Origin of the sequence: Frankia sp. CcI156 (genome assembly GCF_001983015.1) — a bacterium.
In the GTDB taxonomy this organism is placed as follows: Bacteria; Actinomycetota; Actinomycetes; order Frankiales; family Frankiaceae; genus Frankia; species Frankia casuarinae.
Genome location: NZ_MOMD01000047.1, coordinates 1 through 57671, shown reverse-complemented (window position 1 = coordinate 57671; position 57671 = coordinate 1). Strand labels below are relative to the sequence as shown.

The following is a 57671-nucleotide window of genomic DNA, read 5'->3' as shown; positions in this document are numbered from 1 at the left end:
CATCGTGGTTCTCCCGCCCCCGGCCAGCGGGAGAACTCCCTGCCCGCGTTCCGTCGCGCTCTGGCCGGCGGGGCGAGTGGGCTGGAGTCGGACGTCTGGCTCGCCGCCGACGGCGTTCCGGTCCTGCATCATGACGGTGTGTTCGGCCCGCCCGGGCGGCGTCGGCGGATTCCCGACCTGACCGCCGACCGCCTGCCGGGGTGGCTGCCAACCCTCGCGGAGTTCTACGCGCAGCTGGGTACGTCCTTCGAGTTCAGTCTTGATCTGAAGGGCCCGCCGGGCAGCTGGGCGGACGCGGCGGCGGCCGTCGTCACCGTCGCCCGCGAGGCCGGTGGCGGCGAGGCCGCGAGGCGGCTGTGGCTGTGCGGCGGGCTCACGGACCTAGCGAAATACCGACCGCTGGATGACGACGTCCGGCTGGTGAACTCGACGTCGATCCGCGACATCGTCACCGGCGGCGGAATGACCGCGTACGGCGATGAACTCCGGRCCGTCGGAGTCACCGCCCTCAACCTGCGCGCGCGTGAATGGACCCCACCACGGGCCGGCATCGTCGGTGTTCTCCACGACCTGGGTATCGCCGTGTTCGGGTGGGATGCGCAACGAACAACCACACTGACCCGGCTAGCCGGCTACGGGCTCGATGCGGTCTACAGTGACCATCTACGCCGGCTGGTACGCGTGACGGKTGCCACCCGGGCATAGCCAGCAGAGGTGCCCRGTGACGCGACTGTCGTAGGTGCGCCAAGGTCAGACGAATTGGGTAGTCAACCAGGCGAAGTCGTTGATTCAGTTGTGCGCAGCGTGACGCGACTCCGGCACACCGTCATATCACTGCTGGTTAGGATAGCGCCGTGCAAGCTATAGCCGGCGTCGCCCTCGATCACCAGGGAAAGATCGGTTCCCCGAACCTGCGGATTGACCACGAAAGGGATAACACTCACTCCCGCGCCGGCAGCCGACGATGGCGCATCGTGGCACTTTCTTGACACCGGGATGGCGGGAGGCTGCACTCAGTCCTCCTCGGCGACTTTCAGCATCTGCTCCGGAAACCCGGTGCGTTCCGCCACATGCTCGACGGAGTATCCCTGTCGTAGCAGGTCACGAGCCTGTTCCAGGGTCCAGCCCCGACCGGGGTCGACCCGACGGACAACTACCTCACTCGCCTGGCGCCGTTCCTGGGGCCAGCTGAGTCGTGCACGGCGTGCCAAGGGTCGACCTCCGAGATTTGAGAGGACTTTGGTGTTACGCCACCAAGGATAGGCCATATTGACGTCGGCCTGCCCGTTGAACTCCACGATAGCGGGTGCCGACCAGTTAATGCAGACCCGCGCCGGAAGACAGCGCATCACGCGAAGACTCTGGCCCGAACAGGCGGCACGCCAAGAGGTACGAGAGTCCTTGATCCTCGGCTGGCCGGATCCATCGGTGACCGGGAAGACCTTCCGCGAGAGCGGTTCAGCCGAGAACGGCACCGACGCATCTCACCGGGTGACTTCCCGCAAGGCATGGCTATGGATGGCCAACCGGGTCGTGGATGCATAGCGGCTCCGCTCCGATGCGACGGGTCACCTCGGTGAACGTATAACGGCGGATCCCGGCCCCGCGGTGGCCGGCAGCCGTGCCCGTTTATCGGCTCCGGGTGAGGCCACGACCCRCGGCTTCCGCCGGGGCCGAACGCGCGCCCGACGGCTGGACGGCGGGCGCGGACACTTCCGTGGTCCTGGTCGAGCGGCCGTGCTCACGCAGCATCGTCCGCCACTGCTGCGGGGAGTGACTCGCCGGCCGGGTGGTCGCCAGAAAATCCTCGAGAACCGCCCGGAAGCGTTCGGGGTCAGTGTGATGGGGGAAATGCCCGGCACCGGAAAAGATCTCCAGGCGGCTCCCCGGCATCGCCTCGTGCGCCATCCACGCGTGCTCAACCGGGATGACGGCATCCCGGTCACCCCAGACGATCAGCGAGGGCATCCCGGCGGCGAGGTAGCACCGGTCCAGCATCGTGATGGACTGCCCACGCCCGTCCACCGCCGACCGTAGCGTGCGCAGGAACGCCGCCCGCGCGGTGGGTACGCCCAGCGAGTCGAAGACGTTCAGGAGATCGTCGGCGTCCCGCCCGAGATCGGTGTGCAGCAGGCGCAGCGCGTGCATTCCGGCCCAGCCGGCGACCCGCACCGGCGGCATGCCGATCAGGGAAAGCACCGCCCCGGCTCCGGGCACGGCCGCCGCCCGCAGCGCGGGATGCAGGTGCGGCCCGACCCCGCCGGTGGCGACCAGCACCAACCGCTCGCAGCGCTCCGGGAACTGGTAGGCGAACTGCATGGCCACCCCRCCGCCCAGCGAGTGTCCGACGACCGTGGCGCGCTCGACTCCGAGGATGGTGAGCAGGTCACGCATGCCGCACGCGTAGCCGGCCACCGAGTAGTCACCGCGCGGTTTGTCCGACTCGCCGTGTCCCAGCAGGTCGGGAGCGATGACGGTGTGCCGGCGGGCCAACTTCGGGATGATCGAGGCCCAGGTGCGCGCGTTGTCCCCGATGCCGTGGATGAGCAGTAGAACCGGCCCGCGCCCGGCCCGCAGATAGCACCGCCGGTACCCGTGGACCGTGACGAAGCGGGAGGTCAGCGGGCCCACCCGGGGCACGCCATGGGCACGGCCGCCCCCGGTGCTCGTCGTCCCGTCTGCCGATGCCACGACCGAGGCTGGATTCTTCCTCACTCGCCACCACCCACCCGCGACTCGCCGCCACCCACCTGCCCCCGCTCGAAGCACACCATCCTACTTCCACGGCCTACCCCGGGAGCCGGCCCGGGACTCGTACCCGCCTCCCCGCGCCCGACCGCTTCTGACCTGGTGGTCAGAACCTGATGGTCAGAATTCGATGTTGCTCATCACATGCTTGATCCTGGTGTAGTCCTCCAGGCCGTAGACCGACAGATCCTTGCCGTACCCGCTCTTCTTGAACCCACCGTGCGGCATCTCCGCCACGAGCCGGATGTGCGTGTTGATCCATACGCAGCCGAAGTCCAGCCGGCGGGCGACCCGCAGGGCCCGGCCGTGATCGCGGGTCCAGACGCTGGAGGCCAGGCCGTATTCGACCCCGTTGGCCCAGGCAACCGCGGTGTCCTCCGAGTCAAACCGCTGCACCGTGATGATCGGGCCGAACACCTCGGACTGGATGAGCTCGTCGTCCTGGCGCAGACCCGAGACGACCGTGGCCGGGTAGAAGTAGCCCGCCCGGTCCAGCGGAGCACCGCCGGCGAGCACCTCGGCATGTTCAGGTGCCCGCTCCACGAAACCGCTCACCCGGGCCAGTTGGCCCGCGTTGTTGAGGGGCCCGTAGTCGACGTCGGGCTCCTCCGGCGATCCAGTCGCGGTCTTCCCGGCCGCCTCGGCCAGGGCGGCTGCGAGCTCGTCGTGGACGCCCGGCGCGGCCAGCACCCTGGTCGCCGCCGTGCAGTCCTGGCCGGCGTTGAAGTACGCGGCCTCGGYGATCTGCCGCGCCACCACCGCCGGATCCACGTCGTCGAAGACGATGACCGGCGCCTTGCCCCCGAGTTCGAGGTGCACCCTCTTCAAGGAGTCCGCCGCGGCCCGGGCGATCTCCATCCCGGCCCGCACGCTGCCGGTCACCGAGACCATCGCCGGGCCCGGATGGGCCACCAGCGCGCGTCCGGTGTCACGATCACCACACACCACGTTGAGCACGCCGGGCGGGAGGAACTCCGCGGCGATCTCGGCAAGCAGCAGGCTGGACGCCGGGGTGGTGTCGGAGGGCTTGAGCACGACGGTGTTGCCCGCCGCGATCGCCGGCGCGACCTTCCAGACCGCCATCATCAGCGGGTAGTTCCAGGGCGTGACCTGGGCACAGACCCCGATGGGCTCGCGGCGGACATAACTGGTGTACCCCGCCAGGTACTCGCCGGCCGACCGGCCCTCGAGCAGCCGCGCGGCCCCGGCGAAGAACCGGATCTGGTCGGCGGACGGCCCGACCTCCTCGTCCACGGTGAGCCGCAGCGGTTTGCCGGTGTTCGCGCTCTCCACCGCCGCGACCTCGTCGGCCCGGTCCTCCAGCGCGTCGGCCACCCGCAGCAGTGCCCGGGACCGCTGCGCGGGCGTGGTGTCCCGCCAGCCCTCGAACGCCGCGCTCGCGGCCGCCACGGYCGCGTCGACGTCGGCCGGCCCCGACCGGGGTGCCTGCGCCAGCAGGTCCGCCGTCGACGGGTTCAGGATGGACATTGTCTCGCCATCGACGGCCGGGGTGGAGACGCCACCGATGAGATTGGCGAAGATCGCATCCATGTCTCTGTCCCTCCTGGGGGATCGGGCCGGCTCAGCCGACGAGGTCCCGGGCCATCTGGTCGAGGCTGTCGAGGTAGCGGTCGACATCGGCGTCGGTGTGCTGCACCGACAACGTCCACTCCTCCTCGCGCCCGGGCGCCATGAGGACGTTGCGGTTGGCGTTGTAGAGCCAGGCCAGTTCGGGCAACTCGGCGTTCTGGTGCGCCATGAACGAGGTGTAGTCACGGATCGGGGCGTCGGTGAAGTGCACGCATCCCTTCGAGCTGATGCCGACGGTGTAGCCGGGAATGCCGTGCCGGGTCAGGATCTCGTCGCAGCCGGCGGTCAACCGGCCACCCAGCCGATCGAGGTGGGTGTAGGCGTCGGGAGTGAGCACCTCGAACAGGCTCGCCCGGGCGGCGGCCATGGTCAGCGGGTTGCCGTTGTACGTGCCGACCTGTTTCACCCGGTCCGAGGCCACGGCCTCCATCAGTTCCGCCGTCGCGCCGATCGCCCCGGACGGCAGCCCGCCACCGAGCGCCTTGGCCAGGGTCACCAGGTCCGGGCGCACGCCGARCCTCTCGGTGGCCCCACCGGCCGCCACGCACAGCCCCGTCTTGACCTCGTCGAAGATCAGGATAACCCCGTACCGGGAGGTGATCTCCCGGACCGCCGCCAGGTAACCGGGCTCCGGCAGGACGACGCCGAGGTTCATCATCGCCGGCTCCATGATCACACAGGCGGGCAGGCGTCCCTCGGCGGCGAGCGCGGCGATCCGCCGCTCCATCGCCGGAGCGTCGTTGAAGGGGACCGGCACCGTGAGGTCGACGACCACCCGGGGGATCCCGGCACCGTAACCCAACGAGTTCATGTTCTYGGCCGGACCGATGTCGTCGTACGGGGTCCCGATCGACACCATCACGTAGTCGTGGTGCCCGTGGTACGAACCGAAGATCTTGACGATCGTGTCGCGGCCGGTGACGCCGCGGGCGATGCGGATCGCGTCCATCGTCGCCTCGGAGCCGGAGTTGACATAGCGCCACTGCGGCAGGCCGAAGCGGCGGGCCAACTCCTCGCTGACCACCACGCAGTCCTCGGTGGGCATCGCGAAGTGCGTACCGAGCGCCACCCGCTCGGTCACGGCCCGCACGATCGCCGGGTGGGCGTGCCCCTGCACCATCGAACCGAACCCGTTGTGGAAGTCGGAGTACTCGTTGCCGTCGACGTCCCAGACCTTCGACCCGAGACCGCGGGTGAGGTAGATCGGYCAGGKATCACGCAYCTGGTAGGACGACGRCACCCCGGAGGTCATCGACCGCACCGCCCGCGCATGCAGCGCCTCCGAGCCCCGGGTGCGGACGTCGAGGCGGGCGGACTCGCGCGCGGCCAGCTCCGCGACCCTGGCCCGCGCAACGACCCGGGTCACACCGCTCCCGGAGGCAGTCACATTCGACACTAGCCACGCATCCTTTCCACCGATCAGCCACTGAAAGCGTAGCCTGATCGGCAGCTTGACGATGGAATCCGTCGAAGATTGCGTGGATAAGGATCGCTTCCCAGTTCACTCATCGACGGCCATACGATGGCAGCAGGGGCAGGCCAGCGTGAACGGGCGTGGGGAACCGCCACGGAGGACCGAGGAGGACGCCGGGTGCAGTCGCGACGGTCGCCCGGCCAGCGACTTAGCTCCGATACCCTGCTGGACGATGTCAACAAGGCCATCATCGAGCAGCTGCAGCAGGACGGCCGGCGGTCCTACGCGGCCATGGCGGCGGCGGTCGGGCTCTCCGAGGCGGCCGTGCGCCAACGGGTGCAGCGTCTACTCGACGCCGGCATCATGCAGATCGTCGCCGTCACCGACCCGCTCCGGGTGGGCTTCCACCGGGAGGCGATGATCGGGGTGCGGGTCACCGGGGACACCCGCGTCGTCGCCGACACGATTGCCGCGCTGCCCGAGGTCGATTACGTCGTCCTGACGGCCGGATCCTTCGATCTCATCGTGGAGATCGTCGCCGAGAACGACGAGCACCTGCTCGAACTGATCAACGAGCAGATCCGCGCCCTGCCACAGGTCCTCGCCACCGAGACGTTCGTCTACCTGCGGCTGGTCAAGCAGACCTACACGTGGGGAGCACGCTGAAACGTCCGGACGCCGACAGCGCGGGCCGCCGGGCGCGGAGGGGAAGCCGGGCCGGGTCGAACATCGATAGGGCGCAGAACCTGCCGACGGGCCGACGGGCGCGGCGACGCGGGCGGGCATGCGGTTCGGGGGTGTCACCGTTTGTACCGCCGACGGGAACAACCAAGCGGCCACAACAAGAGTCCAACATATGCAACGAACGTCAAATATCTCGGCCCGGACACACGATGGGGTGAACATGGCGCTGGTCCACCATGACCCGCAGGACGGCATTATGGTTACCCGGATCGGGCAGGCGGAGATAACGGTACGTCCCGAGCCACCGGCGAGCGCCGGGAAGGCTCCGGTCATCCTGCTCCGGTTGGATGCGCCCATGCTCGACACCCTTGCCGCGGCCTACCTGGWTCCGGACGAGGCCCGCCGGCTGGCCCAAGCGCTGATGCGGGCGGCCGAGGCGGTGCGTCCGGCAAGCCCGTGGCGAACCCCGGGAACCACCCCCCGCTGATCCCGGAACGGGCCCCGCCGCGGGAGAACCCGCCGCCGACGGCCGCCATGCCGGGGCGGCTCCCGGGCCACCACTGTGCGTCCCGGGCTCGGACGACCGCCAATCCGGGCCCCGCGCCGCCGGGCGTCGGCGCGCATCCCGGCCGGGCGCCCGGGTCGCCAACCGGCGGAAGGAGCGGACGGATTCCGATGAAAACGGCCCGTGATACGGCCCGTGATAATGATGCATGCCTGCCTAAATGCGAAAGTACCCTCGGAAAAACTTTCCGAGGGTACTTTCGACTGGTAGCGGGGACAGGATTTGAACCTGTGACCTCTGGGTTATGAGCCCAGCGAGCTACCGAGCTGCTCCACCCCGCGTCGGTGTGTCTTCACTATACAGGGCCGCCATCGGCGGCTGTCAAATCGATGGCGGCCCCAATTTCGGAACTTTCGGGACTAGCCGGGCGCCGGGGCGGCCCGGGCCCCCGGTGGACCGGGAGTGTCGCCGCCGGCCACGGTCGCCGAAGGAGACGGAGCCGGTGGTTTGGCTGCCGGTGACGCGGGGACCGGTGACGCGGGCACCGACGCACCGGCCCGTGTCGCCGTGGCAGCGGGCGGTGTCGCCGCCGGACTCGACAGAGTACGCAGGCGACCCAGCGCATCAGCCAGCTCGCTCTGGGCCTTCCCGTAGGCGGTGAAGTCCGGCGGGCTCTTGCGCAGAGCGTCCTGCCCCGCCTGGTAGGCGCGGTCGGCGTCGCCCACGGCGTCCTGCAGCGCGGTCTGCCCCGGCGGCGGGACGCCGGCCCCGCCCTGCCCGGATCTGGGAGCCGGCGTGCCGTCCTGACCGGCGTCCGTGGTCGTGGCCCCGATGCCGGCCCCGGCCGCCGCGGCACCGGCACCGGCACCGAAGACCTTGTCCAGGGCCTCACCCAGCGAGGCACYGAAACCGATGCGGTCGCCGAAGGCCGTGGCGACCCCCTGCAGGGTCGGGTAGCCGGTGCTCCCTCTGGCCTGGACGTAGTAGGGCTCGACGTAGAGCAGGCCGCCGGCCAGGGGCAGGGTCAGCAGGTTGCCCTCGATCGTGGTCGCTCCCCCGCTGCGCCATAGCGACAGCTGTTTGGCCACGTCGCCGTTGCCCTCGATGGCGTTCTGCACCTGGACCGGACCGTTGATCGTGTTCCCCGCCGGCAGTTTGAGCAGGGTGAACMGGCCGTAGTTGGCGGGGTCACTGGACACCGCCATGTACGCCGCGAGCTTCGAGGACCGGGCGGAGATCAACGGTGAGGTGAGGTTGTAGGACGGGTCTTTGCGCCCGGGAAGCTGGCTGTAGACGTAGAACGGCGGCTGGGGTTGCCCGCTTCCATCCGGCGAGTCGGACACATCCCAGAAGTCCTCCTGGGAGTAGAAGTCYCGCGGGTTGGAGATGTGGTACTGCCCGATCAGATCGCGCTGGACCTTGAACAGGTCCTCCGGATAACGCAAGTGTGCTCGGAGGGACGGCGGGATGTCACTCTTCGGCTTCACCGTGTCCGGGAACGCCTTCATCCAGGTCCGTAGCACCGGGTCGGACTCGTCCCAGGCGTAGAGGGTGACGGTGYCGTTGTAGGCGTCCACCGTCGCCTTCACCGAGTTACGGATGTAGTTGACCTGGTTCGAGGCCTGCCGGGTGCGGTTGCCACTCTGGGTGGTCACCGAGTCGGCGGTCACGTCACCCAGGGTGCGCCGGGCGGAGTAAGGATAGCCGTCGGAGGTTGTGTAACCATCGAGAATCCAGGTCACCCGGCCATTGACGATCGCCGGGTACGGGTCTCCGTCGAGGGTGAGCCAGGGYGCTGCCTTGCTCACCCGGTCCCGCGGGTTTCGCTCGTCCAGGATCCGGGAGTTCTTCGTGATGTCACCGGAGAGCAGGATGTTCTTCTCCCCGAACCGCAGCGCGAACAGCGCCCGACGGAAGGTCGAGCCGATCGAGACCCCACCGTCGCCCTGGTAGGTCGTGGTGACCTGGGTTTCTCCCGGCCCCGGCCCATCGATCTCCATCTGCCTGGTGCCGACGATGGAATACGACGGCGACATCTCCCCGAAGTAGACCCGGTTCTCCTTGATACCGAAGGTACCGTCCTGCGGGAAACCGCTCACGCCGTGATCGAAGTCGGGGCGCCCCACGTCGACGGTGTTCGACGGCGCCGCGACAAATCCCTTGCCGTGGGTATAGGTCAGGTGCTCGTTGATCCAGTTGCGCTGCTGCGTTCCCAGCCCGGCCTGGTTCAGCTCCCGCACCGATACCACGTAGTCCTGGGTCGTCGACTTCTTGTCCGCCCCTGTGACGGTGTACCGGTCGACGTCGAGCGTCGGCGGGAAACCATAGTAGCCGCGGAACTGCTGGAGCTGCTGGAACGTCCGGGAGAGTTTGCTGGGGTCGAGTAGACGGATGTTGGGGACCGTGCCGGTGTCGGCGGCGACCTGCTGGGCGGTGACGTCGGTGCTGGCGGCATAGTCCTGCGGCTCGACGTCCTGGATGCCGTAGGCGGCCCGGGTCGCCGCGATGTTGCGCGCGATGTAGGGCTCCTCGCGGGTCGCCTCGTTCGGCCGGACCTGGAACTGCTGGACGATCGCCGGGTAGATCCCGCCGATCACCACCGAGGACAGGACAAGGATGCCCGCGCCGAGCAGCGGCAGCGTCCAGCCCCGCTGGAAGATGTTGTAGATGAACAGCACCGCGCAGGCCAGCGAGATGAACAGCAGGATCAGCTTCGCCGGCAGCACGGCGTGCACATCGGTGTAGGACGCACCGGTCCCCACCCCGCGCGAGGAGAACACCGAGCCGAACCGGTCGAGGTAGTACGCCCACGCCTTAAGCAGGGCGAGCAGCCCGAGTAGCACCGAGATGTGCGCCTTCGCCGCCGGGGTCACCCGTTCCCCCGTGGTCTGCATCCGGATTCCGCCGAACAGGTAGTGGGTCAGCAGGGTGACGAGCAACGACAGCAGCACCGCGGTCAGCAGGAAGCCGAGCAGGAACCGCTGGAAGGGATAGCTGAACGCGTAATAGCTGATATCCCGGTGAAACTGCAGATCAGGGGTCCCGAAAGACTCGCCGTTCACCCACAGCAGCCACGTCCGCCACTGGCCGGCGGCGGACAGGYCCGCGGCCAGGCCGAACAGCGTCGTGACCGCGAGCAGGATCAGCAGCATATACGGCTCGATCACCGACMGGTAGCGTTCCAGGTTCTGYTGCTCGGTCGACAACGGCCGAAGCGGCGGCCGTAGCCGGTACGCAAGTACGATGTTGGTCCCGACGATGATCGCCATTACCACGCCGAAGAGGACGAACAGCAAAATCCGGGTGTAGAGGACAGTGGTGAACACCCTGCTGAAGTCGATCGAGCGGTAGAACAGCAGGTCAGTGTATAGCCGGGTGAAGATGGCGATGATCGTAATCGCGAGGACGATGACAAGCAGCACCGGCACGAGCACCTTGGTGCGGGTCAGCACCGGGCGGCGACTGGTGGTTGCCACAGGTTCCTCCGTGCGTCGGTGATTCGGTGATTCGGGGCGCGTACCGCCCTAGTACGGCAACCTACGCCAGGGGCTCTGGGGGAGATCGGAGAGGATGGGTCGGTGAACAGCCCGAACATCACGGAGTTGACCTCCGTCGTACTCGAGGTCGAGCGGCACGTCGCCGATTCCGGGTGGGATCAGCCCAGCCAGGTCTACGCGCTGGCCGACACCGCCGACCTGCTGGCGCGAGAACCCGCGCTGGCCCCCCACATCGGAGACTCCCCGCCTGGGTCGCTGACCCCGGTCGAGCAGGAACCGCTGCCGGTGGGGCGGCTCGACGAGGTGCTGGCGGGGATMGGATGGCCGCCGGAGGTGCTCGGATGCGTGCTGGTMACCGAGCTTGTCGTCCTGCCGCCCAGCGCGGAGGAGGAGGCTCCGTACTCCGATCACGAGATCGAGTACTGGGCGGCGAACCATCCCGAACGCCAGGACGTCCGCCTCGCCGTCGGGGTCACCCGCAGCGGGCTGCACGCGTCCTGCCTGCGAGTCCGCGGGGACGACGAACTCGTCATCGATCCGGATCTGGCCGACAACCTCGTCGACGGACTGCTCGCGACCTTCCAGTGAGTCGACCCGGCGGGCGGCGGCGCACGGCAGCCGCCCGCCCTCTTCCGGCGCCACCGGGCACAACGGCGCCACCGGGCACGCGGATGGCGCATGGCACGCGGATGGGGCGCGCTCAGCAGGAGGGCACCGCCGCGGCCGGATTCGTCCGGAGGGCGTCGACGGCCTTCAGCGCGCCCGCCAGCGATTCCACCTTCACCAGGCGCGGACCGCCGKAGTCGATCGCGCGGGCGTCACCGCAGTTCCCCGCGGGGACCAGGAAGATCGATGCCCCGGACGCCCTGGCCCCGAGGATCTTCTGCTGGATACCGCCGATCGGTCCCACCTCACCGGCGGAGGTGATCGTCCCGGTGCCAGCAATGATCTTTCCTCCGGTCAACGCGCCGGGGGTGAGAAGGTCCACGATGCCCATCGCGAACATCAGCCCGGCACTCGGCCCGCCGACATCGGAGATGYGGATACGAACCGTGAACGGGTAGGTCCGCTTCTCCGTCGTGGTGACACCGATCATGGCACGAGCGGGGTCGTYGGTGGCGGCCCGGGTCGTGACGGTGGCCGTGGCCGTCTTTCCGTCGCGCCGATAGGTGACCGTCACAGGATGGCCCGGAGCCACCTTCCCGATCTGCCGGCGCAGCTCCTCCTGGTTGGCCACGGCCATCCCACCGACCTGCACGATCACATCGCCCGGCATCAGCTTGCCGGTGGCCGGGGAGCCCGTGGGGACCCCGGCGACCGCGACCGAACGGCCGGTGGGCGCGATACCGAGCTGCGCGAGCGCTGCCGCGGTCGCCTGGTCCTGTGAGTCGAGCATCGCCTGCGCGTTCTCCTGCTGGATCTGCTCCTGGCTCGAACCGGGCGGCCTGATCAGCTCGCTGGGGACCACCGCCCGGTCGGAGTCGGACCAGTCCCGCAGCGCGGTGACGAGGTTGAGCCGGGGCGTCTCCTCGACCGTGGTCAGTTCGAGCTTGCCGGCGGTCGGATAGGTCCGCCGGCCGTCCACGGTGATCAAGGACGTCCCGTCAACGCTGCCGAGGGTGTCGGTGACCGGCCCGGGGGCCAAGGTGACGAACGGTACCGGCATCCACAGCCMCGCGACCACGAGAACCAAGGCCAGTACCGACGCGACCACGAGGGTCTGGGTGCGCCGGACCATGCTCGCAGTCTATGTATCAGGGCTCACGACCCTCGTCCCGGCGTCCGGGAACCGAGGTTCGCCACGACGGTCCGGGGTTGCGATGATCGACACCGAAAGGCATTCGGTGGCCCGAAAGGCGCGGCGGAAGGCCGTGGCAGAGTCCGGAAGGCCGCGCGGCGGGCCGGGAGGTGGGGAGTAAAGAACGAGATCGAAAGCACGGCCGAGGGACTCGAAGGACCACTCGGTCCTGAACCGCCGTCCGGCGGCCGGTGAGACGCCCCGGCCGCCGGACGGAAACGGTCAGATGGACTCGGGCGGCGGCGCCGTGTGTCTCGCGGACAACGGCGCCCCGGCCGAGGCGGACCGCCCGGGATGACCGGGATGACCGGGTTCGTCAAGGGCGGTAACGGTACGAACCTCGTGCTGGGCGGGGATCGGTCGGGCCAGCGCGGCCATACTGCGCCGATAGCCCTCAATCGTGATCATGGCTTCGGAGGTGCGGTCGGGACGGCTGCGTAGGGTGACCCACGCAAGAGTTATGAGCACGGCGACGGGGGGGATCAACAGGAACCACATGGGAGCCTCGACGTCGAGACGGGCAAGAAGATGACTTATTTCTATCGTAGGGTGCCCCGATCAGCAGGCGCCTACCCATTCCGCCGCGCCATCCGCAAAAATCTGGTGTTTCCAAATGGGAACCTGCTCCTTGATGTCATCGATCAGACGACGACAGGCGGCAAAAGCCTCCGCCCGGTGGGCCGCGCCGACCGCCACGATCACGGCGGTGTCCCCGACGGCGAGGTGACCGGTACGGTGGACCACCGCGACGGCCAGCACCGGTGCGGTCGCGGCGACGTCGCCGGCGACCCGGGCGATCTCCGTGCCKGCCCGGGGATGCGCCTGATACGTCAGGTCGGTCACCCCGCGGCCCTGGTCATGGCCCCGGACAGTGCCCACAAACAGGGCAATCCCCCCCACGCCAGGGGACCGCACAGCGGCCATGCACTCGTCCACCGACAGGACGCCGTCCCGGATCTCCGCGAGCGTCACCCGCGCGACCGGGTCCGGGTCCGGCACGGACGGCACGGACGGCACGGACGGCACGGACGGCACGGACGGCACGGACGGCACGGACGGCACGGACGACGGAGGTGGCGCGGGCGGGGCGGGCGCGATCGGCGGGGCCCCCGCCGGAGAACACGTCGGTTCCACAGCTACGACCGTAACGGTCGGGGCCAGCGCCGTTTCGCCCGTCGGGCAGAAAACGCATTACCGTGGGTTCATGTGCCAACCGTGCGTGCGACTGCCCGCCTCCCGAGGAGGCTACGGCCGATGAGTGGCAACTTCCCGTTCGGCTTCACGCCCGCTGGCGGCGGCGACGAGCCCCGGCCCCCCTTCGGTGGCGGCGCCCCGTTCTTTGCCGAGCTCGAACGGCTGCTGTCCTGGCATGGCGGTCCGGTCAACTGGGAGCTGGCCCGCCAGGTGGCCGTCAGGTCCCTCGGCGACACCGACTCCGCGGTGTCCACGGCCCAGCGGGAGCCGGTGAGCGAGGCGATACGGATCGCCGACGTCTGGCTCGACGCGGTGACCTCGCTGCCGGCCGGAGCCACGGCGGCGCAGGCCTGGTCGCGGCAGGAGTGGATCGAGAAGACCCTGCCGGTCTGGCAGACCCTCTGCGACCCGATCGCCACGAAGGTCGCCGAGGCGATGCGCACTGGGATCTCCAGCGGGCTGAACCACCTCGGTGGTGGCGGGATCGAGCTGCCGAGTGAGCTGCGCGGCGCGCTGCCCCCGGGACTCGACCTCAGCGGGCTGATGGCCACCGGCGGCCCGATCATGCAGATGATGGACCGGGTCGGCGGGATGCTGTTCGGCGCCCAGGTGGGGCAGGCGATCGGCACCCTGGCCGCCGAGGTCGTCTCCTCCACTGAGGTCGGGCTGCCACTCGGACCGGTCGGGACCGCCGCCCTGATCCCGGCGGGTGTCGTCGCCTTCGGTCAGGGCCTGGAGATCCCCGAGGACGAGGTCCGCATCTACCTGGCGCTGCGGGAGGCCGCGTCCAGCCGGCTGTTCGCGCACGTCCCCTGGCTACGCGCCCACGTCCTGGGCGCGGTGGAGGAGTACGCCCGCGGCATCGCGGTGGATACCGAGGCCGTCGGACGGGTGATGCGGATGGTCGACCCGACGGCGTTGATGAACCCTGAACGGCTGTCGGAGGCGCTCGGCGAGGACGTGTTCAGCGACGCCACCACCCCCGAGCAGAAGGCCGCGCTCGCCCGTCTCGAACTGATCCTCGCGCTGATCGAGGGCTGGGTCGATCATGTGACGGACGCCGCGRCCACCGGTCATCTGCCGGCCGCGGGCAAACTGCGCGAGATGGTGCGGCGCCGTCGCGCCGAAGGCGGTCCGGGCGAGCAGACCTTCGCCACGCTGGTCGGTCTCTCCCTGCGGCCACGCAAGCTGCGGGAGGCCGCCGCCCTGTGGGAGGCGGTACGGGACGCCCGGGGTCACGAGGGTCGCGACGCGCTGTGGGCGCATCCCGATCTGCTGCCCACCGCGGCAGATCTCGCCGCCCCGGAGGCGTTCGTGTCCGGCGCGTCGTCGAGCGCGCTCGACGACCCGATCGGTGAAATCGAGAAACTCCGCGGCGCCCCACCCGCCGATGGCGGATCCGACGGGCCGGACAACCCGGACAGGTAACCCGGACGGACCAGTGATGATCCACAGTTTCGTCCACAGCACGTCCACAGCGATCCACGGGTGTTCATCCTTCGCCGGTCGGACGTGCCACGCTGAGGATCCGCCGGTCGCCGTGACCGGCCCGTCCTGGTCCGATTCCCCGGCCTCAACCGGCCGGCGGGAACACCCGGAGGATCCATGCGCCCGATCCTCAAGCCGGGCCTGCGCCGGCTCTGGCACAACAGCTCCACCCTGCAGCTCGGTATCGACACCGCACGCGCCGTCATCCTCGCCGACCTGGCCCCGTCGGACGCCGCCCTGCTCGACGCCCTCGACGGCAGCCGCACGCTGGAGCAGCTGCGTCTCGATGGCACTCCCGCCGGCCGGGTCCTGCTCGACCTGCTCGCCRAGGCCGGTCTGCTGGACGACGCCACGGCGCCTCCCGGTGCGGCACCGCTGCCCGCGGTCGAGCATGACCGTCTGTCGCCCGACCTGGCGGCGCTGTCCCTGGTGTCGGAGGATCCGGCCGGTGCCCGCCGGGTCCTCGCCACCCGCCGGGCGATGCGGGTCCTCGTGCGCGGCGCCGGTCGCGTCGGTGCTCAGGTCGCGGCCCTGCTCGCCGCGGCCGGGATCGGTCGGGTCGTCATCGACGATCCCGAGGTGACGACCGCCGCCGACGTCTCCCCGGGCGGCCTGCGCCTCGACGACGTGGGGCGTCCCCGGTCCCTGGCCACCGGCGCGGCGGTGACCCGGGCCAGCCGGCAGGGCGCCGGGCACCGTCGGCCCGACGAGGACCGGTTCGCCGCGGATCTGATCGTGCTGGCTCCGGTCGGTCTGCCGATGATCCACCCTGGGGAGTGCCTCGATCTGGAAGGCCGAGGCACCGCCCATCTCGTGGCCGGAGTGCGGGAGACCACGGGGATCGTCGGTCCGCTCGTCGTGCCGACCGTGACCGYGTGCCTGCACTGCCAGCACCTCCACCGGTACTCCCGGAACCCGGTCTGGCCGGTGCTCGCCATGCAGATGGTCCACCGCCCGGCCACCGGGCCGGACGCCTGCGAGATCACCCTGGCKGGTCTTGTCGCCGCGCTCACCGCCATGCAGGCCCTGGCCTTTCTGGACCTCGCCGCCYCGCCTCCACCCGACCTATCCGCCCTATCTGCCCTATCTGCCCTATCTGCCCCACCCGACCTGTCCGGCGTCACGGGACCCGCCCCGGGCCAACATCCCGACAACTCGGACCATCTGCCACCGACAGCAAACAGCCATAATGAGACCTTCATTACATTGACTTCCCCGCGCACGGTCCTACCGGTGACCGCGGTCCTACCGGTGACCGCCGACGGCACGCTGGAGTTCACCGTTCCCGGCTGGCGGATTCGCCGACGCACCTGGCCGGTCCACCCCAACTGTCCCTGCCGCACCGCCCGATCGGCGGCCGCGTCGGCGGAGGCCTCTGCGCCGGTGGCACCCGCGTGACCGTTCCACCCCGCSGGCGGTCGCCGCGCCGGCGTCCTGGAGTCATTTGGCGTCCTGGAGTCATTACGCCTGGCYGGCACCCGTGACGACGCGGAACAGGGCACGATGGAGCAGTGTCCGAGATCCCACGGCGGGCCGTCGTCCGCACCGCCAAGCTGGCCACGCTTCCCATCGGAATAGCCGGCCGAGCCACCCTCGGCGTCGGCAAACGCATCGGTGGTCGCCCCGCCGAGGCCGTCGCCTCCGAGCTCCAGCAGCGCACCGCCGCGCAGATCTTCCGGGTGCTCGGGGAGCTCAAGGGTGGCGCCATGAAACTGGGCCAGGCGCTGTCCGTCTTCGAGGCGGTGCTTCCCGACGACGTCGCCGGGCCATACCGGGCGGCGCTGACCAGGCTGCAGGAGGCGGCGCCCCCGCTGCCGGCGGCAGTGGTGCACCGCGTGCTCGCCGAGGAGCTCGGAGCGGACTGGCGCTCGCTGTTCACGAGCTTCGACGACGTTCCGGCGGCGGCGGCCAGCATCGGCCAGGTGCATCGGGCGGTCTGGGCTGACGGCCGAGCCGTCGCGGTGAAGGTGCAGTATCCGGGAGCGGGTCCCGCTCTGCTCGCCGATCTCACCCAGCTCGGCCGGGCCGCTCGGCTGTTCGGCGCGGTCACTCCCGGATTGGACATCAAGCCGCTGGTCGAGGAGCTCAAGGCCCGAATCGCCGAGGAGCTCGACTATCGGTTGGAGGCCGCCTGGCAGGGGGCCTTCGCCGAGGCGTACGCGGACGACCCGGACGTCGTCATCCCCCGGCCGCTGGCCGGTTCTGGCCGGGTGCTCGTGAGCGAGTGGATCGAGGGAATACCCCTGTCCGTCATCATCGCGGACGGTACCCCGCAGCAGCGCGACACCGCCGGCCTGCTGCTCGTGCGGTTTCTCTATTCCTGCCCGGGTCGCGCCGGTCTGCTGCACGCTGATCCGCATCCCGGCAACTTCCGCCTGCTGTCCGACGGGCGGCTCGGCGTCCTGGACTTCGGCGCCGTGAACCGCCTGCCGGACGGCCTGCCGGCGCCGATCGGCCGGCTGGCTCGACAGACCCTGGCCGGGGACGCCGACGCCGTCGAGCAGGGACTGCGCCGCGAGGGCTTCATCCCGCCGTCGGCCGAAATCCGAGCCGAGGACCTGCTGGATTATCTGGCCCCGATGCTGGAGCCGATCGCGGTGGAGGAGTTCACCTTCTCCCGAGGCTGGCTGCGCAAGGAGGCCGCCAGGCTCGGAGACTGGCGGTCGGCGGCGGCACAGCTCGGTCGCCAGCTCAATCTGCCGCCGTCGTACCTGCTCATCCACCGGGTGACACTCGGCGCGATCGGCATCCTGTGCCAGCTGGGCAGCACCGGCCGCTTCCGGGACGAGATGGAGCGCTGGCAACCCGGGTTCGCCGAACCGGGGACGGCGACCGCCCGCGCGGCCGAGGACGCCAACCGGCCCGGTCGTCCCCTGCCCGCTCTCCCCGTCCAGGACGAGGCCGGAATCGTCCGGCCGCTGGACGGCCCGGTCGTTCTGGCCGGCGGGTTGCCCGGCCCGCGCAAACCCCGCAGACCAGGACGGACCGGCAGGACGACCAAGGCCCGCAAGGCCGGGAGGTCGGCGGCCGACACCGCTCCGGCGACTGCCGACGACCTGGCCACCGCCCCCGCGGCGCTGCCCCTACAGGCCGAGCCGGCCGAACCGAGCCGGCCCTCTACCCCGGCGAACCGCTCCGCCGCGGCTCGACCCGGGTCGGGCCGCAAGGCCGCCCCGCGCCGGGCACCGGACGAGGAGTCGTTCTCCGACCCCGCAACCGTGACCGACGCTTATTGACGGGCTGGCCCGGCGGGTCAACCCCCCGGCTGCTCGACGATGTCAACGATGTCGACGCCGAGGTACAGGAAGCCGTATCCCTCGTCCCGGAAACGCACCCCGGCGGCGCGCAGCGCAGCCCCCCAGTCGCCCTGGCAGGTGGGATCCGCCGCCTCCGAGCCGTGGTCGGCGGTCAGCAGGATCGCGGTCTCGGCCAGCAGATCCCGCTCGGCGAGCAGGTCGAGGAAGGCGCACAACCGGGCGTCCGCGTCCCGCAGCGCGGCGCGGGCCTGCTCGGAGTACGGGCCGCCCCCGTGATGCCCGGTGTCGGTGATGGTGGTGTTCCACCACATCAGGTCCGGGGGCACCGCGTCCGCCGCCCAGAGCTGCTGGACCTGCGCGAGGCCGAGCGCGTCCACCCGGGTGGACCAGGCATAGTCGGCGTTCTCCCCTACCCAGCGGGCGGTGGCGTGCGGGTCGCCGTCGGCCGCAGGCAGGTAGTCCCCCATATCGCCGGCCCCGCCRTGGTTACCGGCGGCCCGCACGAGCCCGAAGGTCGAGTAGTCCRCACCCCGGTCGACCGGTTCGTTCACGCAGGCGCYGGTCGCCCCGGGTCGGTCGCGCGCGAGGGCCTCGAACAGCGTCTCCACCCCGTCCCGAAGCTGATCGCACGCGGAATGCCAGGTCCGCACGTCGTTGACGATGACCTGCTCGCCGGTCGCCCGGTCGAAGTACACGTTGTGCAGGATGCCGTGCCGGCCCGGCCCGACTCCGGTGAGCGCGGAGGTGTGGTTGGTCAACGTGACGCTGGGGAACTCGGCGATCGCGCCGCCGGTCAGGGCCGTCCCGGTGGCAAGCAGACGCGCGACCCCCGGCAGCTCGCCGGCGTGCGCGAGGTGCAGGACGTCGTTGCTGTTGGCCCCGTCCCAGAGCAGGCCGACGACGTGCCGGGCCCCTGGCCCCACCAGATCGGTGAGCGGCGTCCCCTCCACATCCGCCATGGTCACGCCGGCGAGGGCCGCGAGGGTGGGTCCGATGTCGATGACCCGCGCCGGACAGGATCAGCGGAGCCCGGGACTGGCCGGCATCCAACGATCCGTGCTCACCCAGGTGGCCGCCGCGGTCGGGCCAGTAGTGCCGGGGGGTGTGTACGACGATCAGATCGGGTGAACGGCTGGGATCGGCGAAGGCGGACAGCAGTCGCCGTCCGGCGAACGGGTAGGAGTTGCGCTCGTTCGGTGGTGACGGGTCGGCGAGCGCCGCCGCGAGCGGCACGCCGTGCATCGGATCCTCCGACCCGAGCGGATCACGCCCGAAGCGAAGTTCCCGGGGACCGTCCGGATCGGCCACCGGCAACCGCGACGAACCGATCGCGTTCGCCACGTAGAGCCAGCCGGAATCGACCCAGGCCACGAGATCCACGATCGCGGCCAGCTCGGGACCGGTGAGGATGGCAACGGCCAGAGAAAGATCGTCGGATGCGGCCAGTCCCGGCGCTCCGGCCGGACCCGCACCTGTGGACACCGGGTAGACACGCTCGCTGCTGGGCACGCCGGAACAGTACCGGGGCCGCAGGCACCAGCGGAAGAAAAGCGCGGCAACACCGGTGGGCGGAACACCGACGATCCGGTGTCCCGCCCGTGCTGGTGCGGCGATSCCACCGCCGCCCCCGTGTGATCAACGGGTGGCACGGGGGCTCAGGCGGCGACCTCTTCTTCCTTGCGCTCCTTGCGCGGACGGCCGCGGGGCCGCTTACGCGGGACGACGCTGCCGGTCACCAGCAGTTCGCCGCCCCACACTCCCCAGGGCTCGGCACGGTCCAGCGCGGCGGACAGGCACGCCGCCCGGATGGGACAGGTCCGGCAGACGGCCTTGGCGGTCTCCACGTCCGCCGGGGACTCAGCGAAGAACATGTCAGGATCTACGTCCCAGCAGGGCAGGACGAGACGATCCCGCTCGATCCGGGAAACGACCGAGGGGTCGAACACCGATGTCACCTCCGAGACAGGTTGGTCTTCGGGTGGGATGAAGGAAGCGAAACGACAAAGGCCGCAGTCCCCATCGGGATCCGCGGCCTCGGATTCGGCTCCAGTCGGCGCTAGTCCAGGAGCGGATCGTGGGCGGATCCCCGGAAGGTGAAGTGACGGTGTGCATAGCCGGACGCCAGCGCCACGCCCCCCGCCGGGTTCGGGAACGCGGACTCCTGGGCCGACAGATCATCGGCTTGGACCGTGGGGACGGCGGCGGACGTGCCACGGCCTGCGGACGCACCGACGACGGCACCGATGGCGRCACTCATCAATGCCGCGCCGTGCCGGTTCTCCCACGGACGGGTGATCTCGGCGACAGCTCTGTCCATCACGATGCTGAACACGACGAAATCACCTCCTTCTCTGTGGGCTCGGGAGTCCGTGGGCTCGGGAGTCCGTGGGACCCGGAGTCCGTGGGACCCGGAGTCCGTGGGACCCGGACGGGTGTCACTCCACATGCCCGCTTCAGGCGTCCTCGGTAACGGTAGAAGCTCGCCGCGCGAACCACAACATATTTTCTGTGTTGCGCCGCGAACACTTCCAGTTACGAAGCGTCGGGCGGCGTGTCGGACCCCAGTGACTCCACCACCAGCGGCGACCCGACCGGCGGCGTGCGCCCCGCGACGAGGGCGAGTACCTCCTCCCCGTAACGGTCGAGTTTGGCCTGTCCGATGCCGGGCAGCCGCACGAGCTCGGCCACCGTGCCCGGCCGGCTCTCGGCGATCGCCTGCAGCGTGGCGTCGGTGAAGACGACGAAGGCCGGTGCCCCCTGTTCCTTCGCCCGCGCCGAACGCCACACCCGCAGGCGCTCGAACAGCGCGGCGTCGACGTCGCCGGGGCAGCCCTCGCAGCGCCCGACCCGCGCGTGCACACCCGTCAACGACCGGCCGCACGTCCGGCACCGCACCGCCGACCTGCTCCGGGACCGACCCGGGCCGGTCTCCTCCGCCCCGGCCACGGGCCTCGTGCCCTCGCCTCGCCCCCCGTGGCGGACGCCGGCCGCGGACTCCCGGCGCATCGGACGCAGATCGTCGAGGAAGCGAGACGGCCGCCTCGACCGCCGGCCGCCCTCCGCCCGGGACAGCGCCCAGGACAGGACGAGGTGCCTACGGGCCCTGGTCACCCCGACGTAGAGCAGGCGACGTTCCTCGGCGATCTGCTCGGCGGTCCTGGCATGGACGAGGGGAAGCGTGCCCTCGGTCAGCCCGACGAGGAACACCGCATCCCATTCCAGGCCCTTGGCGGTGTGCAGGGTCGACAGGGTCACCCCCTGCACCGTCGGCTGATGCTCGTGGGTCGCGCGGTCGCCGAGCTCGGCGACGAAGGCCTCGAGGTCGGCCTCGGGCGAACGGGCGGCGAGATCGCCGGCCAGCCGGTGCAGCGCGGCGAGGTTCTCCCACTGTTCCCGCTCGGCGCCCGRGCCCACCGTCGGCTGGTCCGCCCGCCAGCCGAGCGCCGCGAGGATGTCGGCGACAGCGGCCGTGAGTCCCTCCGGGCGGTCGGTGTCGGCGGAGCGCACCGCGGCCCGCAGCAACCTCATGGCCGCGACGACCTCGGTCCGCTCGAAGAACTTCTCCCCGCCCCGGAGCAGGTAGGCGATACCGGCCCCGCCGATCGCCGCCTCATACGCCTCGGACTGGGCATTCGTGCGGTACAGCACGGCGATCTCACTCGCCGGCACGCCCTGGTCGAGCAGCCGGCGGATCCGGGACGCCACCGCGGCGGCTTCCGCCGGCTCGCTGTCGCACTCCAGCCACACCGGGGCGGGACCGTCCGGGCGAGCGGCGACGAGGCGGGCCGCCGGGGCCGCCCGCATCAGGGTGTTCGCGAGTCCGACCACCTGGGGGGTGGACCGGTAGTCTCGGATCAGACGCACCACGGCCGCGTCCGGGAACCGGCGCGGGAATCCGAGCAGGTGCTCGGGCGACGCCCCGGTGAACGAATAGATCGTCTGATGGGGGTCCCCGACGACACAGAGGCTGTCGCGCTCCCCCAGCCAGGCGTCGAGGACACGCTGTTGCAGGTCGTTGACATCCTGATACTCGTCAACGACGAAATGGCGGTATCTGGCCCTCACCTCGGCCGCGACCCAGCTGTGCTCCTCGATCATCGCCGCGGTCAGCAGCAGCAGATCCTCCATGTCGATCACACCGGCGTCGCGCTTGACCTCCTCGTACGCGGCGTAGAGCCGGGCGACCGTCTCGGGGGGAGCGGCGGTCTCCCGCCCGCTCGCCGCCGCCATCCGGGCGTAGTCCGCCGGGGTCACAAGCGTCGTCTTCGCCCACTCGACCTCCGAGGTGAGGTCGCGCAGCTCGGCCCGGTCCGGCCGCAGGTGCAGGCGGGCGGCCGCCCGCACCACGTACGGGATCTTGCTCTTCTCCACCTTGGGCAGCGCGACCCCGGCGACCGACGGCCAGAAGTACAACAGTTGCTTGAGAGCCGCGGAATGGAACGTCCTGGCCTGCACTCCATCGACACCCATGGCCCGCAACCGGCCGCGCAGCTCTCCCGCAGCCCTGGCCGTGAAGGTCACCGCCAGGATCTGGCCCGGCCCGACCCCCCCCTGCGCGACCATGTGCGCGACTCGATGGGTGATGGTGCGTGTCTTACCTGTACCGGCGCCGGCGAGGATGCAGACCGGTCCGAGCGGGGCTCCGGCCGCGGCCCGCTGTTCGGGATCGAGCGCGGCGAGCAGATCGTTGCCCGATCGCACACGGGCGGCCTGGGCGGCGAGGGCAGGCGGTCCGGACATCATCCGATACGGTAGTCCCCGCCGCGCGGCGGGAACCGACGGCGCCGCGGTGGGGTTACATGAACCGTTGTGTCACCAGCGGCTTGGAGGCCCTTTCGTGCTCACGATCTACACGACTTCCTGGTGTGGCTACTGTGTTCGGCTGAAGCGCCAACTCGACCATGCCGGCATCGAGTACACGACCGTTGATATCGAGCAGGACCCGACAGCAGAGCAACGTGTCCGCGATGCGAACAACGGGAACGCGACCGTGCCGACCGTGCTCTTTCCCGATGGCACTGTGATGACGAACCCGAGCCTTCGCCAAGTCACAGAGAAGGCCACTTCTGCCGCATAACGGATACGTAGAGCAACGACATCTCSGGAGTTCTTACCTTCCCACTGCACACGCGGCCGGCTCGTGGGACGGTGTCCGTTACTGCCCGTGAAGTTTGTGGGAGAGTTCGGCCTGTGTCGTCAGCACCTTCAGAACAGGCGTGGAGCACCGTCGATGCCGCGCTGCGGGCCKCCAGTGCCCTTCACCGGATGGAGACGGCCTGTTTCGTCGTGGTATCGACGACGACCGCGAGCTATCTCCGGGTAACAGGTCCCTCCCCTGGTCTCGACGAGGGAACGCACTATCCCCGGGGGGACAGCCTGGTCGCCCGCGTGCTCGACGGCACGCCCGCCACGGCGTCCGGTCTTGACCCGACGCACGCCGGATCCGACACGGCCGAATACCGCCAGCTCGGGATACGCAGCCATGTCACGATGCCGGTGGTCCGCACGGACGGTCGGCTGGTGGGCCTCCTCGTCGGCCTGGACCGTAGCAAGGTGATCGTATCGGCCGACATCCTGGCCCTGCTGCGCGGGGTAGCCGATGCACTCGCGGTCACCGGGGACGTTCCCGCGCCGAGCCCGCCGACGGTCTCCGCGAACGGTCCCCGCCCGCCCGGCGGCCCGCCCCCGCCGGGCCCACCGGCGACCCCGCGCCCACCGGGGCGGATACCCACCCCGCAGACCATCGCGCGGGCGGCCCGGCCCGGACCGCCGGGCCGGGCCGGGCCGGACCGGCCCGGACCGCCGTCCGCGGCGGGCGGAACCGGGGCGGGAACCGGCCCCCGCCGGACCCCCTCGGACATGCGCCTTCGACGTACTCCCGCCGGGTGGGTCGTGGAGGGCCCCGGAGCCGAGATCCGGCCGGTCGGCGACCTCCTCTCGGCAATGGTGCTCGCCGATCTGCTGGCCGAGGATCTCGCCCCGCCCGGCCGACCCCGCCGCCCCGATCGTGACCTGAGCGAGGTCGAGCAGCTCCGGCTGTCCGTCGTCCAGCTGGAACACGCGCTGGCCTCCCGCGTAATCGTGGAACAGGCCATCGGGGTCCTCGCCGAACGTAACCACATCCGCCCGCGGGAGGCCTTCGAGCGGCTGCGGCGCACCGCTCGCGGAATGGGAYGCAGGGTGCACGATCTGGCTCGGCAGGTGGTCGATTCGGTTGGCGACCCACGCGCCGTGCTACCGGGCGAGCTCGGTGGGCGGGGCGGCAATCCACCGGGCGGTGGACCACCGGCACCGGGCCCCGGCGGCGGCGCGCCCCGCCCCGCGCCCCCGCGTCCCACCTCCACCAGGCGCTGAGCACGCCCCGCCGGGAGCGGGACCCCCGGGAGCGGGACCSCCGGGAGCGGGACCCCCGGGAGCGGGACGGGCCCGGTGCTCAGGTCGCGACGATGCCCAGTGCCCCCACGGTCGCGGAAATCCTGGCCGCGTCCCCGACGAGCACCGTGATCAGCTTTGCCGGGGCAAGCAGGTCCGCGGACACCGCCTGGATGTCGCCCACGCCGACCTCGGCGAGGGCGCGCGGGTGATCACGCAGGTACTCGACCCCGATCCCGGCCCCGGCCAGCGCCGACAGCGTCGARGCGAGACCGGCGGCGGTCGCGCTGCCCAGTGCCAACGTGCCAACGGCGTATTGGYGGGCGGCGTCGAGCTCCTCCTCGCTGGGCGGTAGAACCGCCATCCGCCCGAGCTCGTAGAAGATCTCCAGCAACGCGGGCCCGGTCACCTCGGTGGCGACGTCCGCTGCGACGGTGAACCGTGACCCTGCCTGGTAGTGATCGATCGAGCTGCGCGGGGAGTAGGTGTAGCCCTTGTCCTCGCGGATGTTGTTGACCAGCCGGGAACTGAAGTAACCACCGAAGATGGTGCTCGCCAGCCGCTGCGCCGGGTATCCGGCCGCGGAACGGCCCAGGGCCGGTCCGCCCAGCCTGATGTTGGTCTGCACGGCACCCGGACGGTCGACGATGACGATCGGGCCGGTGGTGAGGGCTGGGACCGGCGGGACGGTCCGCGCGGGCCCGCCCGTCCAACCGCCGAGCGCGGCGGAGACCGCCGCGAGAGCACGCGGCGCCGGCACGTCCCCGACCAGGGTGAGGATCGCGCCGGCCGGGGAGATCAGTTCGGCGTGCAGGGCCCGTACGTCCTCGGGGCCGACCTGTCCGACGGTCTCCGGCTCGGCGATGCCGGTGGCGTAGGGGTGGTCACCGAAGAGCCGGCCGAGCAGCGCCTCCCGGGCGATGACCGCGGGCTGGCTACAGGCGATCGCCGTGTCCTCGACGATCCGGTCGCGTTCGCCGGTGACCTCGTCGTCCGGGTAGGTGGCGCTGAGGAGCACCTCGGCCATGATTCCCAACAAGGGTTCGAGGTTCACCGCAAGGGCGGAACCGACGATGGCCAGCCGGTCGGCGTCAACCCCCGTCGACAACGATCCGCCCAGGCGCTGGACCTCGGTGGCCAGGCCCACCCGGTCGAAGCGGTGTGATCCGGTGAACAGCGTCTCCGCGAGCACCTCGGCCCGGGCCTGGTGCACGGCGCCGACGCCGGCGAAGGGGATCCGCAGCCGCACCTCGACCAGGGGCACACTGGCCCGCTCCACCACCAGCACCCGCAGACCGTTGTCGAGAGTGTGGTCGGTGACGGCCGGCAACTCCGCCGGGACGGTCGGGCGCACGGCCGGGATGACCGCCGCCCGGGTGGTCGTCGAGCTCAGCGCGCTGCCGCTCATGAGGCGGCGCCGGCACGCAGCTCCAGGACCGAGCGGCCCTGGTCGAGAAGCGTCCGGGCGGCCGCGGCGACGGCCTGCCCGGTCACCGCGGACAGTTCCGCGGGCAGTTCGTTCACCAACTCGGGACGTCCCCGTTGCAGCTCATGCACGGCCATGGCRAGTGCCCGTCCCAGCGCGTCGTCGGACTCACGCAGCAGCGAGGACGCCACCCGCGCCTGCACCCGCTCCAGCTCGCCGTCCGCCAGGCCCTCGCCCGCCAGCCGCGCCAGTTCCTCGTCGACGGCGGCGAGGACGGCGTCCGCGCTCGCGTCCTCGGACTGGCGGGCCTCCAGGGTCAGCAGCAGCGGGTCACGCTGCTCGAACGGATCCCCGAAGGTGCCAAGGTAGGTGCTCACACCGATGACCGAGCGATCCTTCTGCACCAGGCGGCGTTCGAGCCGGCTGGCGTCGCCGTCGCTGAGGATCTCGGTGAGCAGGTAGTAGGACAGGTAGGTGGACAGGTCTCCGATCGGGTCGGGCACCCGGTAGCCGACCGCCAGGGCGGCGCGCGGCGCGAGCGGGTCGGTCAGCACCGCCCGGCGCTCGGTACTCGGCACCGGCTCGGCGAAACTCACCCGCGTCGGCACCGAGCGGGCGGGGATGTCACCGAAGTACCGGTGGACGAAGGTGAGCGTCTCCTCCGGGTCGATGTCGCCGACGATGGTCAGCACGGCGTTGCCCGGTGCGTAGTACTTGTCGAAGAAGTCCTCGGCGTCGTCCAAGCTCGCGGCCTCGAGCTCGGAGAAATCCCCGTAGCCGTTGTGGGCGTTCGGAAAGGTGTCGAACGCGACCGGCGGCAGCTTGATCCAGGGAAATCCCCCGTAGGGGCGGTTCAGGACGTTGACCCGGATCTCCTCCTGCACCACGGCGATCTGGTTGTCCAGGTTCTGGCGGGTGATCTTCGGCGCCCGCATCCGGTCCGCCTCCAGGAACAGGGCCAGTTCGAGCGCCCCGGCCGGGAGCAGCTCGAAATAGTCCGTGTAGTCCGGGTGCGTCGATCCGTTGAAGATTCCGCCGGCGGCCTGGACGTGCTTCGGATGCTCGGCCTTACCGACGTTCTCGCTGCCCTGGAACATCAGGTGCTCGAACAGGTGAGCGAATCCGGTACGGCCCTCGGGCTCGGATCGAAACCCGACGTCGTAGTGCACCGAGACGGCCACCACCGGCGCGGTGTGGTCGGGGGCGAGCAGCACGCGCAGGCCGTTACCGAGCCGGGTCCGCTCGATCGGATAGGAGGATGCCGGCAGGGCCGACTTCACCGCGGTGGACGCGGCCGGGCCGGGTTCTCTAGGCGGGGACACAGTTGCCAACGCTACTGCCCGGCGGGCCGCGCCGGTGGCGAAGAGGACGCCCATCCCAAGTCATGGCCACGGGAGGCCGTGCCCCGACCCGCCCGGGACCGATTCCGCCGGCCGTCGGCGACGACCACGGGCGGCCCCGCCCAGACKACGAGGTGCGGGAGATTGCGACGGTCGGGCGGCAAACTGTCCTCATGGGACAGTTTCCAGCCGGGCTGAGCGAGATCCTCGCTGCCGAGTTCGACGCTCTGGGTGAAGAGATTATCGCCGCGATCGCCCGGGAGGTTCCCGCCTACGCGCGCCCGCTGGAGGGCAAGTTCGGCCATGGGGTGCGCCGCGGAGTCGACGAGGCGTTGTTCCGCTTCCTCAGCCTGGTCGAGGCCGGTCCCCACTGCACTGTCGACCTCGCCGCCAGCCGGGAGGTTTATGTCCGTCTCGGCCGCGGCGAGGTGTACGCGGGACGGTCGTTGGACAACCTGCTGAGCGCCTACCGGGTGGGCGCCCGCGTCTCCTGGCGGCGCCTCGGGGAGGCGGCGGCCCGCCGCGGCGGGCTGGACGGCCCGGCGCTGGTGTCCCTCGCCGAGATGATGTTCGCCTACATCGACGGCATCTCCGCGGCCTCCGCCGAGGGCTACGCCTCCGAGCAGTACACCGCGGCCGGTGAACTGGAGCGGCTGTGGGACCGGCTGGGCGAGATGCTGCTGTCCGGCGCGGCCGGCGGGGCGATCGCGCAGGTCGCCCGTTCCGGCAACGTGCGGCTGCCCGGCCGGCTGGCCGCCGTGCTCGTCCCCGCCCCGACCGGCTCCGCGGCTACCCACCCGGCTGACGGCGAAGCCGACCACGAGGCCGACCACGAGGCCGACCCCTGGGCAGGCTCGCTCCCCTCCCGGTTGCCCTCGGGCTGCCCCCGCGCCGTGCAGGGGGCAGACATCTGGGTGTTCGTCGGCTCAACCGAGCGGGCGGCCACCCGGGCGGCACTGGCGAAACAGCTCGCCGGGCTCGCCGCGGTGGTGGGACCGGCCGTGCCGTGGGGTCAGGCGGCGGCGAGCGCGGCGCGGGCGAGGTTCGCCTGCGATGCCCGCAGCGCCGGGCGGCTTCGCGGTATCGCCGCGGCCGACCCCCTGTTCACCGACGAACATCTCAGCGCCCTGCTGCTGGCCAGCGACCCCGGGCTCATCACCGACCTCGCGTCCCGCCGGCTCGCCCCCCTTGACGGGCTGCCCGACCGGACCAGGGAACGGCTGGCCGAGACCCTCCTGCACTGGCTGACCCTGCGGGGGCAGCGCGGGCTGATCGCCGAGCGGTTGCACATCCATCCGCAGACYGTCCGCTACCGGGTCAACCAGCTTCGCGAGCTGTTCGGACCATGTCTGGAGGACCCTGACACCCGCTTCGATCTCGAACTGGTGCTGCGCGCCGGGGGCGCCGAGGACGTGGCCACCGACCCGGTGAGCGCCGCGGTCCGCGAGGACACGGACGAGGGCCGGGGCCCGGGCTCCCGCCGTCCCGCGGCGGTGCGGGGTCGGCCACTCGGGCCGTGACGGACCCCGCATCCGATACGGTCCAGGCGTGCGGCTGGGCTCCTTCAACATCATGCACGGCCTGTCGCTCACGGATGGGACGGTCGAGCCCGCCCGCTTCGCCGCGGCCGTCTCCGCTCTCGGCGTGGACGTCCTCGGGCTCCAGGAGGTCGATCTCGACCAGCCACGATCGGGTGGGCTGGACCTCGCCGCGGAGGCGGCGGCGATGATCGGAGCCGGCGACGACGACTGGCGGTTCGTCCCCACCGTCTTCGGCACGCCCGGCGTGGGCTGGCGGCCGGCTGACGGGCAGCGCCGGGACGACGAGCCGGCGTACGGCATCGCTCTGATCAGCCGGCTGCCCGTCCGTGAGTGGCGAGTGATCGACCTCGGCCGGGCGCCGGTGCGGTCCCCGATCGCGATACCGGGGGGTCCGGACAGGCGGGGACGTCTGATCATGCTCGACGACGAGCCGCGGGCCGCGATCGCCGCGCGGGTGGAGTCGGCCGGGGGCCMGCTGACGGTGGTCAACACCCATCTGTCGTTCGTGCCGGGGTGGAACGCCGTGCAGCTGCGCCGGCTGGCCCGCCGGCTCGCGGACGTCCCGGGGCCGCTGGTCCTGCTGGGCGATCTGAACCTGCCCGGCCGGCTACCGGCCGCGCTCACCCGCTGGCGCCGGTTGGCGGTGACGCCCACCTACCCCGCGCACTCCCCGCGGGTGCAGCTCGACCATGTGCTGGCCCGCGGGCCGGTAGGCAGGATCATCGCCGTGCAGGCCCGCCGCGTGCCCATCTCGGATCACCTGGCGCTGTCCGTCGACCTCGCCGACCCGCGGGCCTGACCCGCGGCGGGCCCGGTGCTCGGACTCGCGAGCAGGTCGGCGAGCTCCTCCTCGGACAACGTCGGGGGCCGGACAACGGCGCCGGTACGCACGTACAGGAAGGCGGCGTCGACCGCACTCGGGTCGACGCCCCGCAGGCGGGCCCAGGCCAGCCGGTAGATCCCGAGCTGAAGATCGTCGGCATCGGACCGGCCGGTCTTCCAATCGACCACCTCCCATCGACCGCCGCCGAGGTCGTAGACAGCGTCGATGCGACCGCGCACGATCCGCCCGGCGAGGCGGAGCTCGAAGGGTGCCTCGATCGCGAATGGCCGCCGGGCACCGTACGCGGTACGCAGAAACGCCTGCTGCAGCGAGCGCAGATCGTCGTCGGTGAGCTCCGCGTCGGCCGCGCCGGGCAGATCCTCGGTGTCGATCAGTGCACGGTAGTCGAAAATCTCCTCAACCCAGGCGTGGAACCGGGTGCCGCGACGGGCCGCGGCCACTGGACGGCGCGGCAGCGGCCGGACCAGCTCACGGGCGAACGCCTCCGGGTCCGCGCGCAGCCGGACGATCTGGGACGCGGTGAGGCTCGCCGGCAGGGCGACATCGGTCCGCGCGAGGCGTGCCGCGCGTTCCTCGGCGAGCAGCAGCCGGGCCTCCCGGTCGAGCTCGGCGAGCAGGACGCGCTCGGCCGCCGTCATCCCGGCCGGACCGTCGACGAACGGTTCCCCGGCCGGTTCCGCCGACGCCCCCGGTACGCTCAACGCGGCCAGCCGCGCCATGACCCCCTCGGCCGCGGCGAGGCGCCGGGCGTACGGCTCCGGCTCGTAGGGGATCGGCCAGGCGAACCGTTCCGGCGTCGCCAGCGCCGGGTTGGTACGCTCCGCCGGCTCCGGCGCCCAGACGTCGACCAGCCCACCGCCGGTGCGGGCGTGCTCGGCGAGCTCGTCGAGGAACACCGAGGCACCGCGTGGGGTCTTCTGGGTGGGCCCCCACCAGTGCCCGCTCGCGAACAGCAGCGACTTCGCCCGGGTGACCGCAACGTAGGCGAGCCGGCGTTCCTCCCGCTCGGCGTACTGACGGGCATCGGCCCGGAAGGCGTCCAGGGCGGCCTTCTCGGCGCAGACCGTGAACGCCGGCAGATCGTCGGCATCGCCGCGCAGCGGGATCGGCAGCACGCCCGGCGAGGTGGTCCACTGGTCGCGCACGGTCAGGTCAGGGAACACCTTGCTGGTCAGGTTCGGGACGGCGACGACCTCCCATTCCAGGCCCTTGGAGCGATGCATCGTCATCAGGGCGATCGCGTCGGCCCCGGACGGGCCGGCGACGTCGAGACCCCGCTCGTGCTCCCGCGCCGCCCGGAGGAATCCGAGGAACGCGGGCAGGGAGTTCGTRCCGTCGGGATCGGTGAAGCCCGCGGCCACATCCAGGAAGGCCGCGACGTTCTCCTGGCGCCGGGCCCGCACCGCCACCTCGGTCGCCGTGAGCTCCACGTCCAGCCCGATCGTCGCGACCACCCGGTGCAGCAGGTCGAGCAGGCCCTCGCCGACGTGCCCACGCAGCGCGGCGATCTCGGCGGCAAGCCGACGCACCCGGGCGCGCCCCGGCGCGGACATCTGCGGCCCGRGGTCGTCGAGGACGTCCGACAGGGCGACGACGTCGGCGGGGTCGACGTCGGCGACCGCCTCGGCAAGTGGATCGGACCGTCCCGGCAGGTCCGGATCGCCGACCGGGTCCGGGACCCGCGCCGCCTCACGCGCGTGGCGGCCGAGCGCGGCGAGATCCCGGGGGCCGAGCCGCACCCGCGGCCCCGTGAGCAGCCGGACGAGCGCGGCGTTCGCCGTCGGCGAGTCGAGCACCTCCAGCATGGCCACGATCTCGGCGACCTCCGGGACGATGAGCAGCCCGGTCAGCCCGACGACCTCGACGGGCAGCCCGGCCGCCTGCATCGCGGTAAACAGCGCGGGGATGTCGCCACGGGCCCGGACCAGCACGGCGATGTCGCCGGGAGCGGTGCCGGCGTCGACCACCCGGCGGAGCTGGCCGGCGATCCAGGCCACCTCGTCGGCCCAGCTGACGTGCAACGCGACCACCGCCTCGCCCTGGTCAGCCACGTCGGGTCGCGGGCGGAGCTCGACGACGCGGTGACGGGCCCGCAGCTGTGCGGCGACGGTGTTGGCGAGGCGGAGCAGCCGGCCGCCGCTGCGCTGGTTCACCGACAGTTCGTAGACGGCCGCGGGCGTGCCGTCGGCCCCGGGGAAGTGCGTGGGGAAGTGGTCGAGGTTCGCCACCGACGCCCCGCGCCAGCCGTAGATCGCCTGGCAGGGGTCGCCGACGGCGGTGACCGGATGCCCGCCGCCGAACAGGCCGGTGAGCATCCGCCGCTGGGCCACCGAGGTGTCCTGGTACTCGTCGAGCAGGACGACAGCGGCCCGCGCCCGCTCGGCCCGACCGACCTCCGGCATGGTCTCGGCGAGCCTCGCGGCACAGGTGACCTGGTCACCAAAGTCCAGGACGTCGCGTTCCCGCCGGGCCGCCCGGTACTCCGCCACCAGGGCGGCCAGCTCCCGGCGCCCCCGGGCGGCGGCCGCGCACCGGCGTAGCTCCCGGCGGACGCCCCGGGTGCCCCGCCGCTGCTCGGCACGCCGCAGCGCCGCGTCGATCTCGGCGAGCAGCGCGCCGTCGAACGCGACGAGGTCCGCCGGATCGACCAGGTGCTCGCTCATCTCGGCGTCCAGCGCGACGAGCTCGCCGACGAGCGCGCCCAGCGAACGTGTCAGCGCCTCCACCTTCCCGCCGTGGGAGCGGGCGACCCGGGCGGCGAGCTGGTAGCGGGCCGCGCCGGAGATCAGCTGGAGGTCCGGCTCCAGCCCCAGCCGCAGGGCGTTGTCGACGACCAGCCGCCCGGCGAAGGCATGGTAGGTGGCGACGGTCGGCTCCCCGTCCACCTCGCCGTCCGCGGCCGGTCCACCCGGGCCCGCCCCAGCCGACGCCTTGCGCAACGCCAGCCGCACCCGGCCGGACAGCTCCGCCGCCGCCTTCGTCGTAAAGGTCAGTCCGAGCACCTGGTCGGGCCGCACCTGCCCGGTGGCGACGAGCCAGACCACCCGCGCGGCCATCACCGAGGTCTTGCCGGATCCCGCACCCGCGATGATGACCCCCGGTTCGAGCGGAGCGGTGGCCGCGGCGATCTGCTCGTCGGTATACGGGACCTCCAGCAGGTCGCGCAGGTCGTCCGGGTCGAGCCGGGGACCGGCGACGCCGCCCGCCGGGTCACCGTCGACGTCGCCGTCGAAACCGGGCAGGAACGGCTGGCGGGGAATCGTCACGTGGACGCCCGCGCCCGGCTGCTCCACCCGCGGGTTCACTCGACCACCTGACGTCCCTCGGGCCGCGCGGGGCAGCTCGTCTGGAAGGTGCACAGCGTGCAGTGGTCGCCGGGCGTCGGCCGGAACGCCTCGGCGTCGATGGTGCGCACCGCCGCGTCGAGCACCTCGTCCATCCAGGTCGCGCCGTGGGGAGGCAGCGCGCTCTGGGCCTGGACCTCCGGCGGGCCAGGCCGCTCCCCCGGCAGCCGCGGACCGGCCGCCGCAGCGCCGGCATCCCGCCGGAGCTGCACGAGCTCCGCCCCGCCGGGCACCGCCCGGGGCTGATCCGCCCCGGGCTGATCCGGCGCCGCGGCCGCGAGCACATCGTCGAGCGCGCCGGCCCGCACGGCGAGCTGATAGCTGCCCAACTGGGGGTGGGTGGCGAGCTCGGCGGGAGCGACCGCGGTCCGACCGGTCTTGAAGTCTATGACGTGGACCCGGCCGGCCTCGTCCAGTTCGAGCCGGTCGATGAATCCGCGCAGCTGGACGTCCCGCCCGGCGACCCGTAGGTCGCAGGAGAACCTGACCTCCGCGTCGATCACGCGCCGACCGCGCTCGGCGGCGTGCCAGTCCAGGAAGCGGGCGAGCGCCTCGCGGGCGGCCGCGCGCTCCTGATCGGAGCGCCAGCGGGCGTCGAAGTCCAACTGCCGCCACACCGTGTCCAGCCGGGCGTCGAGCGCGGCGAGGTCGGCCGGGGTCCGCCCGGTCGTGACCTCGTCCGCCAGGGCGTGCACCACCTTGCCGAATCCCTGCGCGGTCGAGGCCGGGGTGACCGCGTACGCCTCGTGCTCTAGGAACCACCGCAGGGAACAGGCGCCGATGCTCGACAGCGACGAGCCGGACAGCCGGATCGGCCCGGCCACCGGGACAACAGGAACATCCGACGTGGTGGGGTCGAGCAGCCCCCACCAGGTGTCCGGGTGCGCGGCCGGCACCAGGGGCCGGCCCGCCTGGTCCCGTGCGGCGGCGAGCGCGGCGAGGCGGGCCTGCGCGGCGGAGCGCATCACCGGGCTTGAGTCCGGTTCCGTCGCCAGCCGGCGCAGGGTCGCGACCAGGCCGACCAGGGTGAGCGGCCGGGCTGGGCGACCGGGCACGTGCTCCACCGCTACACCCAGTTCCTCAAGGAAGCGGCTCGGCAGGCTGCCGTCGTCCTCGGGGCTGTTCACCGCGGTGACGACCAGCCGGCGCCGCGCCCTGGTCAGGGCGACGTAGAACAGCCGACGTTCATCGGCGAGCAGGTCCTGGCGGGTCAGCGGCGGGCGCAACCCGCCCCGGGACGGCGCGTCGAGCTGCTCCGCACCGAGCAGCGAATGCCGCTCCCGCAGGTCGGGCCAGGTGCCGTCCTGCACTCCGCAGACGACGACGACCTCCCATTCGAGCCCCTTGGCGCGATGGGCGGTCAGCAGCCGCACCCCGCGGCGGCGCACGGACTCCCCGGCCGGCTTGAGGACGTCCCCGGCGATCTGCTGGCGGGTGAGCTCCGCGACCAGGGACGCGACGCCACCGCCCGGCCCACGCCGCTGGCCCAGCCGGGTGACGGCATCGAAGAGCGCCACGACGGCGTCGAGGTCACGGTCGGCCGCGCGCCCGGCGGCGCCCCCGGCCGCCGAGGCATGTCGCAGCCGCGCCGGCCACTCGCTCGCCGACCACAGCGCCCACAGCGCGTCCTGCGGGGCGCCCGAGGAGTCCCGCAACGCCTGACCGGCCGTCCGCAGCAGACCGCCGACCCGCCGGACCGGACCGGCCAGGTCGTCGGGGATCGTCGCCAGCCAGTGGTCGGGCTCGGCGACCGCCGCCCGCAACAGCTCCGCCGACGGCGCCGGATGCTCGGACCCCGCGTCGCGCTCGAAGGTGCGCAGAGCCCGGCCCAGCGCCCGCAGCCCGGCCGGGTCCGCTCCACCGAGCGGCGAGGTGAGCAGGGTGCGCGCCGCGTCGACGGTGAGCGCCCCGGCCGGATCCTCCGCGCAGCGCAGCGCCAGCAGGAGCAGGGCGGCGGCCGGCTCCTGGGCGACCGGCAGGTCGTCACCGTCGGCGCTGACCGGAACGCCGGCGGCGGCCAGCACGCGGCGCAACCGGCCGATCCGCTCGGCCGTGCGGACCAGGACCGCCATCGCGTCCCAGGCGACGCCGTTCTCCAGATGTTCGCGACGGAGCAGGTCGGCCACCGACTCGGCCTCCGCGCCGGTGCCCGGAAACGTGCGGGCCTGCACCTGGCCTGCCCCGGCGTCGGCGCGCCCGACGAGGTCGCGGTGTGCCCGGATCGCGGCCACCGGAAGCCCGGCGGCCGGGATCCGCCGGGCCACGTGCCGGCTCGCCGCCAGCGGGGCCGGGGCCATCCGCCGACAGCGCCGCAGCGCGACGATCGGCGCCGGCTCGCCGTCGAGGCGGGGGAACCGGGCCGGGAAGCCCAGCAGGCCGGCGACCTCGGCCCCCCGGAAGGCATAGATCGACTGGTCCGGGTCGCCCAGCACGACGAGGTTGCCACCACCACCGGCCACCGCCTCCAGCAGGCGTTCCTGAGCCGGATCGGTGTCCTGGTACTCGTCAACGAAGACGTGCCGGTAGCGCCCACGCAGCCAGGCGCCCCCCTCGGCACTCTCGGCGACGACCACGGCCCGGTGGACGAGATCGGTGTAGTCGACCGCCCCCTCGAATCCGAACACGTCGAGGTACATCTCGTAGAACTCGGCGAGGGCGGCCCAGTCCGGGCGGCCGGTACGCCGAGCGAGCTGCGCCAGCGCGACCGGTTCGAGCCCGACCTCGCGGGCCCGGGCCAGCAGCGCCCGCACCTCCTCGGTGAAACCGCGGGTGCGCAGGCAACCCACAAGCGGCTCGGGCCAGACCGGCCGGCCGTCCTCGCGGGAACCCTCGATGAGATCGCGCAGCCGACTGTCCTGCTCCGGGCCGGACAGCAGCCGGAGCCCGCCCGGCGGGGCCGGCCGCTCGTGCGCGCGCAGCAGCGCCAGGCACCAGGCGTGGAACGTCCACGCCCCGGGACCTCCGCCGGCCCCGCCCTCGGCACCGAGCCGTGCGGTGATCCGCTCCCGCAGCTCTCCGGCGGCTCGCCGGCTGAAGGTGAGGACCAGGATCGACCGCGGATCCGTCCCGGCTTCGATCCGCGCGGCGACCGCCTCGACGAGCGTGGCCGTCTTCCCGGTGCCGGGCCCGGCGAGCACCAGCAGCGGCCCGACGCCGTGCTCGACCACCGCGCGCTGCGCCGCATCCAGGACGAGCGGACGCGGCGGCGCGACCGGGGCGGCGATCAGCCGGTAGCCGGGGCGCGGGGCGGTGGGGGCGGGGGCAGGAAGGACGACCACGGGCAAAGCACATCACGTGGGTCCGACAACCCAGCCAACCCGCCGGCTCCGCGGCGGGTCGGCGTCCGTAGCGCGGCAGCGTCCGTAGCGCGGCAGCGATGGGACCGCGGTGTGGCGACGACCGGGACACTCGACGACCGGGACACTCGGGGGGCCTCTCACGCGTGCGCGTCAGGACGTGGCAGTGTCCTTAGTCATGACCGAGTGCAGCGACAAGGTCGCGCTCCTGACCGGAGCGGGATCCGGCATCGGTGCCGCCTGCGCCCGCCGACTGGCGAGGGCGGGCGCCCGGGTCGTCGCCACCGACCTCGACGCGCACACTGTCAAGGAGGTGGTGGCGACGATCGAGGACGGTGGCGGGGAGGCGCTCGCTCTGGAGGCGGACGTCACCGATCCCGATTCGCTCGAACGCGCCGTCCAGGTCACCGTCGGCACCTTCGGACGGCTGGACCTGGCGGTGAACAACGCGGGAGTGAGCGCGGGGCGCGAGCCGGTGGAGACCACCCCGGCGCAGGACTGGCAGCGGGTGCTGGACGTCAACCTCTCCGGCGTCTTCTACAGCATGCGGGCCGAGATCACGGCGATGCTGCGCGGCGACGGAGGCTCGATCGTCAACATGGCCTCGGTGCTCGGGGTGGTCGGGTTCGCCGGGTCGGCGCCCTACGTCGCCGCGAAGCACGGGGTCATCGGGCTGACCAAGACGGCCGCCCTGGACTACGCCACCCGCGGCATCCGAGTGAACGCGGTGGCGCCGGGCTTCGTGGACACCCCGCTGCTGCATGTCGACGGCCGGCCGCGGCGCGGAGCCGCGCTGTTCTCGCCGATCAACCGGCTGGGCACGGTCGACGAGGTGGCCGAGGTCGTCGTCTTCCTGCTGTCCGACCGGGCCTCCCTGGTCACGGGCAGCGTCTATCTGGCCGACGGCGGCATGGCCGCCCGCTGACCGGGCCCGCGGCGGTCAGGCCGGAGAACCGTCCCACCGGGCCGCGGCGAGATCGACCTGGTCGCCTCCGGGGCGCAGCGGCGTCCGGTCGGCGACGAGCCGGCGCAGGGCCTCGACCGGTGCGGCCGGGTTCGGTTCCCCGGTCGCCCGGATCACCCGGTGCCAGGGCACCTCGTCGCCGAATCGGGACAGCACGGCTCCAACCGTGCGCCCCGACCCGGCGCCGACGTACTCGGCCACGTCGCCATAGGTCATCACCCTGCCCGGCGGGATGCGCGCCACCGCATCCAGCACCTCAAGGGCGTGCGGACCCGGCGCGCCGCCGAGCGAGATCCGGGTACCGAGCCCGGCGGAGACGCTCGCCGGCGGCGCATCACGCCGGGCCCGCGGCCTGGGGCTCATCCAGGCTCCGTGGGACTCGTCCGGGCTCCGTGGCTCATCCGGGCTCAGTAGACCGGCAGCGACTTGTCGACCTGGATCGCCCACGCGGTCACGCCACCCTGGACGTGCACGGCAGAGGAGAAGCCGGCGCCCTTCAGCGTGGCGAGCGCGTCGGCCGAGCGCACCCCGGACTTGCAGTAGACGACCACCCGACGGTGCTGCGGCAGTTCGGAGAGATGCGCGGGCAGGTCCCCCTTGGGGATCAGGCGCGCGCCGGGGATCCGGACGATCTCCCACTCGGCCGGCTCACGGACGTCGACGAGCTCGATCGGCTCGCCGGCATCCAGCCAGCTCTTGAGCTCRCCCGCGGTGATCGTCGAGCCGGCGGCGGCCAACTGCGCCTCCTCCGAGACCGCCCCGCAGAACGCCTCGTAGTCGATCAGCTCGGTGATCGTCGGGTTCTTCCCGCACAACGGGCACTCCGGGTCCTTGCGGACCTTGATCGACCGATAGGTCATCTCCAGGGCGTCATACACCATCAGCCGACCGACCAGCGGATCACCGACCCCGGTCAGCACCTTGATGGCCTCGGTGGTCTGGATGGAGGCGATGGAGGCGCACAGCACACCCAGCACCCCGCCCTCGGCGCAGGAGGGGACCATGCCGGGAGGAGGCGGCTCCGGGTAGAGGCAGCGGTAGCACGGTCCGTGCTCGGCCCAGAAGACGCTGGCCTGACCGTCGAAGCGGTAGATCGAACCCCAGACGTAGGGCTTGCCGAGCAGCACCGCGGCGTCGTTGACCAGGTAACGGGTGGCGAAGTTGTCCGTGCCGTCGACGATGAGGTCGTACCCGCTGAAGATCTCCATGACGTTGGAGGCGTCCAGCCGGGTCTCGTGCAGGACGACGTTCACGTACGGGTTGATGTTGCGAACCGAGTCACGGGCCGACTCCGCCTTCGAGCGGCCGACGTCGGACTGGCCGTGGATGATCTGACGCTGCAGGTTCGACTCGTCAACGGTGTCGAACTCGACGATGCCTAGCGTCCCGACGCCGGCGGCGGCCAGGTACATCAGCGTCGGCGAGCCGAGGCCACCGGCACCGACCGCCAGCACCCTGGCGTTCTTCAGCCGCTTCTGGCCGTCCATGGCGACATCCGGAATGATCAGATGCCGAGAGTACCGGCGGATCTCGTCGACGGTCAGCCCCTCGGCGGGGTCGACCAGGGGCGGAAGGGACACGCTTGCTCCTCGCGTTCGGTGTCGTCCTTCGACGATGCCACAGCGCGACGCGGCGTCGCCGGATTTGGGCCATCCGCCGGGAGGTCCCTCATCACGGGTACACGTCGGACATCGCGACGGCCGGCCCTCTGGTGCAGCGCACGGCGCCCCCGGAGTGTTCCCGCGGCTGCCACGGGTAGACCTCTTCCTACCCACCGCACATACAGTGAGGAGTGAGTGCAGTGTCCTTCACTGACAAGGTCAGGAACAAGATGCAGGAGCTCCGCGGGCGGACCAAGGAACAGGCCGGCAAGGCCACCGAGAACCGGGACCTGCAGGCGGAGGGCCGGGGAGAACGCGGCGTCGCCGACCTCAAGAACGCCGGGGAGAAGGCGAAGGAGGCCTTCCGTCACTGACCGCCCCTGTCGTTGACCGCCTTCCGTCACTGACCGCCCGGTATCCACCGGCCCCCGCCACCACCTGCCCCCGGCTCCCGCGCCGGGACCGCTCCTCAGGTCGGTCGTGGGGAACCGCTCCTCAGGCGGATCGCCGCGTCGGGGGCGTCTTCGAGGTCGGCGTCCTCGGGGCCGTCTTCGGGGCCGTCCTCGAGGAGGTGGCCTTGGCCGCGGAGGTCTTGGCCGCGGAGGCCTTGGCCGCGGAGGTCTTCGCGGGCGGCGTCTTCGTGGCGGCGTTCGTCTTCGCGGTGCTCCTCGTCGAGGACGGCGTCTTCCGGGCGGTCGACCGCGTACCCGGGGCCGACGAGGCACCCTTGACCGAGGAGGTACGGCCGCCCCGCCGTCCGTCGGACGCCTTGTCGTCGGACGCCTTGTCGTCGGACGCCTTGTCGTCGGGCCCCTCGTCGGTGACCCCGGCCGCCGCGGGCCCCGCGTCACCATCTGCCACAGCCGCACCACCTGCCACAGCCGCACCACCTGCCACAGCCRCTTCGCCGGGCCGTCCAGCGCGGGCGGCGGCTATGCTCGCGCGCAGCGCCGCCATGAGGTCGCCGACCGCCTCGCTGGCCGGCCCGCCCGGCGAAGCCACAACCTCGCGGCCGGCGACCTTCGCATCGATCACGGCCTGCAGGGCCTCACGGTAGTTGTCGGTGTACCTGGTGGGGTCGAAGTCGGCTGCCAGGGTGTGGATGAGCGAGGCAGYCACCGACAGCTCCTGCGGGCGTACCGCGACGTCCTCCTCAAGGAACGGAAAGTCCGGTTGCCGCACCTCGTCCGGCCAGACCATGGTCTCCAGGACGAAGACGCCGCCGCGCACCCGGAGCGTCGCGAGCTGCTCGCGTTGCCGCAGGGCTATCTTCACCAACGCGACACGGCCCGATGCGGCCAGCGCGTCGCGAAGGAGAACGTAGGGTTTGGCGCCGGTGCGGTCGGGCTCGACGTAGTAGCTCTTCGCGAAGTAGATCGGGTCGACCTGCTCCAACGGGACGAACTCCAGCACGTCGATCGCCCGGGAGGTGGACAGCGGGAGATTCGCGAAGTCCTCGTCGGTGAGTACGACGGTCTCCCCATCCGGCAGCTCGTAGCCCTTGGCAATGTCGGCGTAGTTGACCTCGTCCCCGTCGGCCTCCGCCACTCTCCGGTATCGGATACGGGACCSATCCGACCGTCTAACCTGGTGAAACGCGACATCCCGTTCCTGGGTCGCCGAGTAGAGCCTCACCGGGATGGACACCAGGCCGAAGGAGATCACGCCCTTCCAGGTCGCACGCATGTTCGCCCCTCACGTCACGTACCCCTATGGTGTCCCACCGGAAGCCCACGAGTAAGCCAGACAGGCGRAAAGCTTGAACCTATCAACAGGTGAAGATCTCCAGGACGCCAGCCGCCCTGGAGACACACCGGAGAACGCCGACGACCGGCGGGGGATATATGTGCAGGAGGGCGGAACGTACCCAGAACGGGAAGCCTGGTGCGAGCGGGACACGGAGCCGGGAACGGCGCGGGAGCGGGGGGTGGGATGAGTGACGGACGCCACCGCCACGTCCGTGACGAGGCCGGCCCGGCCGATGGCGCGTGAGGGCCACCCGTTCCGGGCACATCGCGATCCGGACCCCGGACAGGTTCGGATCGTCCATTTCCGGCGCCCGCCCCAGCGGGTCGCCATAACGATGAGCGCAGGAGGACGTCCCCATGGGAGCACCCACCGACCTTCCGGCATCCGATCTTCCGATCGAGGCGCCCGACGCCGACGCCGTCGAGCAGGCCCGGGAGATACGTCCGGCCGGCCCGGCGCCGCGCTGGCTACCTTCGGCGCCACCCGTCGAGGCCGACGAGTACGACGTCGTCGAGCAGAGCATCGTGGTCGAGACCGACGAGGACGACGACTACCGCTGACCCGACCACCAGCGACCCGACTACCAACGWCCCGACCACCAGCGACCCGACCACCAACGACCCGACCACCAGCGACCCAGCGCCACCCCGCGCGAGCGACGAGCAGGCCGGCTGGTTTCGTTTCGACGAACGCCGGCCGGTCGGACCCCGCGGGTACTGTTGACCGCATCAACCAGGAGGTGCGCCATCAGCCAGGAGGTGCGCCGGTGACCGCCGAGCCAGCCCCGCCCGACGCACGACCGGGCAGGGCTCCCCGGCTCCCCCGCACCGCGCGCCGCTTCCAGCTTCTGGGARCCGCCCGCGAGGTCTTCGTCGCCCAGGGCTACCACGCAGCGGCGATGGACGAGATCGCCGAGCGGGCCGGCGTCAGCAAACCGGTGCTGTACCAGCACTTCCCCGGCAAGCTCGAGCTCTATCTCGCGCTGCTCGACGAGCACRCCACCCAGCTGGTGACGAGCGTCCAGGACGCGCTCGCCTCCACCTCGGACAACCACGCGCGCATCGCCCGGTCCATCCGAGCGTACTTCGACTTCGTCAACGACCCCTCTGGGGCACACCAGCTCGTGCTGGAGTCGGACCTGCGCAACGAGCCCGCGGTCCGCCAGCGCATCGAGACCGCCTTCGCCCAGTGCGTGCGGGCCATCGCCGCGACGATCGTCGCCGACACCGGGCTGCCCCAGGACGAGGCCGACCTGCTCGCGGTCGGGCTGGTTGGGCTGGCCGAGACGGCGTCGCGCTGGTGGCTGGTCCGCGGTGCCACCGTGGAAAAGGAACGGGCCATCGAGTCGATGGTGGAGCTGGCCTGGCGCGGCATCGGCGGCTACCCCCGCCAGGAGCACCGGGATGCCGCGCGCACGAACACGGAGCCGCACGAGGAGGTCCCCCCCGCCGGCTGACGTCGTCCGGCACATCGGGYGTAACGGGCGCGCCGGGCATATCGGGTGTAACGGGTGTAACGGGCGCATCGGGCAAGCGTTTGCCGGGTGAGCGGATGTGCCCGGAGCGAACACGCCACCCCTGCCGCGGTGGAGAAGTCCCGGAAGCCATAGTGTGGGCGGTGATCCAAGATCGGCGGCGCTCGTCCGCCGACGGTAGGTCCGACGAAGGCGGAGGTCATCGGGTGGAGGTCAAGATCGGCGTCCGGCAGGTCAGTCGGGAGCTGGTGCTGGAGAGCAGCCAGTCCCCGGAGGCTGTCGCCGCGCTGGTGAATGAGGCGGTCAAGGCCGACAACGGGGTGCTGACCCTCGTCGACGACAAGGGCCGGCAGGTGATAATGCCGATCGCGTCGCTGGCCTATGTGGAGATCGCCGCGACCACGACTCGACGGGTGGGCTTCGGCGCCGTCTAGGTCCCGGCCGACCACCGGCAGCGGTCCGCCGGCCGGCCCGCCGGGGAGCCGACCGGCGTCGCCGCGCCGGTCGGCGGGCCCGGATCAGGCGGACAGGCCCAGTGCCGCCATCCGCCGGCCATGCGCCGCCATGATGCGGTTGAAGATCGCCGCCAGCGCCTCCAGGTCGCCAACCCCGACCAACAGCCCGGTGAGCGCGTCGCGATCGACCCCGACCCGCTGGGCCTGCGTGAGCGCCTCACCGACGAGCCGACGGGCCCACAGCGCCAGCCGCCCGGCCACCGTCGGGTTGGCGCTGATCGCCGCGCGCACCCGCTCGACCGCGAAGGCTGCGTGCCCGGTGTCGTCGAGCACCTTCAGAACCAGTTCGCGTGACGGTGACGGAAGCCGCGCCGCGATCTCGCGATAGAAGTCCGCCGCGATGTTGTCCCCCACGTAGGCCTTCACGAGGCTCTCCAGCCAGTCGGCCGGGGCGGTCGAGTTGTGGAAGGCGGTCAGTGGCGCGATGAACGGGGCCATCGCGAGCTCCCGGTCGACGCCGAGCCGGTCCAGCTCGTCGCTGATGGCCTGGAAATGGGCGAACTCGGCGGCGGCCATCTTCGCCAGGGCGATCTTGTCGGCAACGGTCGGTGACATCCGCGCGTCGGTGGCCATGCGCTCGAAGGCGGTCAGCTCGCCGTAGGCGAGCAGGCCCAGCAGATCCACGGTCGCCTGGTCCACGGTCGCCTGGTCCACGGTCGGTGCGGGTCCGGCATCCGGGGACGGGGGCACCCGATTGTCAGAGTCACCTACCTGACCGGGGGCGGTGATGGCGATGGGTGTCGCCGGGCCGGTCGGGGTCCGTGTCGTCTGTGCCACAGGCGCGATTCTGACACCCGCCGCAGTCGCTGTCGGCAAACACTCCTGCCAAGGAGCCCCCACCCGGGGTTACACCGGCTATGCTGGGGGCAGCCAGGGGTCGTTATGTCACCTCGGCCGCCGTGTAGCAGGCGTCGCCTCGTCACCTGTGCACCCAGAGTTGCCATCGAGGGCACCGGGGCACATGGATTTTCGGGTCGCGGGCGCCGCGCGGCTCACCGCGAGCGGGTTCAGCGTAGACACCGCTCAGAGAAGACCAGGAGCGTCCCGCTGTCCGTCACAGCTGAAGTACCCACAGATGATCTGACTCCCTACGAGCCACAAACCACCCCCTCCACCCCCGGGTCCCCGGCGGCACCGACCTTCGCGGAGCTCKGCGTGCGCGCCGAGACCGTCTCGGCCCTGACCGAAGCGGGCATCGTGCACGCTTTCCCCATCCAGGAGTTGACGCTTCCACTCGCCCTGGCCCGCAACGACATCATCGGGCAGGCCCGCACCGGCACCGGCAAGACCCTCGCGTTCGGCGTCCCGGTGGTGCAGACGGTGCTGGCGGCCAAGGAGGGTGCCGACGGCCGTCCGCAGGCCCTCGTCGTGGTGCCCACCCGTGAGCTGTGCGTCCAGGTGACCGCGGACGTCACCCGCGCCGGCGCCCGCCGTGGCCTGCGGGTRCTGTCCGTCTACGGCGGGCGTGCCTACGAGCCGCAGCTGTCCGCGCTGCGCGCCGGGGTCGACATCGTCGTCGGCACGCCCGGCCGCCTGCTGGATCTCGCCCGCCAGCACGTGCTCGACCTGGCCGGCGTCGGCACCCTGGTGCTCGACGAGGCCGACGAGATGCTCGACCTCGGCTTCCTGCCGGACGTCGAGCGCATCATGTCGCAGCTGCCGACCGAGCGGCAGACGATGCTGTTCTCCGCGACCATGCCCGGCCCGGTCATCTCCCTGGCCCGGCGGTTCATGAAACGGCCCGTGCACGTCCGCGCGGAACAGCCGGATGAGGGGCGCACGGTCCCGACCACCCGTCAGCACGTCTTCCGCGCCCACGCGCTGGACAAGATGGAGGTGCTGGCCCGGGTCCTGCAGGCCGGCGGCCGGGGGCTCGCCATGGTGTTCGTGCGGACCAGGCGCACCGCGGACAAGGTCGCCGAGGACCTCGCCAAGCGCGGCTTCGCGGCCGCGGCGGTGCACGGCGACCTGGGCCAGGGCCAGCGCGAGCAGGCGCTGCGCGCCTTCCGCTCCGGCAAGGTCGACGTCCTGGTCGCCACCGACGTGGCCGCCCGGGGCATCGACATCAACGGTGTCACCCACGTGGTCAACTACCAGTGCCCCGAAGACGAGAACGTCTATCTGCACCGCATCGGCCGCACCGGTCGGGCGGGCGAGAGCGGGGTGGCCATCACCTTCGTCGACTGGGACGACCTGCCGCGGTGGACGCTCGTCAACAAGGCGCTCGCCCTGCCGTTCGATGGCCCGGTGGAAACCTATTCCACCTCCCCCCACCTGTACGAGGCGCTCGGCATCCCGGCGGGCGCGAAGGGCACCCTGCCGCACGCGGCGCGGACCCGCGCCGGGCTCGCGGCCGAGGACATCGAGGATCTCGGGCAGTCCGGTCGCGGCGGGCGCCGCGGCTCGCGGACCGGGCGTGACCAGGACCGTTCCGAGCCGGCGGCGGTGCCGACCCGGACTCGCGCCCGTCGGCGCACCCGCGGCGGTGGTGCGGCGGCCGCGGGTGCGGGGCTGGCCATCGCCGCGGACCCGGCGGACCCGGCGGACCCGGTCGACGAGGACGGCCGGAAGGCCGGCGCACCCGTGGTGGACGGTGCCGGGCAGACCGGGCTGGTCGAGTTCACCGGGACCGCCCCGCTCACCGACACGGACACCGACACCGCCCGCGTCGTCTCCGCCCTGGCCTCGGAGACGGGCGTCGAGGCCGAGGAGTCGCCGCGCCGCCGGCGCCGGCGGCGCGGCAACCGTGGCCGCGGCACGGGCACGATGCGGGAGGCCGGCGACGGCACCGAGGCCGACGCCGACGCGCCACCCCGAGCCGAGTCGGCCTGACACCCCGGCCCCCGGCCCCGCATACCCGCGGGGGTCGCCGGTCCGCGGGGGTCGTCAGCCCGCGGGCCGAAAATGCAGGCCCAGCCGGACCCAGCTCAGCCGCCGGCACGAGGGACAGCGCACCAAGGAGGGATGYCGGAGCCGGACCAGCGGTAGATGGACGCTCGGCGTCAGGACGCGCAGCGCGTGCCAGGCGCCGAGGGAGCTGGTCTGCCCGCATCGGGAGCAGTTGACGGTCAGGCTGGTGTTCGGCGGTGTCACGGGGCGGACGCCGCTGTACAACGCACGCTTTCCATGCGCGTCGCGACCCACCGTTGATCTCGCGCGAACCGGAGTGACCAGGGGAGACCGGGCGCCACGCGGACGCAGCCGGTCGAACCCGGCCGTCGCCCGGTCCTGCGCCTGCCTCCCGCCCGGCACCCGGCCGGGTGTCCGCCCGAGCTCGTTCACCGTCGGCTCACACCCGCACCTCTCCGGTGCAGGTCGGTTCGCCGACCTGCACCGGAGGGCGGGAATGGTCCCGCATGCCCGCGGGTTGGCCGTCCCCCTCCCGAGGGCGTTGCCGCCGACCGGGCGAGGTGGCCCCCGGGCCGTCAACGGTTTCGGCGGCCTGTCCAACCGCGGTTCCGGCAGGGTCAGCGATGCCAGCGATGCCAGCGATGCCGGCAGCCGTGCCCACCCCCGCAACCCCGGCGATGGCACGGGCATGCGACCGGTAGGCCTCGGCCCCCTTGGAGCGCCGTGCGGTCGTCAGGATGGACCGCCCCGTTCCCGGCGCCTCGGCGAAGCGCACCGAGCGGGCTACCGGCGGCGCCAGCACCGCGATGTCGTACCGGGCGGAGACGTCGGCGAGCACCGCCCGGCAGTGCGCCGTGCGACCGTCGAACAAGGTCGGCAGCACGCCGCGGACCCGCAGGCCGGGATTGGTCAGCCGCTGCACGTCGTGCACCGTGTCCAACAGCTGGCCGACGCCGCGGTGGGACAACGTCTCGCACTGCAGCGGCACGATGACCTCGTCCGCCGCCGTCAACCCGTTGATGGTGAGCACGCCCAGGGAGGGCGGGCAGTCGATGAGGATGAAGTCGTACTCGTCGACGATCTCGGCGAGGGCGAGCCGCAGCGCGTGCTCCCGCCCGGTGCGTGACAGCAGTACCGCCTCGCAACCCGCCAGCTCGATGGTCGCGGGCAGCAGATCGGTGCCGTCCGGTGTCCTGGTGATGATGATGCCGGCGGACAACCGTCCCAACAGGACGTCGTGCACCGACAGTTCGAGGGCATCCGGATCCAGCCCGAGCGAAAAGGTCAGACATGCCTGTGGGTCGAGATCGACCAGCAGGACCCGACGGTCCAGCTCGCACAGCGCGGCACCGAGACTCGACACGGAGGTCGTCTTGGCAACGCCGCCCTTCTGATTCGCAACAGCGAGTACTCGGGCCACACCGATCAGTGTGGGGGCGTGACCGATCCGTCACAACACTTGACGAGCGAAAATCTCGACGCGCCCCCGAGGCCACTCCGCAATCACCCTAAGTCGGACACCGACCAGCCATCCGCAACCCCGGTGGATCCCGGGGTACCACTCGTCTCATCCGGTGTGCGCCGCCGGGCGCGGGTCAGTTCGAGGCGGGGGCGGCGGTCTGCACCACCTCGAACGACCACAGCGTGGCCGCGGTGGCCGCGGGGGCACCCTGCCCCCCCGCCGGGGCCCCGTGGCCCGCCGGAGCGCCCTGACCGGCCGCGGTCTGCTCCGCGGCCTGCCGGTGGCCCTCACCGAACGCCTGCGAGGACTGCCACTTCTGGAAGTCCTCCTCGCTACGCCAACGGGTGTAGACGAGGTAGGTGTCCGTGCCCTCGATCGGGCGCAGCAGCTCGAACCATTCAAACCCGTCGGCCTGCTCCACCATCCCGGCGCGGCCGGCGAACCGCTTCTCCAGGGTGTCTCGCAGCTCTGCGGGCACGGTCAACACGTTGATCTTGACAACGCTCATGTCTTCAACCGTAGTGCGCGGGATCCATCACCGCACCGCTAGAGTCCCCCGACGTGCCAGGTCTTCCCCGTGTCGCCGTCCTCGGTCTCGATGCCGCCGGAGCCGCCGCGACAATCACACTCGCCGACGGTGGGCTGACCGTCACCGCGTTCTCCGAGGGCCCCGCGCCGCCGCCGTCCCTCGCCGAACTCGCCACGCACGATCTGACTGATCGTGTCGTCGCCGTGACTCCCGCTACGTTGCGCCTGGTCGGAGCCGCCGCGCTCGGTCCGCCTTTTGAGGTGCATGGCGCTCCCCAGCCGGATGGCGAAGCCCACCCGCTCGGCGTTTTCGAGGCCGTGGTGCTCACCGGCCCGGCGGCGCGGCTAGGTCCGGCCGGGACGGGCTCGGCCCGTTTCGGCGAGGTCTTCGATCTCGAGGTTCCCTGGCTGTTCCATGTCGCGGGTCCCGCGCGGCTCGCGGCCGCCCAGGCCCGGTGGATCGGGGAATACCTGCGCGGGCGGTACGCGCCGCCGTCGCCCGATGAGATGGCCGCTCGCCCGCGACTGGCCGGCCGATCGCTGCGCGGCGGGACACACGGTCAGCTGACAGCGCTGGACCGGGAGCTGCACGCGGGGCATACCCGGGCGGCCGAAGCCGGCTACCCGATGCCCCAGCCGCCTGGGACAGGCCTCAACCCGGGGTAGCCGGGGTAGCCGCCGGGGTGAGACGGGCAAGCCGCCGCGCCGCGGCCTCCAGGGTCGTGAGCTTCTTGGGGAAGCCGAACCGGATGATGTGGCGGCCGTCCGCCGGGTCCGCGAAGAACGACGAGCCGGGAACGGTGGCGACCCCGATCCCGGTGGCCAGCCGGCGAGCGAAGGCCACGTCGTCACCGGCCGGGTCGAGCGCGCGGGTGTCGCACATCACGTAGTACGCCCCGTCCGGTTCCCGGAAGGTGAAGCCGGTCCGGGCGAGGGCCGCGCAGAGCAGGTCCCGMCGTTCCCGGTACTGCCGGGCGRGATCGACGTAGTACGTCTGCGGCAGGTTCATCGCCGCCACCCCGCCGGCCTGCAACGGTGCCGCCGCCCCGACGGTGAGGAAGTCGTGCACCTTGCGGATCGCCGAGGTGTAGGCGGCGGGCGCGATCGTCCAGCCGACCCGCCAGCCGGTCACCGCGTAGGTCTTGGACAGCGCATTGATGGTGACGGTGCGGTCCTCCAACCCGGGAACGGTGGCCGGCGGGATGTGGCCGCCCGGGCCCAGGTAATGGATGTGCTCGTAGATCTCGTCGGTGAACACGAGCGCGTCGTGGCGCTGGCAGAGCTCGGCGACGAGGTCCAATTCGGCGCGGCGCAGCACCTTGCCGGTCGGGTTGTGCGGGGTGTTCAGCACGATGGCGCGGGTGCGGTCGGAGAACGCCGCACGCAGCTCCGCCTCGTCGATCGTCCAGTCCGGGGCATGCAGGCGGACGAGCTTCGGCCGGGCGCCGGAGAGGATCGCGTCCGGGCCGTAGTTCTYGTAGAACGGCTCGAACATGATCACTTCGTCGCCGGGGTCGACCAGCGCAAGCATCGCCGCGATCATCGCCTCGGTGGAGCCGCAGGTCACACAGATCTCGGTGTCGGGGTCGACCGACCAGCCCGGGTAGGTTCCGGCCACCTTCGCGGCAACGGCGGCGCGGAACTCCGCGGCTCCCCACGTGATGGCGTACTGGTTCACGTCCGCGTCGATGGCGGCCTTGGCCGCCTCCTTGAGCTGCGGCGGGCAGGCGAAGTCGGGGAAGCCCTGCGCGAGGTTCACGGCGTCGTGCGCGAGAGCGAGCCGGGTCATCTCCCGGATCACCGATTCGGTGAAGGTCGCGGCCTTCGCGGAGACCCGCGGCCGGGCGGGCGTGGCGGTCTGGTCGGGCACCGTCTCATGATGACGCCTCTCCCGGCCCGGTGTCCGGCGCCCCGGTGTCCGGGCCGACCCGGTGTCCGGGCCGACCCGGTGTCCGGGCCGACCCGCCGGTCGCCGGCGCCCTGGTACGCCGATGCCTCAGTCCTCGTCGCCCTCGTCGCCGAGGGCGTCCCAGGGCTGGCGTTCGGGGCCGGCCGCCTGCCCCTCGGGGCAGTGGCTGCGGAAATCGCACCACGAGCACAGGGGGCCGGGGCTCGGCGGAAACGCCCGTTGCGGATCCTCACCCGCCCGCAGGGCCTCCGTCGCGCGCACGGCGTCCGCCGCGACCGACTCCGCCCGCCGCACGTGCCGGGCGATGCTCGCCTCGGTGTGCTCGGCGGCCGCGACCCGCCCACTGGGCACGTGGTGCAGCTCGACCCGCCGGCATGGTTGGCGCAGCATCCGCCCGGCGGCCAGGGCGTAGAGCGCGAGCGCCGGGGACGATCGCGCATCGTCGTCGGTGACCGGCCGGCGTCCGGTCTTGTAGTCGACGACGACCAGCTCCCCGTCCCGGTCGTCGAGACGGTCCACCCGTCCGGAGAAGGCCAGCGCCTCGGTACGGGCCGCGACCGAACGCTCGACCCCGCGCGGCTCGGCCGCCGGATCGAGGTGCGCGACATAGTCATGCGCCATCCGCGCGCCGCGCTCGCGCCACCGGTACGACTGCTCACCGTCCCGGAAACCCTCGTCGACCCACAGCAACCGCAACAGCGCCGCGGCCCGCTGTGGGACCCGTTGCTCGATCGGCCCCTCCCACCAGCGTCGCAGCGCGTTGTGCACGCTGACGCCGAAGGAGGTGTGCGCCCAGGGCGGCCCCTTGGGCGGCCGCGGCCGGTCCAGATACGTCATCCGGTACCGGCGGGGGCAGTCCTCGAAGGCCGCCAGCCGCGACGGCGTGCAGGAAAAAAGCCGGCGGGGCAGGCCGGTGAGCTCCAGTTGCGCCATCACTCACTCTATAGTCTCTACCGGCCTMGCCTCGGTTACCGGACGCCCGCTCGGGCGGCGCCGCCCGAGTCAAGGCGAGGGGTTAATCAAGGCGAGGGGTTAATCAAGGCGAGGGATTAGTCGGGGTGGGGGTTACCCAAGAGCCAGGGTGGAGGGTACCCAAGAGATCAGGCTCCTGGACGAATCGGCGCGCGGCTGGCATGCTCTTGCCATGCAGTGCAGTCGACTCACGTGCCGCCGACTCGCATGTCACGGCACGTCGCTACGGCTGTTTTATGGGGACCGGGCACGGTCCCCGCTCCGCCGCTGATCTCACGCGGCACAAGCGCCAGACCCAGGCCCGGTCCGCCTCCGGGTTGTCTCGGCCTGGGGTGCGCCGGGCCTCCGACCGAAAGGCCCACTTGTGGAGAACGTCGTCGACGCCCCCAGCACCGCGCCGGCCATCGCCTCGATCGACGAGGGACGACAGCTCATCGATGACATCGATGCTCAGCTGCGTGATCTCGTCGCGACCCGGCGGGATCTGTCCCAGCAGATCCAAGCGCTGCGCTCGGCCGAGGGCGGGCCTCGCATCCAGCACGCCCGGGAGAACGAGATCATCGCGATCTGGGCGGACAAGCTGGGGCCTCGTGGGGTCGAGATCGCGATGGCGGTGCTGACGCTCTGCCGCGGTACCGTGCGGTAGGCACCCGGGTATCCGCCGGTGCGGCGCGCGGCCGCCGTTCGCACCAGCCCGCCGCACCGGCCCGATCATCACGGCGGACGTAACGAACGCTCGCCCCCCCGCCGCCGTCGGCGTTCCCGGTCGCGGTCCTTCGCCCGGTCACCGTCCGGCCCCTCCAGCTCCGCGAGCAACCCCCGCAGCTCCGAACGCAGAAAGTCCCGGGTGGCGAGCTCGCCGATCGTGATGCGCATCGCGGCCAGTTCGCGRGCGAGGTATTCGGTGTCCTCGCGGTTACGGATGGTCTGCTCGCGGTCCTGGGCGAGGTTCGCGCGGTCCCGGTCATCCTGGCGGTTCTGCGCCAACAGGATGAGCGGTGCCGCGTACGCGGCCTGCAGCGACAGGACCAACGTCAGAAAGATGAACGGGAAATTGTCGAACCGGACGGACTGCGGGGCGATGATGTTGTAAGCGACCCACAGCACAATCACGACGCTCTGCGCAACGAGGTACCGGGCCGTGCCGATGAAACGCGCCACCCGCTCCGCGATCCGCCCGAAGGCGTCCGGCTCGTAGGCGGAGCGCAGGGCGGACCGCCGGGACAGCCGCGGCTGATCGAGGCGGGCGCCTCGCGGCCGGCGGCGTCCCAGACCTCCCAGACCTCCCAGACGTCCCAGACCTCCCAGACCTCCCAGACGTCTCATGAGGCGGCCGGGGAGCTGCCCGCCTCACCGCGGGAGCCTGGTTCCACGTCGCCCGCGGCGGGCGGAGTCAGTGCCCCGGGGGTCGCCCGCGCATCCACGTCCGCGTCGAGCTGTCGCTCCCGCCAGTTCGCGGGAAGCAGGTGGTCGAGCACGTCGTCGACGGTGACGACGCCGACGAGCCGGCCGGCGCGGTCGAGAACCGGTGCCGCCACCAGGTTGTAGGACGCCAGATGACGGGTGACCTCGGCCAGCGGGGTCTCCGGCCGCAGCGAGGCGATGTCGACGTCGATCACGCCACCGACCAGGGTCGCCGGCGGCTCACGCAGCAGCCGCTGGAAGTGGGCGAGACCGAGGTAGCGGCCGGTGGGCGTCTCGTAGGGCGGACGCACCACGTAGACCTGCGCGGCGAGCGCCGGGGAAAGCTCGGGTTCGCGGATGCGGGCCAGCGCCTCGGCGACCGTCGCGTTCGGGGCGAGCACGACCGGCTCGCTGGTCATCATGCCGCCGGCCGTGTCGTCGGCGTAGAGCAGCAGACGGCGCACGCCGGCGGCCTCGTCGGGCTCCATCAGCCGCAGGAGACGCTCCGCGTCGTCGGCGGGCAGCTCGCCCAGCAGGTCCGCCGCGTCGTCGGGGCCCATCGCCTCCAGCACGTCGGCGGCCCGCTCGTCGGCGAGTCCCCCGAGCAGCTCGACCTGCTCGTCCTCCGGCAGCTCCTCGAGGACGTCGGCAAGCCGCTCGTCGTCAAGGGCGGCGGCGACCTCCGCGCGCCGTTTCTCGGACAGGTCATGCAGCAGCGACGCGAGGTCGGCGGGCCGCAGCTTCTCGAACGCAGCGAGCAGGTTCGCGGCCCCCTGCCCCTCCTCGGGCAGCGAGAAGCCGGTGACCTCGTCCCAGGCAACCGTCTTCACCTCGCCGCGCCRGCCCCGGCCGACCCGCACCGCCACCTGGTCGAGCACCCAGTCGCCGCCGCGGACCAGTTCGATCGCGGCGTCGACGACGGTCACCTCGACACCGGACGAGATGAGCGTCACCCGCCGGTCGAGCAGCTCGCCGAGCACCCGGGTCTCGTTCGGGCGCTGTTGGAAACGCCRCCAGCTCAGCCGGGCCGAGGACAGCACCACCGCGCCCGACTCCACCCCGGTGACCCGGCTCATCGGCACGAAGATCGGTCGGCGTTGGACCTCGACGGCCAGGCCCAGGACGCGGGGCGGCTCATGCCCGAGTCGCAGCGTCGCGATCACATCGCGCACCCTGCCGACCTGGTCGCCGTTCGGGTCCAGGACGAGCAGGCCCGCCAGCCGGCGGCAGTAGACGCGGGACGGGGCCGGGCGGGAGACCATGCCCATCACCGGGCGATGCCTGCGAAGTGCAACACACCGGCCCACGACGGCGCTGCAGACCTGTTCACGGCCGGAGGTTACCCGGCCCGGGACATCCCACAACCCGGAGAGGTCGGCCGGATCAACACCGTCGCGCGGGCCGCCGGCAAACMGCCCGGCGTTCCGGGGCCGGGGATCGGCCTACAGGCACTGCCTACAGGTACTGCCTCGACGGATTGACCATGGCGCGGACGGTCTTGCCGTCATGGAACTCCCCGATCGCCGTCATCGACCAGGTGGGAGCCCCGCGATCGCGCTGCACCCGGCACATCACCAGTCCGGTGGACGGCTTGGAGTCGGACAGGTCGAACCGGACAAGCTCCTGCCCGGTGAGATCGTCATACAACCGGCAGTAGGCGTTACGCACCTCGACGAAGGTCTGTCCCTGGAAACTGTTCACCGTGAAGATCAGGGTRACGACGTTCCCCGGCAGGGCACCGAGATCGACCAAGATTGTCTCGTCGTCCCCTTCGCCATGGCCGGTCAGGTTGTCCCCGGAGTGGCGCACGGCTCCCCGGGCGCCTTTCTTGGACATGAACCAGACCTTGTCGACGTCCTTGCCGCGCTCGTCGAACAGGATGCAGGACGCGTCGAGGTCGATCGACTTCCCGTRCTGGGCCGGATCCCACCCAAGGCCCATCCGGACCCGGGTGAGCGGCGGCGCGCCGGTCTTCACCAGCGAGACGCTCTGCCCCTTGGCGAGCGATACCCGCCCCTTGTCCAGGTTCACCCGGCCACCCTGCTGACCGGGCGCTCCCGGCGCGGGAGGCGGCGGACCCCACTGCTGACCACCCGGCTGCGACCCCCACTGCGGGCCCCCCGCCGGGGTCGGCGCGGGCGGCGGACCCCACTGCGGCTGAGCGGGCGGGGGCGGCGGCGGACCCCACTGCTGACCGGGCGGGGGCTGCGGTGTCCCCCACTGCGGCTGACCGGGCGCTCCCGGCGCGGGAGGCGGCGGACCCCACTGCTGACCGCCCGGCTGCGACCCCCACCGCGGGCCCCCCGCCGGGGTCGGCGCGGGAGGCGGCGGACCCCACTGCCGACCGCCCGGGGGCGTGCCGTACGATGCCGGGGCTGCCTGCGGGTGGGGCGGGGCCACGGGTGGCTGCACGACCTGCGTCGCGGCCTCGGAGGTGCCGGGGTCGTCGACGGTGATGCCGAAGTCAGTCGCGATGCCGGCCAGCCCCGAGGCGTAGCCTTGGCCGACCGCCCGCACCTTCCAGGTCCCGGCGCGCCGGTAGAGCTCGACGAGAATCAGCGCCGTCTCGCTGCTCAGCCCGGACGGATCGAAGCGGACGAGCTCGGCGCCGCCACGCGCGTCCCGCACCACGATGCTCAGGCCGCGCAGGGCGGCGAAGGTGGCCGGCCCGCTGCCGTCGAGACTCCCGGTGACGACCACCTTGTCCATCTCCGGCGGGACCGCGGCCAACGTGCACTCCAGCGCGGACGGCGGTACGAGACGCACCCCGGGACCCGTCGGCTGGTTGAAAAAGACGAAGTCGTCGTCGGTGCGCACCTTGCCGTGGATGGTCACCAGGATCGCCGCGATGTCCAGCGGACTCGACGAGGCGATCTCGACCCGGACGTCGGTAGTGGGCAACGCGGCGTTGCCGCCCTTGGTCAGCATCTGTGCCATGAACCCCTCCAACGTCGCACCACGATAACTCCCGCACCGGCCACGAYGGTTCCCGGGATCACTGCCGACCATACGATCGCAGGTATGGAACAACGTGGCGGGGCATCGGCCTGGTGAGYGACAGCGCGATCCTGCGATCGGTCGAGGAGCATGCGGCGGCGCTCTTCGGACCGGACACCGGTCGGGCCGCGGTCACGTTCCTCGGCACCGACCAGATCGAGGTGCTGCGGTTCGGCCCGGACCAGGCGGGCGTCATCCGCTATCTCACCCTGGGTATGTCCCGGGAGCCGATGACGGCGGCGACGACCGTGCGCGACCCCGCCGGCCCGCGGGCCGAACTCGTGCTGTCCCTGCGCGGGCGGCGCGACAGCGTGCTGCGGCGGTTGGCCGTGCTGGCCGCCGTCCCGACGGTCGAGGGCCGTCCGGTGGCTCCCGGGTCCGGCCTGGATCTCGGGGAACCGCTCTGGGACGGCGCACCGTTCACCGCGGTGCTCGTCGGCGAGCCCGGCGGGCTCATCCCCGATCTCGCCACCGGGYTCGCACCTGTCCGCTTTCTCCCCCTGCTTCCGATGACCCCCAACGAGTCCGCCTACAAGCGGGTGCACGGCCCGGACGCGCTGCACCAGCGGTGGCTGGCGGCCGGGACGGATCTGCGCGACCCCGGCCGCCGGGAGGTCCATCTCGGCTGACCCCCGGCGTGGGGGTGATCCGCTGTGAACGGGCCGCGAGTTCATCCGTTTCCACTACTCTCATCCAGTTGTGACCCGTGACGCCGCGGCCGGCTCTCCGCGTTCCCGCCGATTCCCGCGGGCGCCCTCGCCGTCAGCCGCCACCGGCTCGCCGTCAGCCGCCACCGGTCAGACTGGTCGACCGGCCGGCACCGATCCGTCGGCACGCGCCGATCCGGGCACCGGTCCTCGCGCCGCCGCCCGGTCCGGCCACGGGACGAACCCGGGGGCCGATCCACGTCGCCGTGCCGTCCTGCTCGGCGGCCTCGGGCTGGCGGGCGCCGCGCTGGGCGGGGCGAGCCTGGCGGCCTGCGGCGGCTCCGGCGGTTCGATCCCGGCCCCCGCGCCGACCCTGCGGGCACCCACCCCGATCGCGGGCGTCACCGACGGGGTCTTCGGGCTCGGGGTCGCCAGCGGCGACCCGTTGCCGGACGGCGTCATCCTCTGGACCCGGCTCGCGCCGAGGCCGACCGAGGGCGGCRGCATGCCCACGCGGGACATTGAGGTCGACTGGCAGATCGCGACGGACGAGGGTTTCCGCGATGTGGTGCGCGCCGGCACGCAGACCGCGCAGACGGCGTTCGCGCATTCCGTCCACGTCGACGTCCGCGGACTCGCGCCGGAGCGTGACTACTTCTACCGGTTCCGTGCCGGCACCGTGCTCAGTCCAGTCGGCCGGACCCGGACGGCCGCGGCACCTGGGAGGGGACCGGAATCGACCGGCGGTGCCCTGACCTTCGCGCTGGCCTCGTGCCAGGACTTCCAGAACGGGTACTGGCCGGCCCTCGACGGCATCGCCACCGACGCKCCGGACCTCGTCGTCCACGTCGGCGACTACATCTACGAGTACGACCCGAAAAGCAACTACCCGGACCGGCGGCACACCACCCCGCAGCGGCCCGGTCTGGACCAACTCCAGACGCTGGCGGACTACCGCAACCGGTACGGCCAGTACAAGTCCGATCCTGCCCTGCAGGCCGCTCATCACGTGGCCCCCTGGGTCGTCACCTGGGACGATCACGAGGTCGAGAACAACTACGCCGGACTGATCGACGAGGCCGGCGACGCCGGGGAGCAACGGCAGGACCCTGCGGTGTTCGCCCGCCAGCGTGCCGCCGCCTACCAGGCGTACTACGAACACATGCCGATCCGCGCGGAGCTGAATCCGGGATCGCCCGACATGCGGATCTACCGGCGGTTCGTGTTCGGGAACCTGGTGACGTTCAACGTCATGGACACCCGGCAGTACCGKACCCGGCAGCCCGGCGACTCCCCGCAGGGCATCGGGCTCGCATCCCTGGGCCGGGACAACACGGCCGGCACGATGGCCGGCGCCGCCCAGGAACGCTGGTTGCGCGACGGCCTGACCACGTCGCGGACCCGCTGGAACGTCCTCGCCCAGCAGACGATGATGGCCCAGCTGAACGGGCAGCTACCCCTCGGCGAGGGACCACGGCTGGCCAACCTGGATCAGAACGACGGGTACGGCCCCTACCGGACCCGGYTGCTGTCGGAGATCCGCGACAGCGGCGTGCGCAACCCGGTGGTGCTCTCCGGTGACATCCACTGCGCCTGGGTAAACGACCTCCGGGTCGATTTCGACCGGCCCGAGACGCCGGTCGTCGCGACGGAGTTCGTCTGCACCTCGATCAGCTCGGCCTTCTTCCTCGTCAGCGAGGACTTCATCCGGCAGAACAATGCCCGGCTCAACCCGCATGTCCGGTATTTTCGCGGTGACCGGCGAGGTTACACGCGCGTTCGCGTCACCCCGGACGAATGGCGCGCGGACATGCGGGTCGTCGCCGACATCGCCCATCGCCACTCGCCCACGTCCACGGATGCCACCTGGGTGGTCGAGAACGGGCGGCCCGGCGCGCGGCCGGCCTGAGAGCGAGCGTGCGGCGGCACGCTCCGGCCCTGCCGGCCCGCACTGCCGGCCCGCACTGCCGGCCCGCGCCCTGCCGGCCGATTTCCACCCGATTCATCGGAAAAGGCGCGGGAATTCGACCACCGGGTGGCCTCACTGGCCTGCGCATCGCGAATAAATCCGAAGAAACTCGACGGTTCTACGGCCAGGACACCGGTCGCCACGTTAGCCTTTCCCCGGCCCGTCCGCCGCTTTCCACACGCCTTCTGGCGCCGCGCGGACGACGAACATCGGGAGCCGAACGTGACGATTCTACACCAACCGAGAGAACCGGGCGGAGCGGCGGATACCGGGACGCAGCCAGCGGATATCG

At 71.8% G+C, this 57671-nt stretch carries 49 protein-coding genes and 1 tRNA gene (1 of these 50 running past the window's edge); 22 read left to right on the top strand and 28 right to left on the bottom strand.

Going from position 1 to position 57671, the window contains the following annotated elements; translation table 11 throughout:
* Window positions 1-705 carry the 3' portion of a glycerophosphodiester phosphodiesterase gene (locus tag CcI156_RS17025; protein WP_076806802.1) on the top strand. It extends 15 nt beyond the left edge of the window, so the window shows 705 of its 720 coding nt (coding positions 16-720); the start codon falls outside the window, past its left edge; its stop codon occupies window positions 703-705.
* A gap of 308 nt (window positions 706-1013) precedes the next feature.
* Here the strand turns inward: CcI156_RS17025 and CcI156_RS17020 are convergent, their stop codons facing one another.
* From CcI156_RS17020 to CcI156_RS17005, 4 genes are all read right to left on the bottom strand, one after another.
* A complete protein-coding gene (locus CcI156_RS17020) occupies window positions 1014-1211 on the bottom strand; it encodes a hypothetical protein (RefSeq protein ID WP_035729797.1) in 198 nt (65 codons plus the stop codon).
* 418 nt (window positions 1212-1629) lie between these two features.
* On the bottom strand, window positions 1630-2691 hold the full coding sequence (locus CcI156_RS17015) for an alpha/beta fold hydrolase (protein ID WP_371681819.1): 1062 nt from the start codon (window positions 2689-2691) through the stop codon (window positions 1630-1632).
* A 177-nt stretch (window positions 2692-2868) separates the two neighbouring features.
* On the bottom strand, window positions 2869-4299 hold the full coding sequence (locus CcI156_RS17010) for a gamma-aminobutyraldehyde dehydrogenase (RefSeq protein WP_076806797.1): 1431 nt from the start codon (window positions 4297-4299) through the stop codon (window positions 2869-2871).
* 31 nt (window positions 4300-4330) lie between these two features.
* On the bottom strand, window positions 4331-5704 hold the full coding sequence (locus CcI156_RS17005) for an aspartate aminotransferase family protein (protein ID WP_254847477.1): 1374 nt from the start codon (window positions 5702-5704) through the stop codon (window positions 4331-4333).
* 225 nt (window positions 5705-5929) lie between these two features.
* Between CcI156_RS17005 and CcI156_RS17000 the strand changes: the two genes are divergently transcribed.
* A complete protein-coding gene (locus tag CcI156_RS17000) occupies window positions 5930-6418 on the top strand; it encodes an Lrp/AsnC family transcriptional regulator (protein WP_011438154.1) in 489 nt (162 codons plus the stop codon).
* Between the two features lie 238 nt (window positions 6419-6656).
* On the top strand, window positions 6657-6923 hold the full coding sequence (locus CcI156_RS16995; RefSeq protein ID WP_076806819.1) for a hypothetical protein: 267 nt from the start codon (window positions 6657-6659) through the stop codon (window positions 6921-6923).
* A gap of 282 nt (window positions 6924-7205) precedes the next feature.
* Here CcI156_RS16995 and CcI156_RS16990 read toward each other — a convergent pair.
* Both CcI156_RS16990 and CcI156_RS16985 read right to left on the bottom strand, forming a co-directional pair.
* Window positions 7206-7282: transfer RNA gene (locus tag CcI156_RS16990), tRNA-Met, on the bottom strand.
* Between the two features lie 78 nt (window positions 7283-7360).
* A complete protein-coding gene (locus CcI156_RS16985; RefSeq protein ID WP_076806792.1) occupies window positions 7361-10417 on the bottom strand; it encodes a UPF0182 family protein in 3057 nt (1018 codons plus the stop codon).
* A 102-nt stretch (window positions 10418-10519) separates the two neighbouring features.
* On the opposite strand from CcI156_RS16985, the gene CcI156_RS16980 reads away from it, so the two are divergent.
* Complete coding sequence (locus CcI156_RS16980) at window positions 10520-11026, top strand: PPA1309 family protein (protein ID WP_011438157.1); 507 nt, start codon at window positions 10520-10522, stop codon at window positions 11024-11026.
* Between the two features lie 112 nt (window positions 11027-11138).
* Here the strand turns inward: CcI156_RS16980 and CcI156_RS16975 are convergent, their stop codons facing one another.
* The 3 genes from CcI156_RS16975 to CcI156_RS16965 all read right to left on the bottom strand — a co-directional run bounded on the left by CcI156_RS16975 (window position 11139) and on the right by CcI156_RS16965 (window position 13262).
* Complete coding sequence (locus CcI156_RS16975) at window positions 11139-12176, bottom strand: PDZ domain-containing protein (RefSeq protein ID WP_076806790.1); 1038 nt, start codon at window positions 12174-12176, stop codon at window positions 11139-11141.
* A 282-nt stretch (window positions 12177-12458) separates the two neighbouring features.
* A complete protein-coding gene (locus CcI156_RS16970) occupies window positions 12459-12734 on the bottom strand; it encodes a hypothetical protein (protein WP_011438159.1) in 276 nt (91 codons plus the stop codon).
* 60 nt (window positions 12735-12794) lie between these two features.
* The gene (locus CcI156_RS16965) at window positions 12795-13262 is read right to left on the bottom strand and encodes a molybdenum cofactor biosynthesis protein MoaE (RefSeq protein WP_049761126.1); all 468 of its coding nucleotides are present in this window, start codon (window positions 13260-13262) and stop codon (window positions 12795-12797) included.
* Window positions 13263-13490: 228 nt separating this feature from the next.
* Here CcI156_RS16965 and CcI156_RS16955 point away from each other — a divergent pair, with 228 nt between their 5' ends.
* From CcI156_RS16955 to CcI156_RS16945, 3 genes are all read left to right on the top strand, one after another.
* Window positions 13491-14858, top strand: coding sequence for a zinc-dependent metalloprotease (locus tag CcI156_RS16955; protein ID WP_076806785.1), 1368 nt, complete (start codon window positions 13491-13493; stop codon window positions 14856-14858).
* Between the two features lie 177 nt (window positions 14859-15035).
* The gene (locus CcI156_RS16950; RefSeq protein WP_076806783.1) at window positions 15036-16316 is read left to right on the top strand and encodes a ThiF family adenylyltransferase; all 1281 of its coding nucleotides are present in this window, start codon (window positions 15036-15038) and stop codon (window positions 16314-16316) included.
* Window positions 16317-16429: 113 nt separating this feature from the next.
* Window positions 16430-18154, top strand: a complete 1725-nt coding sequence (locus CcI156_RS16945; protein WP_023841364.1) for an AarF/ABC1/UbiB kinase family protein — start codon at window positions 16430-16432, stop codon at window positions 18152-18154.
* 17 nt (window positions 18155-18171) lie between these two features.
* Here CcI156_RS16945 and CcI156_RS27850 read toward each other — a convergent pair whose 3' ends face one another.
* Window positions 18172-19125 (bottom strand): alkaline phosphatase family protein, encoded by a 954-nt coding sequence (locus CcI156_RS27850; RefSeq protein WP_371681818.1) that lies wholly within the window; start codon window positions 19123-19125, stop codon window positions 18172-18174.
* Window positions 19126-19168: 43 nt separating this feature from the next.
* On the opposite strand from CcI156_RS27850, the gene CcI156_RS27845 reads away from it, so the two are divergent.
* The gene (locus CcI156_RS27845) at window positions 19169-19303 is read left to right on the top strand and encodes a hypothetical protein (protein WP_023841362.1); all 135 of its coding nucleotides are present in this window, start codon (window positions 19169-19171) and stop codon (window positions 19301-19303) included.
* 527 nt (window positions 19304-19830) lie between these two features.
* Here CcI156_RS27845 and CcI156_RS16935 read toward each other — a convergent pair.
* The 3 genes from CcI156_RS16935 to CcI156_RS16925 form a co-directional block, all read right to left on the bottom strand.
* Window positions 19831-20121 carry a WhiB family transcriptional regulator gene (locus CcI156_RS16935; RefSeq protein ID WP_011438164.1) on the bottom strand — a complete coding sequence of 97 codons (291 nt, stop codon included), beginning with the start codon at window positions 20119-20121 and terminating at the stop codon, window positions 19831-19833.
* 110 nt (window positions 20122-20231) lie between these two features.
* The gene (locus tag CcI156_RS16930) at window positions 20232-20507 is read right to left on the bottom strand and encodes a hypothetical protein (RefSeq protein ID WP_076806781.1); all 276 of its coding nucleotides are present in this window, start codon (window positions 20505-20507) and stop codon (window positions 20232-20234) included.
* 200 nt (window positions 20508-20707) lie between these two features.
* Window positions 20708-22918, bottom strand: a complete 2211-nt coding sequence (locus tag CcI156_RS16925; protein ID WP_076806778.1) for an ATP-dependent DNA helicase UvrD2 — start codon at window positions 22916-22918, stop codon at window positions 20708-20710.
* A 94-nt stretch (window positions 22919-23012) separates the two neighbouring features.
* Here CcI156_RS16925 and CcI156_RS16920 point away from each other — a divergent pair, with 94 nt between their 5' ends.
* Both CcI156_RS16920 and CcI156_RS16915 read left to right on the top strand, forming a co-directional pair.
* On the top strand, window positions 23013-23252 hold the full coding sequence (locus CcI156_RS16920) for a mycoredoxin (RefSeq protein ID WP_011438167.1): 240 nt from the start codon (window positions 23013-23015) through the stop codon (window positions 23250-23252).
* A 113-nt stretch (window positions 23253-23365) separates the two neighbouring features.
* A complete protein-coding gene (locus CcI156_RS16915; RefSeq protein WP_076806776.1) occupies window positions 23366-24529 on the top strand; it encodes a GAF and ANTAR domain-containing protein in 1164 nt (387 codons plus the stop codon).
* 79 nt (window positions 24530-24608) lie between these two features.
* Here the strand turns inward: CcI156_RS16915 and CcI156_RS16910 are convergent, their stop codons facing one another.
* Window positions 24609-25955, bottom strand: coding sequence for a pitrilysin family protein (locus CcI156_RS16910; RefSeq protein ID WP_076806773.1), 1347 nt, complete (start codon window positions 25953-25955; stop codon window positions 24609-24611).
* Window positions 25952-27253: a pitrilysin family protein gene (locus CcI156_RS16905; protein WP_011438170.1), complete on the bottom strand. Its 1302-nt coding sequence runs from the start codon at window positions 27251-27253 to the stop codon at window positions 25952-25954. The genes CcI156_RS16910 and CcI156_RS16905 overlap by 4 nt, the downstream gene beginning before the upstream one ends.
* A gap of 233 nt (window positions 27254-27486) precedes the next feature.
* Here CcI156_RS16905 and CcI156_RS16900 point away from each other — a divergent pair, with 233 nt between their 5' ends.
* Window positions 27487-28833, top strand: a complete 1347-nt coding sequence (locus CcI156_RS16900) for a helix-turn-helix domain-containing protein (protein WP_254847476.1) — start codon at window positions 27487-27489, stop codon at window positions 28831-28833.
* A 28-nt stretch (window positions 28834-28861) separates the two neighbouring features.
* Window positions 28862-29653: an endonuclease/exonuclease/phosphatase family protein gene (locus CcI156_RS16895; protein ID WP_076806769.1), complete on the top strand. Its 792-nt coding sequence runs from the start codon at window positions 28862-28864 to the stop codon at window positions 29651-29653.
* Here the strand turns inward: CcI156_RS16895 and CcI156_RS16890 are convergent.
* A complete protein-coding gene (locus CcI156_RS16890; RefSeq protein WP_076806767.1) occupies window positions 29611-33003 on the bottom strand; it encodes an ATP-dependent DNA helicase in 3393 nt (1130 codons plus the stop codon). The genes CcI156_RS16895 and CcI156_RS16890 overlap by 43 nt on opposite strands.
* On the bottom strand, window positions 33000-36320 hold the full coding sequence (locus CcI156_RS16885) for an ATP-dependent DNA helicase (RefSeq protein WP_023841359.1): 3321 nt from the start codon (window positions 36318-36320) through the stop codon (window positions 33000-33002). Before CcI156_RS16885 ends, CcI156_RS16890 begins: the two co-directional genes overlap by 4 nt.
* Before the next feature lie 196 nt (window positions 36321-36516).
* On the opposite strand from CcI156_RS16885, the gene CcI156_RS16880 reads away from it, so the two are divergent.
* Window positions 36517-37263 (top strand): SDR family NAD(P)-dependent oxidoreductase, encoded by a 747-nt coding sequence (locus CcI156_RS16880; RefSeq protein WP_035729824.1) that lies wholly within the window; start codon window positions 36517-36519, stop codon window positions 37261-37263.
* A gap of 15 nt (window positions 37264-37278) precedes the next feature.
* On the opposite strand, the gene CcI156_RS16875 is transcribed toward CcI156_RS16880, so the two are convergent.
* Together CcI156_RS16875 and moeZ are read right to left on the bottom strand one after the other, a co-directional pair.
* On the bottom strand, window positions 37279-37665 hold the full coding sequence (locus CcI156_RS16875) for an MGMT family protein (RefSeq protein WP_011438176.1): 387 nt from the start codon (window positions 37663-37665) through the stop codon (window positions 37279-37281).
* 44 nt (window positions 37666-37709) lie between these two features.
* Complete coding sequence (gene moeZ, locus CcI156_RS16870) at window positions 37710-38882, bottom strand: adenylyltransferase/sulfurtransferase MoeZ (RefSeq protein ID WP_011438177.1); 1173 nt, start codon at window positions 38880-38882, stop codon at window positions 37710-37712.
* Window positions 38883-39103: 221 nt separating this feature from the next.
* On the opposite strand from moeZ, the gene CcI156_RS16865 reads away from it, so the two are divergent.
* Window positions 39104-39277, top strand: coding sequence for a CsbD family protein (locus tag CcI156_RS16865; RefSeq protein WP_023841357.1), 174 nt, complete (start codon window positions 39104-39106; stop codon window positions 39275-39277).
* 121 nt (window positions 39278-39398) lie between these two features.
* On the opposite strand, the gene CcI156_RS16860 is transcribed toward CcI156_RS16865, so the two are convergent.
* A complete protein-coding gene (locus CcI156_RS16860; protein ID WP_076806765.1) occupies window positions 39399-40589 on the bottom strand; it encodes a Ku protein in 1191 nt (396 codons plus the stop codon).
* 419 nt (window positions 40590-41008) lie between these two features.
* Here CcI156_RS16860 and CcI156_RS16855 point away from each other — a divergent pair, with 419 nt between their 5' ends.
* From CcI156_RS16855 to CcI156_RS16845, 3 genes are all read left to right on the top strand, one after another.
* Complete coding sequence (locus CcI156_RS16855) at window positions 41009-41212, top strand: hypothetical protein (protein WP_023841356.1); 204 nt, start codon at window positions 41009-41011, stop codon at window positions 41210-41212.
* 206 nt (window positions 41213-41418) lie between these two features.
* Window positions 41419-42108 carry a TetR/AcrR family transcriptional regulator gene (locus tag CcI156_RS16850; protein ID WP_076806763.1) on the top strand — a complete coding sequence of 230 codons (690 nt, stop codon included), beginning with the start codon at window positions 41419-41421 and terminating at the stop codon, window positions 42106-42108.
* Window positions 42109-42332: 224 nt separating this feature from the next.
* The gene (locus tag CcI156_RS16845) at window positions 42333-42560 is read left to right on the top strand and encodes a DUF3107 domain-containing protein (RefSeq protein ID WP_011438181.1); all 228 of its coding nucleotides are present in this window, start codon (window positions 42333-42335) and stop codon (window positions 42558-42560) included.
* Window positions 42561-42644: 84 nt separating this feature from the next.
* On the opposite strand, the gene CcI156_RS16840 is transcribed toward CcI156_RS16845, so the two are convergent.
* A complete protein-coding gene (locus CcI156_RS16840) occupies window positions 42645-43331 on the bottom strand; it encodes a ferritin-like fold-containing protein (RefSeq protein WP_035729943.1) in 687 nt (228 codons plus the stop codon).
* 192 nt (window positions 43332-43523) lie between these two features.
* Here CcI156_RS16840 and CcI156_RS16835 point away from each other — a divergent pair, with 192 nt between their 5' ends.
* On the top strand, window positions 43524-45473 hold the full coding sequence (locus tag CcI156_RS16835; RefSeq protein ID WP_254847475.1) for a DEAD/DEAH box helicase: 1950 nt from the start codon (window positions 43524-43526) through the stop codon (window positions 45471-45473).
* A 457-nt stretch (window positions 45474-45930) separates the two neighbouring features.
* Here CcI156_RS16835 and CcI156_RS16825 read toward each other — a convergent pair whose 3' ends face one another.
* Window positions 45931-46911, bottom strand: a complete 981-nt coding sequence (locus tag CcI156_RS16825) for a ParA family protein (protein ID WP_011438184.1) — start codon at window positions 46909-46911, stop codon at window positions 45931-45933.
* Between the two features lie 175 nt (window positions 46912-47086).
* Window positions 47087-47461 carry an antibiotic biosynthesis monooxygenase gene (locus CcI156_RS16820; RefSeq protein WP_011438185.1) on the bottom strand — a complete coding sequence of 125 codons (375 nt, stop codon included), beginning with the start codon at window positions 47459-47461 and terminating at the stop codon, window positions 47087-47089.
* A 53-nt stretch (window positions 47462-47514) separates the two neighbouring features.
* Between CcI156_RS16820 and CcI156_RS16815 the strand changes: the two genes are divergently transcribed.
* The gene (locus CcI156_RS16815) at window positions 47515-48147 is read left to right on the top strand and encodes a hypothetical protein (RefSeq protein ID WP_011438186.1); all 633 of its coding nucleotides are present in this window, start codon (window positions 47515-47517) and stop codon (window positions 48145-48147) included.
* Here CcI156_RS16815 and CcI156_RS16810 read toward each other — a convergent pair.
* Entirely contained in the window at window positions 48134-49351 is a 1218-nt protein-coding gene (locus CcI156_RS16810) for a pyridoxal phosphate-dependent aminotransferase (protein WP_076806761.1), read from the bottom strand. The two genes, CcI156_RS16815 and CcI156_RS16810, sit on opposite strands and share 14 nt — an antisense overlap.
* A 126-nt stretch (window positions 49352-49477) precedes the next feature.
* Window positions 49478-50323 (bottom strand): PD-(D/E)XK nuclease family protein, encoded by an 846-nt coding sequence (locus CcI156_RS16805; RefSeq protein ID WP_023841351.1) that lies wholly within the window; start codon window positions 50321-50323, stop codon window positions 49478-49480.
* A gap of 403 nt (window positions 50324-50726) precedes the next feature.
* Between CcI156_RS16805 and CcI156_RS16800 the strand changes: the two genes are divergently transcribed.
* On the top strand, window positions 50727-51008 hold the full coding sequence (locus CcI156_RS16800; protein ID WP_011438189.1) for a chorismate mutase: 282 nt from the start codon (window positions 50727-50729) through the stop codon (window positions 51006-51008).
* A gap of 68 nt (window positions 51009-51076) precedes the next feature.
* Here the strand turns inward: CcI156_RS16800 and CcI156_RS16795 are convergent, their stop codons facing one another.
* The 3 genes from CcI156_RS16795 to CcI156_RS16785 form a co-directional block, all read right to left on the bottom strand.
* Window positions 51077-51688 (bottom strand): DUF1003 domain-containing protein, encoded by a 612-nt coding sequence (locus CcI156_RS16795; RefSeq protein ID WP_011438190.1) that lies wholly within the window; start codon window positions 51686-51688, stop codon window positions 51077-51079.
* On the bottom strand, window positions 51685-53028 hold the full coding sequence (locus CcI156_RS16790) for a magnesium transporter MgtE N-terminal domain-containing protein (RefSeq protein ID WP_076806758.1): 1344 nt from the start codon (window positions 53026-53028) through the stop codon (window positions 51685-51687). Before CcI156_RS16790 ends, CcI156_RS16795 begins: the two co-directional genes overlap by 4 nt.
* A 193-nt stretch (window positions 53029-53221) precedes the next feature.
* Entirely contained in the window at window positions 53222-54703 is a 1482-nt protein-coding gene (locus CcI156_RS16785; RefSeq protein ID WP_076806816.1) for a TerD family protein, read from the bottom strand.
* 113 nt (window positions 54704-54816) lie between these two features.
* Here CcI156_RS16785 and CcI156_RS16780 point away from each other — a divergent pair, with 113 nt between their 5' ends.
* On the top strand, window positions 54817-55392 hold the full coding sequence (locus CcI156_RS16780; RefSeq protein WP_076806755.1) for a suppressor of fused domain protein: 576 nt from the start codon (window positions 54817-54819) through the stop codon (window positions 55390-55392).
* Window positions 55393-55462: 70 nt separating this feature from the next.
* Window positions 55463-57319 carry an alkaline phosphatase D family protein gene (locus tag CcI156_RS16775; protein ID WP_076806753.1) on the top strand — a complete coding sequence of 619 codons (1857 nt, stop codon included), beginning with the start codon at window positions 55463-55465 and terminating at the stop codon, window positions 57317-57319.
* The last annotated feature ends 352 nt before the right edge of the window (window positions 57320-57671 follow it).

Excerpts from the sequence above, each read along its gene's own strand:
- CcI156_RS27845 (WP_023841362.1), top strand. The coding sequence starts at position 19,169 with ATGTCGATGACCCGCGCCGGACAGGATCAGCGGAGCCCGGGACTGGCC.
- CcI156_RS16855 (WP_023841356.1), top strand. The coding sequence starts at position 41,009 with ATGGGAGCACCCACCGACCTTCCGGCATCCGATCTTCCGATCGAGGCG.
- CcI156_RS16805 (WP_023841351.1), bottom strand. The coding sequence starts at position 50,323 with ATGGCGCAACTGGAGCTCACCGGCCTGCCCCGCCGGCTTTTTTCCTGC.
- CcI156_RS16875 (WP_011438176.1), bottom strand. The coding sequence starts at position 37,665 with ATGAGCCCCAGGCCGCGGGCCCGGCGTGATGCGCCGCCGGCGAGCGTC.
- CcI156_RS16820 (WP_011438185.1), bottom strand. The coding sequence starts at position 47,461 with ATGAGCGTTGTCAAGATCAACGTGTTGACCGTGCCCGCAGAGCTGCGA.
- CcI156_RS16970 (WP_011438159.1), bottom strand. The coding sequence starts at position 12,734 with ATGTGGTTCCTGTTGATCCCCCCCGTCGCCGTGCTCATAACTCTTGCG.
- CcI156_RS16880 (WP_035729824.1), top strand. The coding sequence starts at position 36,517 with ATGACCGAGTGCAGCGACAAGGTCGCGCTCCTGACCGGAGCGGGATCC.